Annotated in this window: 34 protein-coding genes (1 of these 34 running past the window's edge); 19 read left to right on the top strand and 15 right to left on the bottom strand. The window is 62.8% G+C overall.

The genetic code is table 11. From position 1 onward, the window contains the following. The 3 genes from ABD819_RS10855 to ABD819_RS10845 form a co-directional block, all read right to left on the bottom strand. Positions 1–408: the beginning of a heavy metal translocating P-type ATPase gene (locus tag ABD819_RS10855; RefSeq protein ID WP_345124073.1), read on the bottom strand. It extends 2,190 nt beyond the left edge of the window; only the first 408 of its 2,598 coding nucleotides appear in the window; it begins with the start codon at positions 406–408; its stop codon lies off the left edge, out of view. 117 nt (positions 409–525) lie between these two features. Next, positions 526–843 carry a cupin domain-containing protein gene (locus ABD819_RS10850; protein WP_345124068.1) on the bottom strand — a complete coding sequence of 106 codons (318 nt, stop codon included), beginning with the start codon at positions 841–843 and terminating at the stop codon, positions 526–528. A gap of 42 nt (positions 844–885) precedes the next feature. Continuing rightward, positions 886–1,197, bottom strand: coding sequence for a hypothetical protein (locus ABD819_RS10845; RefSeq protein WP_345124066.1), 312 nt, complete (start codon positions 1,195–1,197; stop codon positions 886–888). 382 nt (positions 1,198–1,579) lie between these two features. Here ABD819_RS10845 and ABD819_RS10840 point away from each other — a divergent pair, with 382 nt between their 5' ends. Next, on the top strand, positions 1,580–1,885 hold the full coding sequence (locus ABD819_RS10840; protein WP_345124064.1) for a hypothetical protein: 306 nt from the start codon (positions 1,580–1,582) through the stop codon (positions 1,883–1,885). A gap of 83 nt (positions 1,886–1,968) precedes the next feature. Here ABD819_RS10840 and ABD819_RS10835 read toward each other — a convergent pair whose 3' ends face one another. The 3 genes from ABD819_RS10835 to ABD819_RS10825 form a co-directional block, all read right to left on the bottom strand. After that, positions 1,969–2,469, bottom strand: coding sequence for an SMI1/KNR4 family protein (locus tag ABD819_RS10835; protein WP_345124062.1), 501 nt, complete (start codon positions 2,467–2,469; stop codon positions 1,969–1,971). A gap of 243 nt (positions 2,470–2,712) precedes the next feature. Then, positions 2,713–3,765, bottom strand: coding sequence for a response regulator (locus tag ABD819_RS10830; protein WP_345124060.1), 1,053 nt, complete (start codon positions 3,763–3,765; stop codon positions 2,713–2,715). After that, positions 3,743–5,344, bottom strand: a complete 1,602-nt coding sequence (locus ABD819_RS10825; protein WP_345124057.1) for a sensor histidine kinase — start codon at positions 5,342–5,344, stop codon at positions 3,743–3,745. Before ABD819_RS10825 ends, ABD819_RS10830 begins: the two co-directional genes overlap by 23 nt. A gap of 193 nt (positions 5,345–5,537) precedes the next feature. Between ABD819_RS10825 and ABD819_RS10820 the strand changes: the two genes are divergently transcribed. From ABD819_RS10820 to ABD819_RS10785, 8 genes are all read left to right on the top strand, one after another. Beyond that, positions 5,538–5,873 carry a thioredoxin gene (locus ABD819_RS10820; RefSeq protein WP_345124055.1) on the top strand — a complete coding sequence of 112 codons (336 nt, stop codon included), beginning with the start codon at positions 5,538–5,540 and terminating at the stop codon, positions 5,871–5,873. 264 nt (positions 5,874–6,137) lie between these two features. Next, positions 6,138–7,517, top strand: a complete 1,380-nt coding sequence (locus ABD819_RS10815; protein WP_345124053.1) for an Nramp family divalent metal transporter — start codon at positions 6,138–6,140, stop codon at positions 7,515–7,517. Positions 7,518–7,647: 130 nt separating this feature from the next. Further along, positions 7,648–10,104, top strand: a complete 2,457-nt coding sequence (locus ABD819_RS10810) for a TonB-dependent receptor (protein WP_345124051.1) — start codon at positions 7,648–7,650, stop codon at positions 10,102–10,104. A 111-nt stretch (positions 10,105–10,215) separates the two neighbouring features. After that, the gene (locus ABD819_RS10805) at positions 10,216–10,608 is read left to right on the top strand and encodes a hypothetical protein (protein WP_345124049.1); all 393 of its coding nucleotides are present in this window, start codon (positions 10,216–10,218) and stop codon (positions 10,606–10,608) included. A gap of 146 nt (positions 10,609–10,754) precedes the next feature. Further along, entirely contained in the window at positions 10,755–15,239 is a 4,485-nt protein-coding gene (locus tag ABD819_RS10800; protein WP_345124047.1) for a CusA/CzcA family heavy metal efflux RND transporter, read from the top strand. Between the two features lie 43 nt (positions 15,240–15,282). After that, positions 15,283–16,464, top strand: a complete 1,182-nt coding sequence (locus ABD819_RS10795) for an efflux RND transporter periplasmic adaptor subunit (RefSeq protein ID WP_345124045.1) — start codon at positions 15,283–15,285, stop codon at positions 16,462–16,464. A 246-nt stretch (positions 16,465–16,710) separates the two neighbouring features. Continuing rightward, positions 16,711–18,777: a heavy metal translocating P-type ATPase gene (locus tag ABD819_RS10790; protein WP_345124043.1), complete on the top strand. Its 2,067-nt coding sequence runs from the start codon at positions 16,711–16,713 to the stop codon at positions 18,775–18,777. Between the two features lie 515 nt (positions 18,778–19,292). Next, positions 19,293–19,574 (top strand): hypothetical protein, encoded by a 282-nt coding sequence (locus ABD819_RS10785; protein ID WP_345124041.1) that lies wholly within the window; start codon positions 19,293–19,295, stop codon positions 19,572–19,574. 28 nt (positions 19,575–19,602) lie between these two features. Here ABD819_RS10785 and ABD819_RS10780 read toward each other — a convergent pair whose 3' ends face one another. Further along, complete coding sequence (locus ABD819_RS10780; RefSeq protein WP_345124039.1) at positions 19,603–21,606, bottom strand: ATP-binding protein; 2,004 nt, start codon at positions 21,604–21,606, stop codon at positions 19,603–19,605. 760 nt (positions 21,607–22,366) lie between these two features. Between ABD819_RS10780 and ABD819_RS10775 the strand changes: the two genes are divergently transcribed. Further along, entirely contained in the window at positions 22,367–23,995 is a 1,629-nt protein-coding gene (locus ABD819_RS10775) for a hypothetical protein (protein ID WP_345124034.1), read from the top strand. Between the two features lie 85 nt (positions 23,996–24,080). Next, on the top strand, positions 24,081–25,250 hold the full coding sequence (locus ABD819_RS10770) for a hypothetical protein (RefSeq protein ID WP_345124032.1): 1,170 nt from the start codon (positions 24,081–24,083) through the stop codon (positions 25,248–25,250). 158 nt (positions 25,251–25,408) lie between these two features. Here the strand turns inward: ABD819_RS10770 and tamL are convergent, their stop codons facing one another. Beyond that, positions 25,409–27,904 (bottom strand): translocation and assembly module lipoprotein TamL, encoded by a 2,496-nt coding sequence (gene tamL, locus ABD819_RS10765; protein ID WP_345124030.1) that lies wholly within the window; start codon positions 27,902–27,904, stop codon positions 25,409–25,411. Next, positions 27,901–33,159, bottom strand: coding sequence for a translocation/assembly module TamB domain-containing protein (locus ABD819_RS10760; RefSeq protein ID WP_345124028.1), 5,259 nt, complete (start codon positions 33,157–33,159; stop codon positions 27,901–27,903). The genes tamL and ABD819_RS10760 overlap by 4 nt, the downstream gene beginning before the upstream one ends. A gap of 163 nt (positions 33,160–33,322) precedes the next feature. On the opposite strand from ABD819_RS10760, the gene ABD819_RS10755 reads away from it, so the two are divergent. The 3 genes from ABD819_RS10755 to ABD819_RS10745 all read left to right on the top strand — a co-directional run bounded on the left by ABD819_RS10755 (position 33,323) and on the right by ABD819_RS10745 (position 41,535). Beyond that, positions 33,323–36,118: a 4-alpha-glucanotransferase gene (locus ABD819_RS10755; RefSeq protein ID WP_345124026.1), complete on the top strand. Its 2,796-nt coding sequence runs from the start codon at positions 33,323–33,325 to the stop codon at positions 36,116–36,118. Positions 36,119–37,092: 974 nt separating this feature from the next. After that, complete coding sequence (locus ABD819_RS10750; RefSeq protein ID WP_345124024.1) at positions 37,093–40,464, top strand: T9SS type A sorting domain-containing protein; 3,372 nt, start codon at positions 37,093–37,095, stop codon at positions 40,462–40,464. A 144-nt stretch (positions 40,465–40,608) separates the two neighbouring features. Further along, positions 40,609–41,535: an NAD(P)/FAD-dependent oxidoreductase gene (locus ABD819_RS10745; protein ID WP_345124022.1), complete on the top strand. Its 927-nt coding sequence runs from the start codon at positions 40,609–40,611 to the stop codon at positions 41,533–41,535. Between the two features lie 249 nt (positions 41,536–41,784). Here the strand turns inward: ABD819_RS10745 and ABD819_RS10740 are convergent, their stop codons facing one another. Beyond that, complete coding sequence (locus ABD819_RS10740) at positions 41,785–42,360, bottom strand: RNA polymerase sigma factor (RefSeq protein WP_345124019.1); 576 nt, start codon at positions 42,358–42,360, stop codon at positions 41,785–41,787. A 355-nt stretch (positions 42,361–42,715) separates the two neighbouring features. Here ABD819_RS10740 and ABD819_RS10735 point away from each other — a divergent pair, with 355 nt between their 5' ends. Beyond that, complete coding sequence (locus ABD819_RS10735; protein ID WP_345124017.1) at positions 42,716–43,423, top strand: alpha/beta fold hydrolase; 708 nt, start codon at positions 42,716–42,718, stop codon at positions 43,421–43,423. Positions 43,424–43,720: 297 nt separating this feature from the next. On the opposite strand, the gene ABD819_RS10730 is transcribed toward ABD819_RS10735, so the two are convergent. Together ABD819_RS10730 and ABD819_RS10725 are read right to left on the bottom strand one after the other, a co-directional pair. Continuing rightward, the gene (locus ABD819_RS10730) at positions 43,721–46,030 is read right to left on the bottom strand and encodes a patatin-like phospholipase family protein (protein WP_345124015.1); all 2,310 of its coding nucleotides are present in this window, start codon (positions 46,028–46,030) and stop codon (positions 43,721–43,723) included. A gap of 123 nt (positions 46,031–46,153) precedes the next feature. Then, on the bottom strand, positions 46,154–46,528 hold the full coding sequence (locus ABD819_RS10725) for a DMT family protein (RefSeq protein ID WP_345124013.1): 375 nt from the start codon (positions 46,526–46,528) through the stop codon (positions 46,154–46,156). 100 nt (positions 46,529–46,628) lie between these two features. Here ABD819_RS10725 and ABD819_RS10720 point away from each other — a divergent pair, with 100 nt between their 5' ends. Further along, entirely contained in the window at positions 46,629–47,540 is a 912-nt protein-coding gene (locus ABD819_RS10720; protein WP_345124011.1) for an ion channel, read from the top strand. A gap of 200 nt (positions 47,541–47,740) precedes the next feature. Here ABD819_RS10720 and ABD819_RS10715 read toward each other — a convergent pair whose 3' ends face one another. The 3 genes from ABD819_RS10715 to ruvX all read right to left on the bottom strand — a co-directional run bounded on the left by ABD819_RS10715 (position 47,741) and on the right by ruvX (position 50,166). After that, positions 47,741–48,718 (bottom strand): zinc dependent phospholipase C family protein, encoded by a 978-nt coding sequence (locus ABD819_RS10715; protein WP_345124009.1) that lies wholly within the window; start codon positions 48,716–48,718, stop codon positions 47,741–47,743. Positions 48,719–49,039: 321 nt separating this feature from the next. Next, on the bottom strand, positions 49,040–49,648 hold the full coding sequence (gene def, locus ABD819_RS10710) for a peptide deformylase (protein ID WP_345124004.1): 609 nt from the start codon (positions 49,646–49,648) through the stop codon (positions 49,040–49,042). 92 nt (positions 49,649–49,740) lie between these two features. Next, positions 49,741–50,166 carry a Holliday junction resolvase RuvX gene (gene ruvX / locus ABD819_RS10705; protein WP_345124002.1) on the bottom strand — a complete coding sequence of 142 codons (426 nt, stop codon included), beginning with the start codon at positions 50,164–50,166 and terminating at the stop codon, positions 49,741–49,743. Between the two features lie 392 nt (positions 50,167–50,558). On the opposite strand from ruvX, the gene ABD819_RS10700 reads away from it, so the two are divergent. From ABD819_RS10700 to mprA, 3 genes are read left to right on the top strand one after another with little or no spacing between them, the layout of a single operon-like run. Then, the gene (locus ABD819_RS10700; RefSeq protein ID WP_345124000.1) at positions 50,559–51,611 is read left to right on the top strand and encodes a right-handed parallel beta-helix repeat-containing protein; all 1,053 of its coding nucleotides are present in this window, start codon (positions 50,559–50,561) and stop codon (positions 51,609–51,611) included. Positions 51,612–51,666: 55 nt separating this feature from the next. Beyond that, complete coding sequence (locus tag ABD819_RS10695; protein WP_345123998.1) at positions 51,667–57,273, top strand: T9SS type A sorting domain-containing protein; 5,607 nt, start codon at positions 51,667–51,669, stop codon at positions 57,271–57,273. 14 nt (positions 57,274–57,287) lie between these two features. After that, entirely contained in the window at positions 57,288–57,548 is a 261-nt protein-coding gene (mprA, locus tag ABD819_RS10690) for an MprA protease, GlyGly-CTERM protein-sorting domain-containing form (RefSeq protein WP_345123996.1), read from the top strand. Positions 57,549–57,671: the final 123 nt, after the last annotated feature.

Raw genomic sequence — 57,671 nt, 5'->3', positions numbered from 1 at the left:
CTTGCGCAGGAAATTGACCCGTGACTCCCGGATGCCCGCGTTCAGCTTGAATAGGTTTTCGAGCAGCCAGATGCAGGAGGCGCAGTGCATCTGCGGGATGGTGAGCGTGAGCCGGGCCAGCGTGGGCGAGCGAAACGCCAGCAGCTGGCTCTGCACCGACTCCAGGTCGAGGTAGTCGAAGCGGCCGGGTAATTCCACGGTTTTCACGCGCTGGCCGGGCTGCTCGTCGAGGCGGTAGTAGCCGCACAGGTTGCTGGCGGCCAGCAGCTCGTATACGGCTTTGCAGCCCGGGCAGCAAAAATGCAGCTCCGGCTGCCCGGTCAGCTCAATGGGCTCGGCGGGGCAGTCGTCGCCGCAGTGGGTGCAGGCAACGCAGTTCATGGTTTCGGGGGCGGCGGTAAGGGGCACGGGCGGGCAGGCTGATGGCAGCCGCAAAGCTCCGGTTGGCCTGGGCGGGGGAAGCTGATGAATGTCACCTTCAAGGCTGATTCATTTCAGTCGAAACCGATGCTGGCCGAATACGGGCTACCGGTAAATCAGAATGCGGGCGGCTTCCAGGCAGTGCAGCGCATGCGGCGCGCCGCTTGGGATGATGACGTAGTCGCCGGCCGTTACCTCGGTGGGTACGTCTTCCTGGGTGATGATGAGCCGGCCGGCCAGCACCGTCACCAACACGTCGACGGAGGCGTGGTGGGTGGGCATGATTTCGCCCGCGGCGAAGGTTTTGTAGATAACTTTCTGGCCGTTCTTTTCCAGCAGCACCAGCGCTTTCTGCTCACCGGCGGGGGCGTGGGCACCAGCCAGCAGGCTGCCGCTTTTCAGGGGAGGATAAGTCAATGTCATGAAGCAGGGGAGTAGAAGTGTTTCAACGGATAGCCGGAGCCACTAGAACTTGCGGGCGTGGCAGGCCGTGCAGTCCGAGAGCGTGGGCAGGGCGTAGGCCTGCTTCTGAATGGCCTCGTCCATGGCTTGCTGGAAGGCATCCAGGAGCTGACTGCGGGCCGCATCCGGCAGGCTAGGCAGCACTTCTTCCATGGCCGTGCGGTATACGTGGGCCATGAAATTGGGGCCGTAGCGCGCAAAAAACCGGTCGTGAATGTTGCCGAACGACACCCGCTCTGCCGAGGAGATGGCCAGCGACAGCGCCAGCCATTCCTGCGCGTTATTCTCCAGGTCGAATTGTAATTCCTGCGTCATGGGTCAGTGAGAAGCGGCAGTCGGCAAAGCGGCTTTTCGGATTGTTCGGAAAGCCGCTTTGCCTGGCACTATTAAGATAGCCCAAAACTACCGGCCTCTTTTCGGCCCCCACATGACAAACCTCACCCACCGGCCTGAGCTTCATCAGCCCCGGCCGTGGCCCTTGGCGACTGGCGAAACGCGCCGCCGCGTCTGCCGTGGTGCTTTGGTGGGGACAAGGCTTCAGGTTTGCGCGTTTACGAAACTCATCTCTGCGGAGCATTTCGTGAACGATGAATCGTAGACGGGTTTCTTAAATTCGCCCCGCGCTATAGGAGCAAGCTGGCTACCAAGTGTAGGCTGATTCCTGCCGTTTGCCGAAAGGAGCGTTTCTTTACAAACTATGCTGCTTCCCCTCTTTGGCTTTGTCTTCGGCGTGGTGGCCAGCACGCTCCTCGGAGCCACTGTTATTGCGCTACACCCCCGCTGGAAGCTGACCTTTACGAATATCGCCTGGTTTGTCGGCGGCGCCTTTGCGGGGGCCGTCGGTTCGTCGCTACTCTACACACGGGTGTTTGCCGATGACAACCAGCTCTTGCAGTCAACCGCGGCGGTTATTGGGTTTCTGGCAACGCTCGGCGCAGCGACCTTGCTAGGAGGCACTTTGGCTGTTCATATGGGTCAGCGCTTCGGCAGCCGGGCAGCCTAACCCCTGGCTGGAAGCAAACCAGCTGGTTCAGCGAAATGGTAGCAAGGTAAACGCGTTCTGTGTGGAGAAAGCAGCTAACAGAACTACTCGGCCACTTCCTCCTCGCCCATATATAGCTCGGCCGCATCCCTTTTGTAAAGGGCTAAGAATTCGGTGAAACTAGCGGCTACCTGCTGATACTTGTCACCACAGAGCACGAACACAGGATTGGCCGAAGAGGCCTGCGCGTCCAGCCGAATGGCATAGGCAAAGAGGTGAATCATGTAATCGGCAACTACATAGAACTGCTCGTGCTCGGGCCACGTGCGAAGCAAGTCGCTGTACTTAGGCACCCCGTGGTAGTCGTGAAACCGCTCGGCCACCGACTGAACTTCGGCCAGCGAGTAAAAGCAAAAGAAGCGCTCATCGTACGCGTCTGCGGTGCCGTTGACCAAGGCGAAGTAGCGGACCAACTCCGCGGGCAGCTGGACGTGGTACCTCTGGGCAAAACGAGCCAATTTGGCTTCGGAAGCCGTTTGCAAGGCAATGGTGCCGCCTTGTTGCAATTGCTGCTGCGCCCACAACAACTCATCTGACTGGTCCATCGGGGAAGCGTTAAAGAGTACGCTGGCAAAGCTATTCGTTTCTGCCTGGGCCCGATTCACAACCGTGCGGCATGCCCCGCTTAGGACGATGTGGTCCAAGAAAACGGTGATTTAAACATGCCGCCAAGCTATTTCACATCCTGCCAAACGGTCATCAGCAACACGTTAATCCTGAACCTTGAACTTCGCTTCTCACGCCTCAGCGTGCTATAGTTCCCGTTTTCCAAGAGCACCCCAACCTCCCTACCACCGGGCGTGGCGCAGCTTCTCGGGCTCCAGCACCCGGATATTTCCGGGCGTGAGCTCAACCAGCCCGTCGGCTTTGAACTCGCTCAGGGTGCGAATCAGCGACTCCGGGGCGGTGCCCACCATGGCGGCCATGTCCTCGCGCGAGAGCTGGATGGTGGCCGCCGGGCCGTCGCCGGCCTGCGCGTGCAGGTGCAGCAGGGTGTCGGCCACGCGCCGCCGGATGGAGCTGTAGGCCATGGCCAGCAGCTGTTGCTCCCGCTCGCCTACGCGGTTGGCCAGCAGGTGAATAAACCGCTGGCCGACCTCGGGATTGCGCAGCAGCAATTGCGAGAAGTCATCCCGGGGAATGTAGACCAGCTCCACCTCGTCCACGGTCACGGCCGAGTCGTGGTGTGCGGTGTGCTGCAGGAGCGGCAGGTAGCCGAAAAACTCGCCGGGCCCGTAGAAACCGGTAATCAGCTCCTTGCCGCTTTCGGTGGTTTTGAGCGTTTTCACCCGGCCGGATTTCACGAAGTACAGCCGCGTGGGCTCGTCGCCTTCCAGGTAAATATCCTGCTTTTTGCGCAGCACGTGCACTTTGCGGTCGGCCGAAAGGCTATCCAGGTTGCCCACGGCGCGGGCATCGTCCAGAAACTCGCTCAGGCCTTCGCGGTGCAGGTCATACTCGGGCCGGAGGTGGTGGAAGCGGTTGAGGCGGCCGGTGATGGCGCTGAGCAGCTCCGCTTTGTCGAAGGGCTTGGTCAGGTAGTCATCGGCCCCCAGCTCCATGCCGCGGCGCAGGTCGAGGCGCTCGGTTTTGGCGGTGAGGAAGATGAAGGGTACGCCGGCCAGCTGCGCGTGCTGATTAAAAATCTGGAGCACGCCGTAGCCGTCGAGCACGGGCATCATGATGTCGCAGACCACCAAATCGGGCTTGGTGGCCAGGGCCTGGGCCACGCCGAGCTGGCCGTTTTCGGCCGTGTGCACCGCGTAGCCGGCCAGCTCCAGCAGCTCGGCGGTGTTTTCCCGGATTACGGCGTCGTCTTCAATCAGCAGAATGGTTTTCATAGGGAACGGTGATGGTGACGGTGGTGCCTTCGTTGAGCACGCTATCGAGGTGAATGGTGCCGCGCATGAGCTCCAGGTACTTGGCGATGATGTAGAGCCCCAGCCCCGTGCCGGGCACGGTGGCCACGTTGCGGGCCCGAAAAAACCGTTCGAACAGGTGCGCCTGGTCTTCCCTGGAAATGCCCACGCCCCGGTCCTGCACGCGCAGCGTGAGCAGGCGGTTGTGGCAGGTGGCGCGCACGCTGATGACCGAGTTTTCGCCCGAATACTTGATGGCGTTGGAGAGCAGATTGACCAGAATTTTGCGCAGCAGCGAGGCATCCAGCCGGATGAGGCCGGCGCATTCTCCCTGGCAATCAATGCGCTGGCCCGTTTTGAGCAGCCCCTGCACATCGGCAACCGTCTCGGCCAGCAGCGTCTCCGTGTCCAGGGAGGCCGGCGTGGCTTCCACGCGGCCCTCCTCGATGCGGCCCACCGAGAGGAATTCCTCCAGAATGTCATTCAGATGCTTGACCGAGGAGCGGATGCGGGCCACGTGCCGGAGCTGCTTTTCCTTATGTGGGCCCTGGGCGTATTCGGCAATGAGCTCGGCCGAGGTGAGGACCCCGGTCAGGGGCGTGCGAAACTCGTGCGAGGCCATGGATACGAAGCGCGACTTCATTTCGCCCAGCTCCTGCTCGGCGGCCAGCGCCTGCGTGAGCTCGGCGCCGCGCTTTTCCAGCTGCTCCAGCGTGAGCAGCAGGGCGTGGGTGCGGTCGGCTACCTTCTGCTCCAGGTCGGCATTGAGGTGCTCCACGCGCTGACGCTCAGCTTGTAACGCGCGTTCGGTTTCCTGTTTGAAGGTAATGTCGAGCACGTACGCCACCACGTACAGCTCCGCGTCGAGGTGGAAATAGCTCAGGCTCACTTCCACCGGAAAGTCGGTGCCGTCCTGGCGCAGGCCCCGCAGCACGCGGTTGTGGCCCATGCCGCGCACCTGCGGGTGGGCGTTGAAGGACTCGCGCAGCTGCTGATGGTGCCGGCCGGCCGCGTTGGGCACCAGCACTTCGACGCGCTGGCCCAGCAGCTCGGCGGTGACGTACCCAAACTGCTTGCCGGCTAACTCATTGGCCGAAACAATGTCGCCCGCCTGATTGCAGACAATGATGCCGATGGTGGCGTTGGTAAACACCGCCTCAAAGCGCCGCACGCTGTGCGCCAGCTCGCGCTCAGCCTGTTGCAGGCGGCTTTGCTCGCTGATATGAATCAGGAAAAACGGCTGCCCCGCTTTCTGAAAGTAGGTCAGCTCCAGGTAGGCGCTGAGGGGCGGGCCGGCGTGCCGCCGGATTTCGGCCTCCAAGGCCTGGTGGCCTTCGCGCCGGGCCTGCTCGCAAAGGGCCGCCCACTGGGCACCAGTCCAGGGCGGGGAGTGTAGCGAGTGGTCGGGGTCGGCGAGGAACACCTCTTCGGAGGGGTAGCCCAGCAGGCGCACCCCCGCCGGGTTCACCTGGGTGAACCAGCCCTGGGCCGGGTCATAAATCCCAAAGAATTCCTTGGCCTGGGTATAGAGGAGCTGGGTGAGCGCACCGGAGGAAAACATTGAAGGAATGGGAAAGGAGTGGCCCGACGCGGTGGGATTACCGGACCGGCATCGGCCGGGGGCGCGGCAAGGTCGGCACAAATGCCCGTGAACCGAATGAACCTGACAATTATCAGGCGGCCACCCGATGGGCATCATACGGGCCGCTGTCCCCGTTCGGTAGTTTTGCGGCTCCTTGTTTCGCCCGGGTCCGATGATAGCTACTCTACTTCCGTCTCCACTGCCCGTCGATGCCGCGATGCTGCTGGTGCTGCTGCCCCCGGTGGGCCCCGCCCCGCAGGTGCGCGTGGCCGTGCTGGCGGCGCTGGCGGCCCTGCAACGGGAGTTGGGAGCGGCCATTCGGGTGCTGCCGGTTGATGGGGGCACGCACCCCAGCGTGGTGCATAGCTTCCACGCCCCCAATCTGCCCTGCTTCGTGCTCATGCGCCAGGGCGTCGAGCTGATGCGCCAGTGCGGCCTGCCCGAAGGCGAGGCCATTGCCCTGCTTCTGCTCAGCAAGTTGGGGCCAGTCGAGGAGGCCGGTGAATAGGAGTGCATTGGTTTTCAGGTTGATGTATGGGGACTGAATGGTGTTGATACGCAATACTTTGCGTCTTGGCGTTCGCGCCATCCAATCATCGTTCAACGCCGAGACGCGAAGTGTCGCACCGTGCTCGCATACCATTTCGCGACGATTATAAGTAGCTGTGGGCGCAACTTTTTAGGGGTGAAGTCTGTAATTAGGGCGGCTTAAAATAATTTTTAGGTAAGCCTAAATTCAACTACCTTGCAGTCTAATTCATTACCCCCCGCGATGCCTGCCCCGATTGTTGCTCCCGCACCGCTCCCCGAAGCGGCCGGGCTTCCCGTTGCCGAACCCGGCTGGCGCAAGCCGCGCACGGCCCCGTCGCTGCGGGAGGTGTTTGGCACCATCAAGGTGCCGCCGGCCAGTGCCTCGTTCTGGCGCAAGCTGTTTGCCTTCTGGGGGCCAGGCCTGATGGTAGCCGTGGGCTACATGGACCCCGGCAACTGGGCCACCGACCTGGCCGGCGGCTCGCGCTACGGCTACACGCTGCTCTCGGTCATCCTGATTTCCAACCTGTTCGCCATGCTGCTCCAGCATCTGGCGGCCAAGCTGGGCATCGTATCGGGGCGCGACCTGGCCCAGGCCTGCCGCGACCATTACTCCAAACCGGTGGCCATGGTGCTGTGGTTTTTGTGCGAGGTGGCCATCGCCGCCTGCGACCTGGCCGAAGTCATCGGCTCGGCCATTGCCCTCAATCTGCTCTTTGGCCTGCCGCTCAGCTGGGGCGTGGTGCTCACCGTGCTGGACGTGCTGGTGGTGCTTTACTTCCAAAATAAGGGTTTTCGCATCATCGAAAGCATTGTGGCGGGGCTGATTGTCATCATCTTCGGCTGCTTCGTGTACGAAATCATCGTGTCGCACCCCGACTACTTTGCCCTGCTGGCCGGCCTGGTGCCGCGGAAGGAAATCGTGACCAATCCGCAGATGCTCTACATCGCCATCGGCATCCTGGGCGCGACGGTGATGCCGCACAACCTGTATCTACACTCCAGCATCGTGCAGACCCGCCAGATTGAGCAGACCGAGCCCGGCAAGCGCATGGCCATCAAGTTCGCTACCATCGACTCGACGGTGGCGCTGTTTCTGGCGTTTTTCGTGAACGCGGCCATTCTGGTTATGGCTGCCGCTACTTTTTACAAGAGCGGCATGTATGAGGTGGCCGACATCAACGACGCCCACAAGCTGCTCACGCCCGTGCTCGGGGCCGGGGCCGCCAGCACGCTTTTTGCCGTGGCCCTGCTGGCTTCCGGCCAGAATTCCACGCTGACGGGCACCCTGGCCGGCCAGATTGTGATGGAGGGCTTCCTCAACATCCGCCTCCGGCCCTGGCTACGCCGCCTGCTCACCCGCAGCATTGCCGTGGTGCCGGCTTTGGTGGTCATCCTGCTCTACGGCGATAAAGGGGCCGGCCAGCTGCTGGTGCTGAGCCAGGTGATTCTGTCCTTTCAGCTCAGTTTCGCGGTGGTGCCGCTGGTGCTGTTCACCAGCAGCCGGGCCAAAATGGGCGTTTTCGCCAATGGTTTGGTCGTTAAAATTATTGCCTGGCTGGTGTCGGGCATCATCATCGCCCTGAACGTCTACCTGCTGTTCCAGACCTTTTTCGGATAACCAAAACAACGGATGTTCGGAGGTGTAGCGCGGACTTTGTAGTCCGCGAGTTCAACGGTGCCACTCGCGGACTACAAAGTCCGCGCTACATCCCGCTGCTTTTCTGTCATTGATTTTTGAAGTCCTTGCTATGAAACTTATCCTACTATTACTAGTACTGCCGCAGCTACTCCTGGCCCAAACCGGCACCATCACGGGGACCGTGCGCGACGCCCGGCAGCGGCCCGTACCGTTCGCCAGCATCGTTCTGCCCGCCGCCGGGCTGGGGGCCACGGCCGATGCTCAGGGCGCTTTCCGGGTGGCCGATGTGCCGGCCGGGACCGTGCGGGCGGTGGCCAGCGCCGTGGGCTACGCCAGCGTTGCCCGCGACGAAATGCTGGCCGCCGGCCAAACATTGGACCTGTCGTTTGGGCTGGCTGCCGCGCCCGCCGCGCTCCACGAAGTGGTGGTAACGGGCGTGAGCCGGGCCACCGAAATCCGGCGCAGCCCCGTGCCCATTGCTACGCTGAACCGCCGTGAAATCAGCCTGAATGCCAACACCAACGTCATCGATGCGGCCGTGCGCGGCATTCCGGGCCTGAGCGCCGTGACCACCGGCCCGAACGTGTCGAAGCCCTTCATCCGCGGGCTGGGCTACAACCGCGTGCTGACCATGTACAACGGCTTGCGCCAGGAAGGCCAGCAGTGGGGCGACGAGCACGGCGTGGAAGTGGACGGCTACGACATCGAGCGGGTGGAAGTGGTGAAGGGCCCCGCCAGCCTGCTCTACGGCTCCGACGCCGTGGCCGGCGTCGTCAATCTGCTGCCCGCCCTGCCCAGCGGCCCCGAGGGCCGGCTGCGCGGCGAGGCCCTGGCCGAATATCAGTCCAACAACGGCCTCCTGGGCAATTCGCTGGGCCTGAACTACCAGAAAAACGGGTTCCAGACCAGCTTCCGGGCCAGCCACCGCCTGGCCCGCGACTACCGCAACAGCGTGGATGGCCCGGTGTACAACACCGGTTTCCGGGAGCTGACGCTGACCGGCATGGCCGGCGTGAATAAGGCCTGGGGCAGCTCGCACTGGCACCTCACGCTCTACGATAACCAGCAGGAAATCCCGGACGGCAGCCGCGACTCGCTCAGCCGGCGCTTCACCCGCCAGGTGCTCGAAAACAGCCAGGAAGACATCAAAAACCGACCGCTGGTGAGTAACCAGGAGCTGCGCGATTACGCCATCGGGCCGCTGCATCAGCGCATCCGGCACTACCGGGTGTTTACCAAAACCCAGGTCCACCTGGGCGGAGGCGAATTGCACCTGCTGTTGGGTGCGCAGCAGAACAGCCGCCAGGAGTTCAACCACCCCACCGCGCCCGCCCAGCCCGGCCTGGCCCTGAACCTGACCACCTACACTTACGACGTGCGCTACCACCTGCCCGACTGGAAAGGCCTGCAAACGAGCGTGGGTAGCAACGGCATGGGCCAGCTCAACCGCCACCAAAACGCGACCGACTTTCCCATTCCCAACTACGACCTGCTGGATGCTGGCGGCTTCCTGCTGCTCAAAAAGCCCCTGGGCAAGCTGGAGGTGAGCGGTGGCCTGCGCTACGACACGCGCTTGGTCAGCTGGAATAACTTTTACGTGGCCCCCAACCCCGCCACGGGCTTTGATAGCCGGGCGGCGGCCGACGCGGCGGGCGGGGCGCTCCAGTTTCCGGCGTTTCGGCGGCAGTACCGGGGCGTGTCGGCCAGCCTGGGCGCGAGCTACGTGGCTACTGAGCGCCTGACGCTGCGCGCCAACCTGGCCCGCGGCTACCGGGCCCCCAACATCCCCGAAATCGGCTCCAACGGCCTCGACCCCGGTGCCCACATCGTGTACCTCGGCAACCGCGGCTTCGAGCCGGAGTTCAGCTGGCAGCAGGACGTGGGCGTGCTCTGGCACCAGCCCACCCTCGATGTCAGCGTGGAGGTTTTTCACAACTACGTGCAGAACTTCATCTATCAGGGCCGGCTGCTGGACGACGCGGGCCAGCCGGTGGTCATCGTGCCGGGCAACACCACCTACCAGTTTCAGCAGGCCGCCGCCCGCCTCTACGGCCTCGAAGCCAGCCTGAACCTGCGCCCCGCCGCCCTATCCTGGCTGGCCTGGAACAGCAGCGTGGCCCTGGTGAACGGCGAAAATGCTGACGCCACGCTGCGCGAAAACCAAGGCGCGGCCGGCCGCTATCTGCCCCTGATTCCGCCGTTGCGGGCGCGCAGCGAGCTGCGCGCCACCCTGCCCGCCGGCAAGGGCCGCCTCACGGATACCTATTTCCGCGCCACCGTGGACGGCAGCGCCCGCCAAAACCGATTCTACGCCCTCGACAACACCGAAACCGCCACGGCCGGCTACGCCCTGCTGGGCCTGGGGGCCGGCACCACCTTCAGCAGCCGCGCCGGTCGCCCGGTGGCCCAGCTGTTTGTGCAGGTCGATAACGTGTTCGACACCGCCTACCAGGCCCACCTCAACCGCCTGAAATACTTCGAGTACTACGCCGCGTCCGCCAACGGCCGCTCGGGTATTTATAACCCCGGCCGCAACGTGGGCGTGAAGGTGGTGGTGCCGTTTTAACGCGGCAGTAGCGCGACGTAGCGCGAAGCGGTGCTTCGCGTCCCCGCGCCGTTGGAGCCGCGTGAACGCGAAGCACCGCTTCGCGCTACTGCCGCGTACTTTTGCCCCGTCATGCGCTTGCTCTATCTCCTGTTCTCCGTGTATTTCGGCTTGCTCTCGTGCTTGCCGCCAAACGCGGACGCGCATGAGCTAACCGAGTCGCTGGCCCTGCGCAACCACCACGAGCAGGCCCACCACGACAGCACCCTGCTGGATTTTCTGCTCGACCACTACGCCGGCCAGAGCCACAGCCACGACGACCACGGGAATGACCAGAAACACCAGTCGCTGCCGTTCCATCACGCTCACGACTGCTCGAACGTACTCGTGGCCTGGACTACGCCCGCCGTCGTGTTCCTGACGCCGCCGCCCGCATTGGCGCTGGCCGATGTGCAGCTAACGGACTACGCGGCGGGTGCCCCCACGGGCGTTGCGACCACCTGCTGGCAGCCGCCCAGGGCCTAAACCCTTTCCTCACTTTTTCCGGCTTCGCCGACGGGCTCCGCTGCGTGTGGAGCACGGGCATTGGCATTTACGTACGAATTTTGTTTCGGGCGTATTTGCCGCCGGCATGCTTTTTTTTGGTCAGGGTTCTCACTTAAAGCGGCTTCATGTTCGACCGGCTGATTCATTTTTCTATCCACAACAAGCTCATTATCGGGTTGCTGACGCTGGCCCTGGTGGCCTGGGGCGGCTACTCGCTCAGTCGGCTGCCGATTGACGCCCTGCCCGATATCACCAGCAACCAGGTCATCGTGTACACGGTGGCGCCGTCGCTGGCCGCGCAGGAGATTGAGCGGCTCGTGTCCTTTCCCGTCGAGCAGAGCATGGCCACCATTCCCGGCCAGGTCGAAGTGCGCTCGTTTTCGCGCTTCGGCCTCTCGGTGGTCACCATCGTCTTCGAAGACAACATTGACATTTACTGGGCCCGCCAGCAGGTGGGCGAGCGGCTGAAGGAAGCCGAAAGCCGGATTCCGGCCGGCGCGGGCCGCCCCGAGCTGGCCCCGGTCACCACCGGCCTGGGCGAAATTTACCAGTACCTGGTGCGGGCCAGGCCCGGCTATGAGAAGCAGTACAACGCCACCGAGCTGCGCACTATTCAGGACTGGATTGTGCGCCGCCAGCTGCTGGGCACGCCCGGCGTAGCCGATGTCAGCTCCTTCGGCGGCTTCCTGAAGCAGTACGAAGTGGCCCTGGACCCGGAGCGGCTGCGCTCGCTGGGCGTGACGATAAACGAGGTGTACCAGGCCGTGGCCGCCAACAACCAGAACGCCGGCGGGGCCTACCTCGACCAGAATCCCACGGCGGCCTTTATCCGCACCGAAGGCCTGGCTACCTCGCCGGCCGATATCGGCAACATCGTCATTCGCAGCACCTCCACGGGCCTGCCGATACTGGTACGCGATGTGGCCGAAGTGCGCCTGGGGGCCGCCGTGCGCTACGGGGCCATGACCCTGAATAACCAGGGCGAAGTCACGGGCGGGCTGGTGCTCATGCTCAAGGGGGCCAATGCCTCGGAGGTCATTGAGGACGTGAAAAAGCGCATGGCTACCATCCGCAAAACCCTGCCGGAGGGCGTGACGGTAGAGCCTTTTCTGGACCGTTCCGCCCTTGTGGGCCGGGCCATCAGTACCGTCACCAAAAACCTGCTGGAAGGCGCGCTGATTGTGATTTTCGTGCTGGTGCTGTTTCTGGGCAACTGGCGGGCCGGGCTGGTGGTGGCTTCGGTCATTCCGTTGGCTATGCTGTTTGCCGTGAGCATGATGCGCCTGTTCGGCGTGTCGGGCAACCTCATGAGTTTGGGGGCTATCGACTTCGGGCTGATTGTGGACGGGGCCGTTATCATCGTCGAAGCCATTGTGCACCGGCTGCACGGCGGGCGCGCGCCGGGCCACGCGGCCGGCGGGCAGCTCACGCCGCAGGAAATGAACGACGAAACGTACCAGGCCGCTTCCAAAATCCGCTCCTCGGCGGCGTTCGGCGAAATCATCATCCTGATTGTGTACCTGCCGCTGCTGGCCCTGGCCGGCATCGAGGGTAAGATGTTCCGGCCCATGGCCGAAACCGTGGCCTTTGCCATTCTGGGGGCTTTTATACTCTCCCTGACTTACGTGCCCATGATGTCGGCGCTGGCCCTAAGCCGCTCCACGGAAGTAAAAAAGAACTTTTCTGACCGGATGATGGCCTTCTACACCCGGCTGTATCACCCCCTGCTGGCGGGGGCGCTCCGGCACCAGGCGGTGGTGCTGACGGCGGCCGGGGGCTTGCTGGTGGGGGCGTTTTTCCTGTTCCGCACGCTGGGCGGCGAGTTTATTCCCCAGCTCACCGAGGGCGACTTTGCCGTGGAGATGCGCACGCTCACAGGCTCGTCGTTGAGCTACACCATTGAGAAAAGCCAGCAGGCCGCCGGCATCCTCAAAAAGCAGTTTCCGGAGGTGAAAAAAGTGGTGGGGAAAATCGGGTCCAGTGAAATTCCGACCGACCCCATGCCCGTGGAAGCGGGCGACCTGATAATCATCCTCAAAGACCAGAAAGACTGGACCTCCGCCCACTCCCGCGAGGAGCTGGCCGATAAGATGGCGGCCGCCGTGAGCGTGATTCCGGGCGTGTCGTTCAGCTTCCAGCAGCCCATTCAGATGCGGTTCAACGAGCTGATTTCGGGTGCCAAGCAGGACGTGGTGCTCAAAATTTACGGCGAGGACCTGCGGCAGCTGGGCGACTACGCCCAGCAAGCCGGCCGGCTGGCCCGCCAGGTGCAGGGGGCCGAAGATGTGTACATCGAACAGGTGACCGGCCTGCCGCAGATTGTGGTGACGCTTGACCGCAACCGCCTCGCGCAGTTTGGCCTGAACGTGGCCGACGTGAACCGCACCGTGCAAACAGCCTTCGCGGGCGAAACCGCCGGCCAGATATTCGAGCAGGAGCGCCGCTTCGACCTGGTGCTGCGCCTGCGCTCCGACCTGCGCAAGGACATCAACAGCGTGCGCCGCATTTTCGTGGCCGCGCCCAACGGCCGGCAGGTGCCCCTGGAGCAGGTGGCCACTGTGGAGCTGCGCGAAGGCCCCAACCAGATTCAGCGCGACGACGCTAAGCGCCGCATCACGGTGGCCTTCAACGTGCGGGGCCGCGACGTAGAAACCGTGGTGAAGGAGCTGCAAAGCAAGCTGGACCGCCAGCTGAAGCTGGCCCCCGGCTACTACACCACCTACGGCGGCCAGTTCGAAAACCTGCGCCAGGCCACCGAGCGGCTGAGTATCGCCGTGCCGGTGGCACTGCTGCTCATCTTCGTGCTGCTGTTTTTCACCTTCCGCTCGCTGAAGCAGTCGGTGCTGATTTTTACGGCCATTCCGCTCTCGGCCATTGGTGGGGTGGCGGCGCTGTGGCTGCGGGGGATGCCGTTCAGCATCTCGGCCGGGGTGGGCTTCATCGCGCTGTTTGGGGTGGCCGTGCTCAACGGCATTGTGCTCATCGGCTACTTCAATCAGCTCAAGGCCGAAGGCGTCACAGACCTCACCGAGCGCATCATGCGCGGCACCGAGGTGCGCCTGCGCCCGGTGCTGATGACGGCCACCGTGGCCTCGCTCGGCTTCCTGCCCATGGCGCTGGCCACCTCGGCCGGGGCCGAAGTGCAGCGGCCCCTGGCCACGGTGGTCATTGGCGGGCTGGTGTCGGCCACGCTGCTTACGCTGCTGGTGCTGCCCGTGCTGTATACCCTGAGCGAGCGGGGCACCTCACCCCCCGGCCCCCTCTCCAAAAAAGAGGGGGAGCCCGACGCAAACACCGTTGAACTCTCCCCCTCTTTTTTGGAGAGGGGGCCGGGGGGTGAGGTTACGTTGGCCGGCCTGCTCCTACTGCTCTTACTCCCATTCCTAACCCAGGCCCAGGCACCCCTCACCGCGCCGCAGGCCGTAATCCAGGCCCTGCAAACCAATGGCACCGTAATCGCCGGTACCCGCGCCCTCGAAGCCCAGCAGGCCGTGCGCCGGGCTGCCTACGACTTTGGCCGCACCACCGTCACGGGCAGCTACGGCCAATACAATTCTCAGAACCGCGACACACAGTTCAGTGTCACGCAGGCGCTGGCCCTGCCCGGCGTGTACCGCAGCGCGGCCGGCCTGGCCGATGCCCGCATTGCCGGCCAGCAGGCGCAGCTGCAGCAGGTGCAGGCCGAGCTGCGCCGCCAGGTGCGCCTGAGCTACGAGCAGGCCGTGCACGCCCGCCACCGCCTGCGCGTGCTGCGCGGCCAGGACAGCGTGTACTCCGAGTTTCTGCGCGCCGCCAACCTGCGCTTCAAAACCGGGGAGGCGGCCCGCCTCGAACCGGCTACGGCCCTGGTGCAGCAGGGCGAGATTCGGACTCAGCTGCTGGCCGCCCGCACCGATTTCCGGGTGGCCCAGCGGCAGCTGCAGGCGCTGCTGCAGGTACCCACCGCCGTGGCCGTGGCCGACAGCCTGCTCCGCCCCCTGGCGCTGCTGGGCGCGGCGTCGCAGGCTGATTCGACCGCGCCAGCCCTGGCCGATACGCTGCTTGAGCGCGCCAACCCGCAGGCGCGGGTGCTGGCCCGGCAGGTGGCCGAGCGCCGCGCCGAAACCCGCGTGGCCCAGGCGGCGGGCCTGCCGGAGTTCACGGTGGGCTACTTCAACCAAAGCATTATCGGCTACCAGCGGCTCGACGGCGTGGGCACTGAGCGCTACTTTGGCAGCGGCTCGCGCTTCCAGGGGGTGCAGGCCGGCGTGGCCGTGCCGCTGTGGCGGCAGCCGCAAAAAGCCCGGGTGCAGGCCGCCCGCCTGCAGGAGCAGGTGGCTCAGGCGGGCTACGACCGGTACCGCGCCCAGCTAGCGAGCCGGCTTGATGAGCTGCTGGCCCGCCGCACCGAGCAGCAGCAGCGCCTGGCCTACTTCCAGGCCACGGCCCTGCCGCAGGCGGTAATCATTACGCGCCTGTCTACTATTGCCTACAAGGCTGGTGAAACCGGCTATTCCGAATACCTGCTCAACCTGGAGCGCGCCCGCCGCCTGCGCCTCGACTACCTCGACGCGCTGCTCCAACACAACCAGACCGTCATCGAGCTGGAATACCTCTTGGGCAGCCAGTAGTATTACTGCTGCCAGATAGCTTCCCGCTCTTAGAAAATTGATTATGCGACATTTAACAACCGCCTTTTTGCTATTTGGCCTGCTGGCGGGCTGCGGCAAAAAGGAAGATGCTGCCGACACAGCAGCGACTCCCGAAGCTTCCACTGCCGGAGCGGTGGCCGAAAACGGCGCAGCCGACCGCGTTACGCTCACGGCGGATGAGCAGCAGCTGGGCGGCATTCGGCTCGGCGGCTTCACGCGGCGGCCCATGAGCGGCGGCCTCAAAGTGAATGGCGTACTCGATGTGCCCCCGGAAAACCTCGTGTCCGTGAGTGCGCCGCTGGGCGGTTTTGTCGACCGTACCTACCTGCTGCAGGGCTCGCGGGTGCGCAAGGGGCAGGTGCTGGCCACCATCCGCAACCCCGATTTTGTGCAGCTGCAACAGGATTACCAGGAAACCCGCAGCCGGCTCAAATTCGCCAAAGCCGAGTACGAGCGGCAGGGCGAGCTGTACCGCCAGGAAGTAGCGCCCCAGAAAAACTTCCAGCGGGCCCAGGCCGAATACGAAGCGCTGCAAGTGAAAACCAACGCCCAGGCCGCCCGCCTGCGTTTGGCGGGCCTGCCCATCGGGGGCGCTATGGTGAGCACGGCCACGTTGCGCGCCCCCAAAAGCGGCTTCGTGAAGGCGGTGAACGTGAGCCTCGGGCAGAGCGTGACACCCACCGATGTGCTGTTTGAAATTGTGAACCCCGAGCACCTGCACGTCGAGCTGACGGTGTTTGAGCGGGACATTCCGCAGGTTAAAGAAAATCAGCTCATCCGCTTTTCCCTCGGCAACGACTCGGTGAGCCGGGAGCGCACCGCCCACGTCTACCTCATTAGCAAAACCATCAGCGACGAGCGCACCGTGCGCGTGCACGCCCACCTCGACCGCGAAGACGAGCTGCTGCTGCCCGGCACCTTCGTGCGGGCCGTCATCGAAACCAACCGCGTGACCGTGCCCACGCTGCCCGAAAAGGCGGTGGTGCAGTTCGGCGCGCAGGCCTACATTTTCGTGGCTACCGACTCGGCTGCGAAAGCCGGCCCCGCCACTTACCGCATGGTGCCCGTGACGCGGGGCGTGAGCGAAGACGGCTACACCGAAGTGCGCCTGCCCGCCGCCGAGCAGGGCCGGCCGTTGCGCGTGGTGACGGAGGGCGCGTATTCCTTGCTGGGCAAACTCAAAAATGCGGAAGAGGAAGAGTAACCGTTCCTTTCCTGTCCTGAAAGCTGTTTAGAAAGTCGTCGGAATCAAAAAAGAACGTCATGCTTGCTGAGCGAAATCGAAGCATATCTACCTCTTCGTTGAATCGTCCAGAAGAAGCGGTAGCGATGCTTCGACTTCGCTCAGCATGACGTTCCGGAGGGTTTTTAGACTTTTTAAACAGCTTCCTGGCTTCGGACTTGAGTAGTCTGCGCTCTTGTTCTTGTTTATGCCTCGCCTCTCGTAGCCATGCCGAACCCTTCATCCGACAACCTCAGCGAGGAGTTGAACACCGCCAAGCAGGTGCAGCCCGAAAACGTGGGAGCCCTCACTCGCGCCCAGCTCACGCCCGAGGCTGCCGCCGCGCCCCAGGGCCACGACGTGCCCGGCCACGACCACGCTGGCCACTCGCACGATGATGGCCATGGCCACGACCACGGCCCGGCCGGCGACAACCCCTACCTGGTTCCGGGCATCAGCTTCGCGCTACTCATGGCCGGCCTTGCTCTCGATTATTATAAAGCGGACTTTTTCACCGGCTACGTGCGGCTGGCCTGGTACGGGCTGGCGTTTGTACTGGTAGGCTGGAAGGTTATTAAAGCCGCCGTGCTGAGCATTCCCAGCGGAAATATCTTCAACGAGTTTCTCCTGATGAGCATTGCCACGATTGGGGCTTTTGCCATTGGCGAGTACCCGGAGGGCGTGGCCGTGATGCTGTTCTACACCGTGGGTGAGCTGTTTCAGGACGCGGCCGTGAACCGGGCCAAGCGCAGCATCAGGGCCCTGCTCGAAATCCAGGCCACCGAAGTCACGGTGCTGCGGGGCGGCCAGAGCCTGGTGCTCGACCCCAAAGTGGTGCAGGTGGGCGACGTGCTTGAAATCCGGCCCGGCGAAAAAGTGGCCCTCGACGGCACCCTGAACAACGCCCCGGCCAGCTTCAACACGGCCGCGCTCACCGGCGAGTCGGCCCCCCAAACCAAGCAGCCCGGCGAGATGGTGCTGGCCGGCATGATTAACCAGGCAAGCCTCGTGCAGGTCACCGTCACGGCGGCTTTTCAGGACACCAGGTTATCGAAAATCCTGGCCATGGTGCAGGATGCCGTGGGCCGCAAAGCCAAAACCCAGCAGTTCATCACCCGGTTTGCCCGGGTGTACACGCCCATCGTGGTGGCGCTGGCGGTGCTGCTCGTGCTGGTGCCCTACTTCGTGGTGGACGACTACGTGTTTCGCACCTGGCTCTACCGGGCGCTGGTATTTCTGGTGATTTCCTGCCCGTGTGCGCTGGTTATCAGCATTCCGCTGGGCTACTTTGGGGGCATCGGGGCCGCTTCCAAGGCCGGTATCCTGTTCAAGGGCTCCAACTTTCTCGACGTGCTGCGCGAGATTGATACTGTGGTGCTGGACAAAACCGGCACGCTCACCCAGGGCGTGTTTGCCGTGCGGCAGGTGCAGCCCGCGCCCGGCACCGAGGCCGCGCAGCTGCTGCGCCTGGTCGGGGCGCTCGAAACCAAATCCACGCACCCCATTGCCAAAGCCGTGGTGGCCCACGTGGGCGCGGCCACGGCGGGCGTGCCCGTCGAAAGCGTGGAGGAAATAGCCGGCCATGGCCTGCGCGGCAAAGTAGACGGCCGCGACGTGCTGGCCGGCAACACCCGGCTGCTCGCCAGGTTCAAGGTGGCCTACCCGCCCGAAGTCGACCAGGTCGTGGATAGCATCGTGGTCGTCGCCATCGACGGCCAGTACGCCGGCTACCTCACCGTGGCCGATGCGCTCAAGGAAGACGCGGCCCGCGCCATTCAGGAGCTCAGGGCCGATGGCATTACCCGGCTGGTTATGCTTTCCGGCGACAAGGACAGCATCACCCAGCGCGTAGCTAAAGAGCTGGGCCTGACCGAAGCCCACGGCGGCCTGCTGCCCGAAGACAAGGCCCGCTACGTGCAGCAATACCTGGACGAAGGCCGTAAGCTGGCCTTCGTCGGCGATGGCGTGAACGATGCCCCGGTGGTGGCCCTGGCCGATGTGGGCATTGCCATGGGCGGCCTCGGCTCCGACGCTACCATCGAAACGGCCGATGTGGTCATTCAAACTGACCATCCCAGCAAAATTGCCACCGCCCGCCGCATTGCCCGCGCCACCCATAATGTGGTCTGGCAAAATATCTGGCTGGCTTTCCTGGTGAAGGCCGTGGTGCTGGGCCTCGGGGCCGGCGGCCTGGCCACCATGTGGGAGGCGGTTTTTGCCGATGTGGGCGTGGCCCTGCTGGCCATTCTCAACGCCGTGCGCATTCAGCGCATGGATTTCACCAGCAAGCCCTGAGGCCGGGGTGGGGCCGGGCCCACATCTGGGGTCGTTGCTCCGGTCTGACCGCTCCAAGCGGTCTGACTGGTTGTCGGGAGGGCGAAACCGGTGGTTCTTCAACCGGTCAGACCGCCTCGGGCGGTCAGCCCAGACCGTTCAACCTGCCTCCGGCGGCAGCCGGATAAATCTGGGTAAGGACAAGATGGCTGGGTGATGCCTCGTCTCGTGGCCGGGCGGCTATCCTGATAACTGCTGTTACGCACTCTCATTGTTAAAGCGCCTCGGGGGGTGTAGCGCGGACTTTGTAGTCCGCGAGTCTGCGCCGCTACAACCACTAAACGGCGCAGACTCGCGGACTAAAAGTTTGCGCTACTGTCGTCTATCCGTACAATAACCTGGCAACTGCTTTAGCGGGATAATTCCAATCTGAAGAGGCAAATCAACTGGGTACAAAACGGTTTATTAAAATTTATTACTGGGAATAATTAAAATTAATATTTTATTATTACATTTATGGAATTGTTAACTATGCCATGACTGCTTCCTTCCCTTTCCATTCAGACCTGCCTGATACGGCCGAGGCCGGCGTTTATCACACGCATCCACGGTGCCGGATTGGGCAGGGGATTGCCAGTGCCAGCCGGGTGGCGGGTACGGGGGTGGGCCGGCGCGAATGCCCGTTTTGCTTCATGCTGGGGCAGTTTCAGGCCAACCGCGCCCTGCGCGGGTATAGCTACCTGAGCGCCCTGGCCGGCGCGGTGCCGGGCCAGGGGGCCAACATGGCGGGCAAAGGGCAGGAACAGCCCTGTCCGTGAGCGGCCGCGGCCGGCTCCCGTGGCAACTTCAGCCGGGCAGGCAAATCGTGAATTCCGTGAATTCGCCCTCCCGCGAATCGACCGTGAGCGTGCCGCCGTGGGCCTTGGTCACGATATCGTGCGAGAGCGAGAGGCCCAGGCCGGTGCCTTCGTTGGTGGGCTTGGTGGTGAAGAAGGGCTTGAAAATGTTGTGCCGCACGGCTTCGGGAATGCCGGTGCCGTTGTCGTAGATTTTTATTTCGACGGAGCCTGCGGCCAGCCGCTGCGTCGATACCCGTACTTCGGAGATATAGTCGGTGCCGGCCATCTTGCCGCGCTGCTGCACGGCATAGAACGCATTGGTAAACAGGTTGAGCAATACCCGCCCCAAATCGGGTGCCACGGCGGGCACCAGCCCCAGCGTCGGGGCCAGCCAGGCGGTGCGAATGGTATGAAAAGCAGGGTCTTTGGCCCGCAGGCCCTGGTAGGCCAGCCGGAAGTATTCCTCCACCAGGGCATTGAGGTCGATGGGCGTGCGGGGGCCGCTGCCGTTGCGGGAGTGGGCCAGCATGCCGGCAATAATGGCGGTGGCCCGCTGGCCGTGCTGGCTGATTTCCTGCAGGTTTTGCTTGAGGCCCGCTAAAAGGAACTCCTGGTCGGCATCGCGGGCCGGGCGTGGCGCATCGCCGGTCATGTCATCGACCAGCAGCGTGCTCACCTCGGCAAAGTTTTTCATGAACGCCAGGGGATTTTGCAGCTCGTGGGCAATACCGGCCGTGAGCTCGCCCAGAAAAACCATTTTTTCGCTCTGCACCAGCTGGGCCTGCGTATCCTTGAGCTGCGTGAGGGTGCTGCTCAAATCATCGCGCTGCCGGGCAATCTGGGCATTCTGGGCGTTGAGCTGCTGATTGGCCCGCTGCTTGTGGCGGTTGGTGCGCCAGAGCATCACCAGGGCGGGCACGGCACTGGCCAGGGCCGCCAGCAGCCAGAGCTGGCGGCGCTCCTGGGTGGCTTCGGCCTGCTGGTCGGCCAGTTCGCGCTGGCGCAGGCGCTCGTTCACATCCAGGGCCTGCAGCTGGGCCATCCTGGTTTGGCTGAACAGAGTGTCGCGGGTGGCGCTGGCCAGCGCGAGGTAGCGGAACGCCGTGGCGCTATCGCGCCGGGCGGCAAAGGCCGCGGCCAGAAACCGGCTGGCATCGAGCACGCCTTTGGGGTAGTTGCTTTGCTGCCCGGCCAGCAGCGCCTGCCGGCCGAAGTACACGGCCGAGTCGGGGCCGGGGCCGGGCTGCCGCTGCCAGAGGCGGGCCTGGCCCAGGTAGGCGCGGCACAGCGCGAAGGTGATGTGCTGGCCCTGCGCCCGCCGAATGCTGCTGCGGTAAAACTGCCGGGCCAGCGCGGGGCGGCCCATGTCGGAGTAGATGTTGCCCAGCATGGCCGCATCGCCCACTTCGCTCACCAAATCATGGTTGGCCAGGTCGAGGGCGTAGCCCCGCCGCGAGAACAGCGCCGCCGAATCGGGGCGGTGCAGCTGCTGGTAGACATTGCCGATGTTGCCCATTATCCGGGTCAGGAGCTTGATATTCTTGCTTTTTTCGGCCACGGCCTTGGCCCGGAAGAAGTAGGCCAGCGCGGGGCGGCTGTTGCCCTGCTCCCAGTTGAGGTAGCCCAGCGCGTTCAGCCCGCGTCCGATTAGCTCCGGCTCGCGCAGCTCTTCGGCCAGGCGCAGGCCCTGGAGGCCTACTTGCAGGGCCGCCGGGTAGTTGCCCGCCTCCCGAAACCCCGACCCCAGCCGGATAAGGGCCAGGCTTTCGCCCCGCCGGTAGTGCAGCCGTTGTGCCAGCTGCAGCGCCTGCTTGCCATAGGCAATAGTGGCAAGCGGGTCGGTTTGGGTGTGCTCGTAGGCCAGCTGGACCAGCAGCAGTACGCGGGCTGTATCGGGGGCAGCCGTGGCCAGCTCGCGCCGCAGGCTATCAATTCGGGCAGTAGACTGAGAGGGCCACGTTACGGGGGGCAAGCCCAACCACCACGTCAGCAATACACAAAGCATTTTCATAAACGGAACTGGAAAGCGCTGTTTGTACGAGGTAGCTAGTGGATGAGCGAGTGGCGGGCGGGGCCTGAAGGCCGGCTAAGCGGCCGGTTCGGCTCCGGAAACGGGTAGCGGGCGAGCTGGTAGTTTGGCAGTGGCAGCTGGGGTAGAAGAGAATGAATGACTGGCTTACAGCGGTTTCCAAGTCCAGGTACAGAGTTAAAAGTTGAGAGTTAAAAGTTAAAAATCAGACGTAGTGGGTTTTAACTTTTAACTCTCAACTTTTAACTGTTTTCAAAAATGTACACTGACTCGGAAACTGCTCTAGTTGACTAAGTAGTTTTACCAAAGTAATAAGATTATCTAATATTACAGAGCTGACGTTACGCAGTCTGTTCCTCGTTTCTCGTGGCTGGTTTCTGGTTTGAGGTGTTTGGGCCGGTTTTCAGGTTAAAATTCAACAAGAAACGGTTGTCTGACAATCTTAATGGAGCCGCCGAAGCCGCGGATTAAAAAACGTTGAGCGAACCCCGTTGGGGTTTGCCCAGCGGATGGCCGAAACGGCGATACGCCCTCAAAACAGGTACGGCGGAGGCGGCTCCATTAAAATTGTCAGATAACCCAAGAAACAAGAAACCAGCCACGAGAAACAACCTGAAACACAAGCACCCAAAGTAGCCCGCGTAACATCAGTCACAGAGCTCTTTGGCGAAGCAACCGGAAATTTGCCGCCGGCGCGGAGCATCTTTGCGGCGCTGCGCTGCTGCGGCCCTTGGTTCTGCCCGTGCGTTTCCCGTCTTTGTTGCTTCGTTCGCGCCGGTGGGCGGTAGGGCTCTTTCTCGGGCTGCTGACCGTGCTGGGTATGGCGCTGGTGCGCGACTATGGCATGGGCTGGGACGAGCCCGCCGAGCGCCTCAATGCGTTCGTGAGTGCCAGATACGTAGCCCTGCGCCTGGCCCCGGAGCTGGCCCGGCGGCAGCCCCGCCTGGCCGATATCCCGGCCCTGCGCCGGCACCGCGATGCCGACCACGGCGTGCTCTTTATGCTGCCGCTGGTGGCCGCCGAGGCTCTGTGGCCCGCCGACCCGGCCACCTGGGCCTACCGGCGGCACCTGGCCGGGTTCCTGCTGTTCGTGGCGGGCGCGTGGGCCGTGTACCGGCTGGGCACCATGCTACTGGGCAGCTGGCGCTGGGGGCTGGTGGGGGCGGGGCTGCTGGTGCTGTCGCCGCGCATTTTCGCCGAGGCCTTCTACAACTATAAAGACGTCGTGTTCCTGAGCCTGTTTGCGCTGGCCATGCTCACGCTGCTGCGGCTGCTGCGGCGGCCCACGGCGGGCCGGGCGCTGCTGCACGCGCTGGCCACCGCCGCCGCCATCGACGTGCGGGCCATGGGCGTGCTGCTGCCGGCGCTCACGCTGGGCTTCGCGGCGCTGGAGCTGGTGTACCGGCCGGTGCGGCGGCGGGCCTTCGTAGGGGCCTTGGGGCTGTATGTGCCGGTGCTGGCCGCGCTGGTGGTGCTGGGCTGGCCCTACTTGTGGGACAACCCGGTCCACTACCTGGGAGCCGCGCTGGGCAGCTTCGGGCACTATGCCAAGGCCATGGAGGTATTCTACCTGGGCCGGTTCGTGGCGGTGCGGGCGCTGCCGTGGCACTACGCGCCGGTGTGGCTGCTCATCACCACGCCGGTGCCGTACGTGGTGCTGTTTGGGATAGGGCTGTGGGGGCTGGCGCGGGCCGCCTGGATTGCCGGGCCGGGCCGCTGGCTGCGGCGTACTAATTCCCGGCGCTACCTGCTGGTGCTGGCCTGGTTTGCTGGGCCGCTGGTGGGCGTTATCGGTCTGCGTTCGGTGCTGTATGATGGGTGGCGGCACCTTTATTTCATCTATCCGGCTGTGGTGCTGGTGGCGGGATTGGGGCTGCGCCTGCTGTGGCACGCCTGGCAGCGGCGGCAAACCGCGGCGGCCCCGCCGCGTGCGCTGGCGGCCGGGGCCCTGCTGGTGGCGCTGGCGCTGGGCATGGCGCGGGTGGCCTGGCGCATGGTGGCCGAGCATCCGTTTCAATACGCCTACTTCAGCTTTTTGCCCGGCCGGGTGGTCGAGCAGCAGTTCGAGCGCGACTACTGGGGGCTGTCGGTGAAGCAGGGCCTGGAGTGGGTGCTGGCCCACGATGCCCGCCCGGCGGTGCCCGTGAGCATGGACGAGCGCACGGAAATGACGCTCCGCATCAACGCCAAAATGCTGCCGCCCGCCGCCCGCGCCCGCCTGCGGCTGGTGGCCGCCGACTCGGCGGGCGGCGGGTATTTCCTCAGTATTTACCGCTGGCATCCGGGGGCGTACCCGGCCAGCGTGGGGCGGCCGGTGCACACCATTCGGGTGGGCGGGGCGGCCATTCTGGGGGTGTGGCGGCGGCCCTGAGCGGCGGCCGGGGTTTTCTTTGTGGTCCCGCCGGGCCTTTTTATCGTCAGGCCGGTTTACGAAGTCTTATTGTTGCCCCTTGCCCATGCCTCTGCTTGAAGTAACCGATGCCCGCCTGGCCCGCCAGTTTATTGAGTTGCCGGCCCGCCTGCACCGGGCAGAGCCCAACTACATTGGCCCGCTTGATAACGAGGTGGAAGCCGTGTTTGACCCCGCCAAAAACCCCCTGCTTGCCACTGGCGAAATCATGCGCTGGGTGCTCACCGACGCGGCGGGCGTGGTTATTGGCCGGGTGGCGGCGTTTCTCGACCGCGACGCGGTGGACGTGCGCAACCCCGACCTGCCCACCGGCGGCCTGGGCTTTTTTGAGTGCGTTGATGACCAGTCGGCGGCCAATCAGCTATTCGATGCGGGGCGGCAGTGGCTGGCCCTGCGCGGCATGCAGGCCATGGATGGGCCCATCAACTTTGGCGGGCGCGAGAAATTCTGGGGCCTGCTCATCGACGGGTTCGACCGCCCGCCCAACTACGGCATGTTCTGGCACCCGCCTCACTACCAGCGGCTGTTCGAGCAGTACGGCTTTCAGCTCTACTTCAAGCAATACACCTGCTACCGCACCACCACCGCGCCGCTGCACGCCAGCTTCGCCAAGCGTACCGAGGAGCACGCGGGGGAATTCCGTTTTGCCCACGCCCGCAAGCAGGATGCCGAGAAGCTGGCCGCCGACTTTCACCACGTCTACAACCTGGCCTGGGCCCGGCACCCCGGCGTGAAACCTATGACGATGGACCAGGCCCGCAATATGGCGCGCGAGATGAAGCCCGTAGTGGACGACCGCCTGCTCTGGTTTGCCTACCACGGCGATGAGCCGGTGGCCTTCTTCATGAGCCTGCCCGAGCTGAACCAGATTTTCCGCCACATTGGCCGGCGACTCGACCTGGCCGGCAAAATCCGGTTCCTGTGGGAGCGGTGGCGCTACATGCGCCGGCGCGACAAGCGCATGTTCGGCATCATCTACGGCGTGGTGCCCGAGTACCAGGGCAAGGGCGTGGACGCGGCCATGCTGGTCTACGCCCGCCGCACGTTCCTCGACGCCGGCTACGCCGACATCGAGATGAACTGGATTGGCGATTTTAACCCGCGCATGCTGGTTACCACGCGCTCCATCGGAGCCAGCATCGTGAAAACCCACGCCACGTACCGGTATCAGTTCGACCGGGAGCGGCCGTTCGAGCGCATGCCGATAATTCGGTGAGCTGTGAAAAAGTGAGGCAAAAAGGCACGTCATGCTGAGCTTGCCGAAGCATCTCTACCGCTTCGGTGCAGCGATTGGATTACTACTGCGGTAGAGATACTTCGACTGCGCTCAGCATGACGTGCCTTTTTAACCTTCCCTCTTCACGCAATCACGCCTTAGAATGGATACCCAATGGCTAGATTCAGTCGACCGGTTTTATCGGGGCTCCTCGTGCCATCATCATTAAGCCTGGTGGGCGTGCCGTAGGGCGCCCGCACGGGCACGGCGTAGTCGAAGCGGATAACGAAGAACTGCACGTCGATGCGAATACCAGCGCCGGCACCCACGGCCAGCTGGTTGAGAAACGCGTTGGCTTTGAACTCGCTGCCGGGGCGGCCGGGGTCAGGGTTGACCAGCCAGATGTTGCCGGCATCCACAAACAGGGCACCTTTCACGTAGGGAAACAGGTCCTGGCGGTATTCCACGTTGCCTTCCAGGCGAATGTCGCCCACCTGGTCGTAGAACTGGTTGGCGGTCTGGTTGGGCGTATCGGGGAAGTAAATGCCGGGGCCGATGCCGCGGGGGGCGAAGGCCCGCACGCTGTTGGGCCCGCCAATGCCGTACTGCTTGGGGTAGGGCAGCACCCGCGAGTTGCCGTAGGGATTGCCGATGCCGGCCAGCAGGCGCGCCACAATGCGGTTGCCGGAGGCGGGGTCGGCGCTGATGCGGTAGTATTCGCGCAGCTCCAAATCGAGCTTGAGATACTGGCTGTATTCCTGGCCCAGCAGGGTTTTGCCGCCCGACGGGCCTTCGGGCGTTTTGATGGACGTGGCCAGGGCCTGGGCCACGTTGCCGCTGCCTTCAATCTGGCCGCTGAAATAAATCTGCTGGCGGCGCTGCTCCAGCGACTGCTGGTTATAGGTGTAGCGGTAGGAGCTGGCCAGAATAAATTGCTGCTGGAAAGCGCTTTTCAGAAAGCTTCGCGCGGGTGTGTTCAGAATATCGGTAAACGTCTGGGTGGGGGTGAACTGGACGTAGGTGATGTCGATGGGCCGGATTTCCTGCTCGTTGGTCACCTTGGTTTTCCAGGTGTAGCCGTAGTTCACGTTGAAGAAATTCTGCGAAAAGTAGTTGGCGCGCGTCACGGCCCGCACGCCCACCTCAATCTTGGTGCGGGGCTGGAAGTCGGAGTTGGGCAGCTTCACGTCGAGCAGCGGCAGGTCGGGCGTTATCAGGCGCGGAATGAGGAGCTGGGCGTTGATGCCGTACTCGAAGCTGGTGAGGCCCAAGGCGCCGTTGCCGCCGCCGGTCTGGGTTTCGGTGGAGGCAATGCCATTGATGAGCAGTTGCTCGGCGCCGCGCAGGGCCGAGCGGTTGCGGAACGTCACCTTGAGGGCGGGGCCGGTGAAGCCGTTGGTTTTGGTGGTGAGCTGTACCTCGGCGCGCAGGCTTTTCTTCTTGAGCTGGGTCATGAGCACCTCGGCGTCGAGGCGGTGGCGCAGGCCCACCGAGCGGTTGCTGCCGGGCGCGGCATCGGCCGGCACGGCCACGGCGGTGTCGCCGGCCGCGGCGGGCTTGAAGCGAATTTCTACGAAGCGGAACGTGCCCAGGCTCATGAGGCGGCTCAGGGTCTGGTCGCGGCGGTGGCGGCGGTACACGCTGTCCGGGTACAGAAACGTGGCGCGGGTAATGGCCCTGGCCTTAAACATTTCCTCATCCGGAAAATACTGGTAGCCCCGGAAGCGCATGGGGTTGCGCATGGTGGTATCGGTCAGCACATAGCTGGTGTTCAGCTTCACCTGGTCGAGCCAGTAGGGGCGCAGGGCCTTGGGCGGCGCACTGTTTTTGAGGCGCACATCCACGGTGGCTTTGTGGTCGAGGGTGCTGTCGACCTTGAAAACGAGGTAGTCGGGCGCGAAGTAGTAGTAGCCGTGCTCCTTCAGGTCGGCATCGATGCGCACCCGCTCGGCGGTGAGGGTGGCCAGGTTGTAAGCATCACCCACTTTCACCAGGCTTTCGCCCTGCGTGTTGCGGATGGCCGCCCGCACCAGCGAGTCGCCCTGCGGGAAGTTGACCTGGGTGTAGCGGTACACCAGGCCGGGCAGCGCGGTGTAGTCGATTTCGGCTGTTTTCTCCTGCTTCTTCACTTCGTAGGAAGCCTGGCCGTTGAAAAAGCCGTTGTTGTGCAGGCGGTTCACCATCAGGTCGCGCACGGCAGCGGGCTTGGCCTGCGACAGGTACACGGGCGGCTCCCCAAACTTATCGGCGAAGAATTTGCCCAACCCTTTTTTCTTGTTCACGCCCAAGTGCCAGAAGTACAGCTTGGGCCGCAGCCCCAGAAGGGAGCTATTGGGCTTGGGGCCCACCACCGACTCCAGCTCGGTTTGCAGAGCACTCTGGTTATTCACCGTTTTCTCACCGGCCGGGGGCTTGATGCTCACCTTGCTGCCGGTGTAGAGGCGTTCGCCCTCGGGCACGAATTTCAGGCCCGAGCAGGACGCCAGCAGCAGCAGCACCGGGGCCAGCAGCAGGGCGCGGCGGGTGGGCGCGGCGGTAAGTAAACGCTTCGTTAAATAGCTGGCTGAAATCAAAACGGCAGAATTAAGCTGTTGGCCAGCCAGGGTTTGGCGGCGCTGGAACGGGGGGGTATTGGCGGGCAGCAGCTTTCTCATTTCGTTTTGCTGCTGGTGGTTTTGCTGCTGGTTTTGCTGCTGTCGACGCGGGCGGCGGGCGGGGTTTGCAGGGAATCCTGCAAGGCTTTTTTATCCGCCTTCTCCTCCTTGCGCTGCTCTTTACGCTGCTCTTTCACTTCGGGCGGCAGTTTGGCAAACAGCTCCTTGAGGTTGTCGTACTCGCGCTGGAACACCAGGGCCGCGCCGGTTTTAATAAGCTGGCCGTCGATGTCCTCGTAGGCATTCTGGCGGAAGGCGCGCAGGCGCAGGCGGCCGTCGCGCAAAATGCTGTACTCGATGCTGATGTCGCCGGCAAAGTTGCTGGCCGAACTGCCGCCCTGCGTGGCCTGCGTGCCCGCGCCGCCCAGCGGAATGTCGGTGCCGAGACGAACCGAGAGGCGGTTGTTCAGGAACTGGCGCTTCACGGCCACGTTCAGGTCGGTGCGGCTCCTGGCTGAGCCGCTGCTGTAGTCGGCCTGGTTGGTCACGCCCAGGTCGAGGCCCAGGCCGGCGAGGTACTTGCCGGTCAGGTTGTTGAGTTGGTCGGTGAGCACGGCGCTGGCCGAGCCGCGCAGCTGCGTGGCCACGAAGCCCTCGCTGGCGCTGCTCTCAAACGGATTCTGCTGAAGAAAGCGGCCCAGTATCAGCAGCGAAAACACCTGCTTGCTCTGTTCGGAGGTCTGGTTGGGCTGGCGCAGCTGGGCCAGCTTGGCCTCTACCTGGCCACTGAGGGCTCCGCGCTCGCTTTCGGGCAGCGTAATGTCGAAGTTGATAAGCGGCTGGCTGAGCTTATCGGTCACGTTCAGCAGTACGTTGAAGGGCAGCCGGTTGCGGGCCGTGGTATTGGCCACGGCATTGTCGAGGCCCTGGCCGGCCAGTAGGTCGGCGGGCGCGGCGTCCACCTTATACACGGCCGTCACGTCGAGGTCGGCGTTGTAGGGGTCGCCGCTCCACGTCAGGCTGGAACCGGGCCGGATGGCAAAATCGCGCGAGGCCAAATCATAGAGCGACAGGTGGTAAGAGCCGCTGGCCACCTCCAGCCGGCCGCTGAGCGTGATGGTGCCCGTGGGGTCGATGTTGGTGTTGAGCGTGCCGTTGGCGCGCACCTTCAGGTTGTCGCCGCTTATCGGGTCGATGACCACGGTGAAGGGCGTTTTGTCGGTCACCGTCACCACGGCCGTAACGTCGTAGCCGGTGGCCGTTTTCGCGGTGTCCAGCGCCAGCTGCCGCTGCAGCATGGTATCCACGGGCGCGCTTTTATCAATCCACTCCACGATGCCTTCGGAATCGACCTTGTTGGCCTCCGTGCCCGGCGACTCGATGGTGAGGTTGGAGCCCTCGACCACCGTCACGTTGGTGTCGATTTTCAGCAGCTCCAGCGGGCCGGTCAGGCGGGTTCGGGAGTCCACCACCAGCTTGCCGTAGAAGAGCGGGTTGTTTTTGCGGGTGCTGTTCACGGCCATGAAGTTGTCGGTGGTGGCCGTGAGGTCGAAGGCGTAGTTAATGAAGTCCCGGGTCAGCAGGTGGCCGTTGGCCACGGCGGTATTGTCGGCCGAGTCGCGCACCGTGAAATTGTCGAACCGAATGCCCCGGTCGTCAAACGTCAGCTCCTGGCCGGGCATACGGTAGAGGGCGCCCAGCTGCGTGACGGCAAACGCCGCTTCGGGCGAGGTAGTGAGGGTGCCGCGTACCACCGGCGCCGCGGGCGCACCCGTCACGCTTAGCTGGCCTCGCACGTAGCCCGCCGCCTGTTCGAGCTGCCCGGCCGAGAAAGCCTGGGCCAGCCGCAGCAGCAGGCGCTGGGCATCCACGGTCAGGTGCAGGGGCGCGGCTTCATTGGCCAGGTAGTAGCCACTCACGCGGACGTCGTTGCCAGCCCCGCCCACGCTGCCGGGCTCGCCCCCGGTCAGGCGGGCGTCGAGGTTGTAGCGGCTGGGCGAAGGGTTGGTCGCATTCACGGCAATGTCGCCGATGACCGCCTTCTGGAACACCAGGTTTTTGATGGTGGCATCGGCCGTGAAGGCCTGGTTGGGCTTGCCCAGGTTGTCGATGCGGGCCGTACCGTTCAGCTGGCCCGCCACCAGCGAATCCTGCTGCTGCACGATGCGGGCCAGCTCGGCCAGCTCAAAATTGGTGAAGGTGACGCCCAGCGGCGAGGTCCGCACCTTGGGGTTCTGGCTTTGCAGGGCCAGGGTGCTGCGGCCGTTGGTCAGGTTCAGGCCGTCGGCCACTACCTCGCCGGTGGGGTAGTAGCGCACGAAGTTGTTGGCCCCCGCCGTCCAGTTTTCGTAGTTGATAACCTGCTCCGGCGCGGCTTGGAACTCATACACCACACTGCTATTGCGCCCGCCCGCCTGCGCCAGCGCCTGCAAGGTGCCAGCCACCGCCAGCCGCTCGCGGTTGGCCGAATCACCGAGGATGGCCACGCGGGTAAAAAGCTTGTTGTTGGCCACGTTACCGATGATGCTGGGGCGGCGCAGCTTCAGCGTGGAGTCCTGCGCGGCCTGGGCCAGGCGCAGGGCGTAATCCAGCTTGCTGGCATCGGAACCCACGTCCAGCTTCAGCGAGTCAATCCGATAATTAGCGTAGCGAATGACGGGAATGCTGGTGTTGGCCGTGAGGCGGGCCGCCCGCCGCGAGTAGTCGCCGGCCAGCGTGAAAGGCGAAATCTGCTTCAGGTCCTTCACCAGCTTAGTGGCCAGCTTGGGGTCTTTTAGCTGCAGCGAGTAGGTAAAGTGCCGGTCGGCCGAGCTGGGCACGTACCTCACGCCCGGCACGTCGAAGTAGCGGTCGAGGTGCTGCTGTAGCTCAGTGGCCAGGTTGCCCAGGCGCACGTTGCCATCGAGGCGCACATTGGCAATGTCGGAGGTGATGACCGCCAGGGTGCGGTTGGCATTCTGCACGATGCGGCCGTTGAGCGAGTCGAGCGGAAACCGCTGGTTGTCCCGTACAATCACAATCTTGGTCCCGCTGAACGTGCCGTTGAGCGAGTTCAGGTCCGACCCGCGCAGGTTGGCCGTCAGGTTGCCCTGCACGCGCAGGTCGCCGCCGGTATAGAAGCCCAGCGCCGTGAGGTTGGCCCCGCGCAGGTTCAGCCTGGTTACTTCGTAAGTGGGGTTGTTGGGGTCGCGCAGGTTCACCACGGCGCTCAGGTCGAGGTCGAGGTTGGGGTCGTTTTTGCTGCTGGCGTTGATGACGTAGCGGTTGCGGTCGAGGTCGACCGTAGCGGCTACGCCTTTGTAAGTGTAGCCGTTGTAGCGCGCGCTCTGCACGTTGGCTTTCACCTGGCCCACCAGCGTACCGGGGTCTTTCAGGTTGCCGGTGGCATTGATGCGGCCCGTAGCCGTGACGCGCCCGATGGTGGGGTCTTTCAGCAGCTTGCCGAAATCGAACGCCTTCACCGCGAAGGTGCCTACCACCGGCTGCCGGCCGTTGGCCTGCGCCTTGCCCAGGTTGCCGCTGAAGGCCAAGTCGCCGTAGCTGGTGCGGGCCCGCAGGTCGGTATTGAACTGCAGCGTGGTGGGGTAGCCTTTGAAGGTGCCGCTCACCGCGAACGTGGGCGGAATGCTGATGTTGTTCGGAATGCTGCCCTTCGGAGCCAGGCTGAGGATGTCGGCCCGAGAGGAGCTGAACTGCCGCAAATTCGCGTCCACATACAGTCGGCCATCCACTTCGGGCAGGCCGGTGATGCGGATGCGGGGCGCTTTCACCACGGTGTTGCGCAGGCCCACAAACTCGAAGTTGCGAATCGTCATGTCGCCCACGCGGCCCGCCACCAGCCCGTTCACCAGCACACTCTGGTTGGGGCCGGTGTTGAAGGGCGGCGTGCCCGCCAGCTGCGGGGCCAGGTACAGGATATCGCGGAAGCCCAGGCGCACGTCGCGCAAATCACCCTCAATCTTCAGATTAGGCAGCTTTTTCACGTCGCCCAGCGCCGTCAGGCTTTCGTAGCCAATGGCCAGCTTGCGCCGGATGCGGGTATGCGGGGTAATAAGGTCGAGGCTATCGAGCCGAATCTGCACCGAATCGTACACCACGTTGGCGCGCCACGACGTGATTTCGAAGCCGCTCTGCTCCTTGCCGGCCAGGTTATCAACCTTGGCGGTGGTGCGGTTTTCGGTGTAGCGCAGGTCGCGCGTGTTCAGCACGAGGTCCGTGAAAGCGAGGTGGTTGTAGTCGAGGGCCGGCAGGCGGGTTTTCTGCTCGGGCTCGTTGAAGTTGTCGAACTTCACATCGAGCCCGCTGATGTCGGACTCGTTCAGCGTCACCTTCCAGGCCAGGCGCTGGCCGGTAGCGGCTTTGTTCTGGTCGGCGGCTTCGTCGAGCTTGCGCACGATTTCGGCGGGATTTATTACCCGCTCTTCCACGGCAATATCCTTATTCTGGGCGTAGGCGAAGGTGGTGTTTTTGAGCGTGAGCTTATCCAGCGCCACCAGCTCTTTTTGCAGGTCGATGTTCTTCGCCGTGATGTCAGCCAGGCCAATATTGGTGCTGATGTACTGGCCCGACGGCGCGTTTTTATACACAAACCCCACGCTGTCCAGCGTGGCGTGGTTGATGCCGAACTGCACCGAAATCGGCTCGGTAGGAGCGGGGTTATCCACTTCCGGGGCCGTTTTGGTTTGCACGATGCTGATGGCCGAGCGACGCAGCGTGGCGTTATCCACCTTGTAGATGGAGTTATCCACATCCACCTCGTCCATGGTGGCTGTGAACTCGCCAATCCGGGCCCGGATGTCGGAACCGGTTATCTGGTCGTTCTGCGTGAAGTAGATGTTGGTGAGCCGGGCCTTGCCGATGTCGTATTTCAGACCCGAAGCCGTGGTGTCGACCGGGGCCGTGGGGTCGGTGAAGGCCGCAATGATGAAGTCGTAGTTGTTCACCGAATCGGGCTCGGTGCGCGTGAGGCGCACGCGGCCGTCGTTGAGCTCAATGTTCGAAATGTTGATTTGCTTGTTCAGCAAAGCCCACACATCGAGGTCGACGCCCAGGTGGCCCACTGATAACAGCGTGTCCCGCTTCTGGTCTTCCAGGTACACCCCGTCGAAGTTGATGGCGTGGCGGAAATCGGTCCGAAACTTCCCGATTCGCACTTCCGTGCCCAGCTTATCGCGCAGGTAGCTTTCGGCGCGGCGCGCCACAAAGTCCTGGCCTGAAGGGAATTGCAGGAACACTACTACTGCGATAACGAGTAGTAGAACCAGGGCTAACAGCCCCAGCAAACCGTAAAGGGCACGACGCAGAAAAATCGACAAAGCAGGGCAGAATGAACAGCAAACAAAAAGGGGCTAGCGACCAAACGCAAAACTACGGGTTGGGGTTGGCAGCCGCACTCTTTGCGCCGCGGCGAGGGTAGCCGCATACCGACACCCGCCTACCGGCCTTATCTTGCAGGCCCCAAACTCCAGTTGCGACCGCATGATTCTTCGTTTTTCTATCCCCTATCGTACCATTCCTGGCCAGCAGCTTGCCGTTTGCGGTTCGCATCCCGACCTGGGCAACTGGCAATTGGCGGCGGCGGCTCCCATGAGCTACGATAATGCCACCGGTTGCTGGAGCTACGAGCTGACCGTAGCCGATGCCTCGGCTGAGCTGGCGTATAAGTACGTGCTGCTGGATGCCAACGACGGGGCCGAGCACTGGGAATCCGGACCGAACCGCACGGTGAAGTACGTCGCCGCCCGCGCTCCGCGCCTGCATTTGGCCGACTACTGGCGTGCCCCCGCCCAGCCCGAGAATGAGCTGCTGACCGCCGCCTTCACCAAAGCGCTGTTCCAGCGGCCCGCAGCGGCCGCAGCGGCCGCGCCCAACGCGAAAGCTAAAAAAGGCAAAGCTGCTGCCGCTTCCCCGCCAGGCACTAAGCACCAGGCACCAGGCACCACTACCGCCCCCGCCGCCGGCGAAATCGTGTTTCGCCTCCTCGCCCCGCGCGTCGACCCGCAGCTCAGCCTGTGCGTGCTCGGCTCGGACCCCGCTTTGGGGGCCTGGGACAATACCAGGGCCCTCGTGCTGACTGATGCCGACTACCCCACCTGGGCGGCCACCGTCAAACTCCAGAATCCGACCAAGGACTGCCTCTATAAGTACGCCATGTGGGATGCCCGGGCCGGACAGGCCCTCGACATGGAAAGCGGCGAAGACCGGATAATTCCCGCCGCCACGGCTGGCCATACTGCCGCCCGCGTGTTCAACGACGAAGGCTACCGCTACGCCAGCTCCTGGCGCGGGGCGGGCGTGGCCCTGCCCGTGTTTGCCATGCGCAGCGAAAGCGGCTTCGGCGTGGGCGAGTTCTCCGACCTGAAGCTGCTCACCGACTGGGCCGTGCAAACCGGCCTCAAGCTGGTGCAGATTCTGCCCATCAACGACACCACCGCCACCCACACCTGGGTCGATTCCTATCCGTACGCCGCCATTTCGGTGTTTGCCCTGCACCCGCAGTTTATTCACCTCGAAGGCATCGCGGCGCTCAAGGATAAGAAAGCCGCCAGGGAGCTGGTGACGCTTAAAGCCGAGTTCAACGCCAAGGATTTCGTGGACTATGCGCCGGTGATGGCCGCGAAGTGGAAATTCCTGCGGCTGCTGTATCAGCAGGAGAAGCAGACTTTCCTCGCCGATGCCGACTACCAGAGCTTCCGGGCCAGCGAAGCCGGCTGGCTGGTGCCCTACGCCGCGTTCTCGGCCCTGCGCGACCGGTTCGGGACCGCCGATTTTCAGCAGTGGCCCGCCGGGTTCCGCACTCCGCAAAACCTGGAGGCCCTGACCGCCGAAACCGCGCCCGACTACGACGAGTTCGGCCTGTTCTTCTTCGTGCAGTACCACCTCGACAAGCAGCTGCTGGCCGCCGTGAACTACGCCCGCAGCCGCGGCGTGGTGCTGAAGGGCGACCTGCCCATCGGCATCTACCGCCACTCGGTGGATGCCTGGACCCAGCCCGAGCTCTACCACATGGATAGCCAGGCCGGGGCCCCGCCCGATGATTTCTCCACCACCGGCCAGAACTGGCGCTTCCCCACCTACAACTGGGAGCGCATGGCCGAGGACGGCTACACCTGGTGGAAGCAGCGCATGGGCCACCTCGCCCGCTACTTCGACGCCCTGCGCATCGACCACATCCTGGGCTTCTTCCGCATCTGGGAAATGCCCATTGAGTCGGTGGAGGGCCTGTTGGGGCACTTTGCGCCCGCGCTGCCGTTGCACCGCCACGAGATTGAGCGCCGCCTGGGTTGGTTTGATTACAGCCGCCTGTGCGAGCCCTACATCCGCTGGCACATGCTCCAGGATATCTTCCAGGGCGAGGCCGAAGCCGTGTTCGACGAGTACCTGGACGATGCCAGCTACGGCCGCATCCACCTCAAGGAAGCCGTAAGCGACCAGCGCAAAATTGAATCCTACATCGCCCAAAAAGTAGCCGACCACCCAGCGCATGCCGAGTATTTTGCCTGGCTGCAAAAGGGCCTGTTTGCCTTGGTGAACGAGGTGCTGTTCGTGCCCGCCGGCAACGACTGCTACCACCCCCGCATCACCCTGAACAAGAGCTACTCGTACCGCGAGCTGGACTCCGACGAAGACCGCCGCCGCCTCTACGACGACATCTACGTGGACTTCTTCTTCCGTCGTCACGAGGAGTTCTGGCGTGAGCAGGGCCTGGTGAAGCTGCCGGCCGTGCGCTACGCCACCGATATGCTCATCTGCGGCGAAGACCTGGGCATGGTGCCCGCCTCCGTACCCGGTGTGATGAAGGAGCTGGGCATTCTGGGCCTGCACATCCAGCGCATGCCCGCCAACCCCGAAACCGAATTCGGCCACCCCGACGCCGCGCCCTACCTGAGCGTGGTCACGACCAGCAGCCACGACATGAGCACGCTGCGCGGCTGGTGGGAAGAGGACCGGGTGCGCACCCAGCGCTTCTTCGAAACTATCCTGGGCCACTGGCGCGAGGTGGCCCCGTTCTACTGCGAGCCCTGGGTGGCGCGCGAGATGCTGGTGCAGCACCTGCACGCACCGGCCATGTGGGCCATCATGCCCCTGCAGGACCTGTTGGCCATGGACCGCAGCCTGCGCCGCGCCAACCCGCACGAGGAGCAAATCAACGTGCCCAGCAACCCCACCCACTTCTGGAAGTACCGCCTGCACCTGCCCCTGGAAGAGCTGGTCGAGGCCGTGGGCTTCAATGAGCCGCTGCATGGGCTGGTGGTGGCCAGCGGCCGCGGCTAGAGTCAGGCGACATAAAAGCAGTTTTTGCCCATCGGCGCAATTACAAAAAGGGTAGTGGCCACTCAGTTCTCACTGGGTGGCTACTACCCTTTTTGTATTGGGTCAGTAAAGGGCCTGCTGTGCAATAGGCGTTTGTTAAGTATTGACCGCAGCATCTGTTCATGCACCGGGTAGCCTCCAAAAATAACCAGTTTTGCCGACCTTGTTTGGTAAGCTGTCGAGGGTTGGCTGAGGCAATGTCGGCCGAGGCTTTGGCGACTATTCTTCCATCGAACTGTGGGCCAGAGCCGCTCGGTAAAGGCATTATGGGTAGCCGTCGCGGCAGCTGGTGCTGACAGGCCCGAGTTCATGGCGTTTTCCCGCAGAACGGCTAGTAGAAGCTACTGCGGTACGGGCCCTGGGCACCGTTAAAGCAGATAGGTTGAGCAGCGTATTACCATGAAGTTAGCGCCTGTTGTTTTTCCAGAAAGGAAGGGAGTTCAGTCGCCGCCTCACGTTAATTCCAAAAGAAAGTTCTACCCTTTATTAGGTAGTGAAAGCACTATTAAGCATGTTTAACAGGTTTTTCATTCTTTTTATATGATTTAATCGAGAATGTGTTGTTGGTAAGGGTATTAGTATAGTTAATTTGTACTGCGTTACGACAAGCTGTTAGGTATTAGTAGGCTACACCAAACCGTCCTCTATTCAATTTATTATTAAATTAAAACAAGATACTAAAAAATGATTTCCGCCCTTTCACCGGCTTTGCATATGTATTCACCGGGTGAAATTAATAGTTGGCATAAAATAATTTCAGTCCACAGTAAGCAAAAGTAGATTTACTTACTGTCTAGATAATTGCTGATTTACGCCAGGCCTAGCCTCATAATAAAGTCTGATACCAAGAACTGACTTAAAAGACTTGTGCTTTAGCAGTTTCTAATAAGTAAGTCATCAAGTCTTGCCTTTTTTCATTCATCCTAATTTTTCAAATGACCATATCCTTACATCTTAAAACATGCTTATTGGGTGCGCTGGCATTGCTGGGTTCGACATTAGGCGCAATAGCTGAAGGTTCCAAACAGCTTACCCCCAACACAAACCCAGGTGCTGCTCTGACTGACCCGGCCAACACCCGGGCCGGCTTTCTGACGCATGACGTTGTTACCGACAACGCGTCGCTAGGCTTTTTGAAACCAGCCACCTGGACGGGTACCGGGGGGATTCCTTTCTCAGAAGATTATCGCATGTATGTGCACATAGAGCCTAATGAAGTGCTCTACTACGGCGTACGCCGCAATTCCCGCCCGGAGTCCACGACCGCGCAAGCCGACCTTACCCTGACTCTGCGCTACGGCGTGGGTGCCGGTACCGTGGTGCAAACCACGACCCTGGCGCGCGACCAAGCTAGCACAAACCAATCGCTGCTGTTACCCGGGGCTGGAGTGATTACTACCGCGCAGCAAGCGCAAGCGGGACCACTACCCACTGCAGGCGGCTATGCGCCGCTGACTTATACCAATACTACTGGTAGTGCCCAGGAATTTTACATTGAGTTTACCCAAGTCGGCGAAAGCGGGTTGACGGACAATGCTAAGCGCTCCGAATATGACTTTTGGGACTTTACTGTGCGTACCAACGCCGGTGTGGAGAAACCAGGGCGCCTTTACAGCAAACACTGGGCATTTTCGGCGGGTACTTCCTCGGGACCTGCAGGTGCCATTCAAAACCGGCTTTCAGCTACGTTCAACCTGTACCCGTTGGTAGAAAGCAAGAAAACGCCGGGCCAGTATTTTGTGAAGCAAGTGGAACTGGCAGGGATGCGTCCATTGGTTTTCTATTTCGTGAGCAACGAATTTGGTTCGACATATGATGCTACCACGCGCACCACGGTGGCTGACCGGCAGAAAAGCCAGACCAGCCGCACCAGCTACCCGCAATACGCAAACTTTGTGAACGAGCCGGATGCTGCCATTTACCCAAGCGCTGCTACTCCAACCGTGAGTACCAGCGCAGCCGCGTTTTGCCAGGCTGGGGTAACCAAAGTGGCATTCACCACGCGCAGCGACGAAACCGGTTCGTTCGATATTCTTATCGACTTGAATGGTAATAACGTCAATGATGGAGTTGACCGGTTGTTGCAGCAGTTCGTAGCCGGAGGAAGCTTTAATACCATCGTGTGGGACGGCAAAGACAAAAACGGAGCTACCGTGACCCCAACCGGACAGGTTATAAAATACAACTTTGTGAGCCGGGGTGCCACAGTCAACTTTCCGGTGTATGATGCGGAGGGCAATCCCGACGGCTTTCGGATACGCAATACCCGCCCCAATACTGCGGCATACGACCTGTTGTATTGGGACGATTCGCGGTTAACCAATTTTACAACCAAGGGAGTGGAACTTACTGGCGTCGATTCGACCCCGGGCGTTCACCTATGGGGCGTAAGTACTGACCAAGGCAACACCTATACGGTGAACAGCTGGACCTACGGCTTTACCGTATTCCAGGGTGCCAAAACCTTTACATATGCCACCGCCTGCGACAACGACAAAGACGGAGTAGACGACCTCGTTGATATCGACGATGACAATGATGGTGTACTAGATGCCGTGGAAGGCTTTTCGCCCACGGGGGTAGCCGCAGGCAATGCCAATTATGTGGACCCTAGCGCATTTGCTGCGGGTGCGGCAGTACCTTATTATTTAGATGTAAACTACGTGCATCCCGTCCTTGGTGTATTCCTCGATACTAATGGCGACGGCGTAAATGACCTTTTTGACATCGACCGAGATGGTATTCCTAACCATAATGACCTTGATGCTGATGGTGATGGTTTGACGGATGCTTTTGAGGCAAATGGCAACACGGTTCCGAATCAAACATTCGGACCTGTAACGGTAACTGCTGGCGGCAACACCTACACGTACCAAAGTTTATTTGACGTTGCGCAAGGCCGGTTTGTGACCACTGCCGTAGCTAGGGCTACGGCTGCCGGGACTTCGGCCGGTGTGGGGCCCAATGGTTTGCCCGATGCCATCGAAACAAGCGTGAGTTACGCTAAAAGTGGCAATAATGTAGTCGCGACCGAAACCGATGTCAGCGGATACACTCTCACCGACAGCGACAGCGACCAGCGCACCAGTGGCACCGCGACCAGCAAAAATTACAATTTTCTGGACATTGATTCCGATAACGACGGCATTACTGATGACCGAGAAGCCCAGACTACTGCAGGTTATATTGCTCCAAGCGGGACGGATACGGATAAAGATGGCCTAGATAATAGCTATGACCCCACACCGGGCGGTACGGTAACAGCCGGCGCAGCTTTGACCACACTTACTAACTCGGACACCGATGCAACCGCTGATATCTTCGACACCGACTCCGACAACGATAACGCCAGCCGGGCGGCTTTGCCCATCTATCGGCAAACGGCTGACTGGACGGAAGGCTTTGACGTTAGCGGCAACGGGTTGGCAGGTGATGAGATTGTGGCCAAGGCCCGCGCCTTCGCCGCCGCCAACCCGGAAAAGTTTAAATATTATGAAATAGCAGGACCTTTTGGTAGTACGTCGGTCTCGGACTTTCTACTGGTGAGCAAGACGGTGAATGGCGACAAGATTCCAGCTTTCCTCGACCCAGCCTCTTTCTATTATCACGACGACAACTTTAACGGTTTGGTGGACTTGTACGACCCGGCTTACGGTGGGTCGCCGTCTATGGCTCCTAAGCGAGTAGCTACTCAGCCGGAAGCCGACTACCGCACGAGTTCTGTCCAGACCCCGCTGCCGGTAGAACTGACAGCCTTCACGGCCACTGCAGTGAAAAACGTGGATACGCAACTGGCTTGGAACACGGCCTCGGAGAAGAACAACGACTACTTCAACGTGGAGCGCAGCCTCAACGGCACCGACTTCGTGAAAATTGGCCAGGTGATAGGCCAGGGCAGTAAGTCGGCCCCGACGGACTACGCCCTGACCGACACTGGTATCGGCGCGAAAGTAAGCAGCACGGTGTACTACCGCCTTCAGCAGGTAGACACCGATGGCACGGCGACCTACTCGCCGGTTCGCACGGCGGCTTTCGTCAAAGCGCTGGCCTCAGCCCCAGCCATCACGCTCTTCCCGAATCCGGGCAAGATGACCAGCACGCTCGACCTGACGCAGCTGCCCACCGGCACCTACCAGGTAAGCCTGCTCGACGCCACGGGCCGCGTGGTGATGAACACGACGCTTAGCGCCGGCCTGACCCACGTTCTGACGCTGAATTCCCTCGCCAACGGCACCTACACGGTGCTGGTGCGTGGCCAGAACGGCAGCGAAATCGTTAACCTCACCAAGCGCCTCATTAAAGAATAAGGATGCTCCCGGCTCGCCGGTATACGAAAAAGAAGGTCCTCCCCACACCGGGGAGGACCTTCTTTTGCTTTGGGCCAATGCGTAGGCACAACCTCGCTGCCAAGCTTTGGGTTAATACCTCCGAACCTGATACTGTTTTTTCTGATGTCCTACGATTACGACGTTCTCGTCATTGGCGCGGGCAGTGCCGGGCTGTCGGCGGCGCTCACGCTAGGGCGCTGCCTGCGCCGGGTGCTGCTGGCCGATGGCGGACCCCCGCGCAACGAGTGCTCACCGGGCGTACACGGTTTTCTCACCCGTGACGGCATCCGGCCAGCCGAGCTGCTGCGCATCGGGCAGGAGCAGCTGCAGCCCTACGATACGGTGGAGGTTCAGGGTTTGAAAATCGAAACCCTTGCTCGACAGGGCAAAGGCTTTCGGGCTACCGGCCACGGCACCGCCGACGATGCCTTGGTTGAGGTGACGGCCCGGCGGGTGCTGCTGGCCACTGGCGTGTCCGATGTTCTGCCGGCCTTGCCGGGGTTTCGCGAGCTGTGGGGGCGGGGGGTGTTGCACTGCCCGTATTGCCACGGCTGGGAAGTGCGCGACCAGCCCCTGGCCGTGTACGGGCAGGGTAGTACCGTGACGGGGCTAGCGCTGCTGGTGAGCCGCTGGAGCCGCGATGTGATAGTAGTGACTGATGGCCCCGGCCACCTCACGCCCAATGCCCGCCGCCGCCTGCGCCGCGAAAAAATCAGCATTCGCGAAGAGGCCGTGGTGCGGCTCATCGGCTCGCCGGCCCGCGACCTGCGCTGCATCGAGTTTGCCAACGGCGACCTGCTGGAGCGGGCCGCCTTGTTTCTACACGCGCCCCAGCACCAGCGCAGCCCCCTGGCCGCCGACCTGGGGGCGCGCCTCACCAGCAAGGGAGCCGTCTGGGTCGATTCGGGACTGCGCACCTCCATTCCCGGCCTGTACGCGGCCGGCGATACCACGCCCGGTACCCAACAGGCCCTGCTGGCCGCCGCCGATGGTAACCGGGCCGCCATCATCATCAACGAAAACCTGACCCGCGAGGAGTGCCCGCGGTAGCGGCTTAAGTTGTTAGTCATTAACTCTACTTTGGCAAGTCATAACCGGCTGCTTGCAGCGGCTTCCAATACCGCTGTTTTCACCGCAGAAGACGCAGAAGGTTTCGCAGAAGAGTCGCAGAAGAACGGCCTCTGCGTTTCTTCTGCGACTCTTCTGCGTCTTCTGCGGTGAAAACACGCTAACCTGCCAAAGTAGAGTTAAGCAGTCGTTCAAAAGTAAATGAGTTGTCAGTTGCTTTTGAATGACTACTCAGTCGCCAGCTTTTGCTTGCTCTTTGGTCAACTGAGCCAGCATGTTCAGCGCCGCCCGCGCCCGGGTTTTCACCGTAGCCAGCGGAATGCCCAGCTCCTCGGCGGTTTCTACCTGGGTGCAGCCGCCGAAATACAGCAGGTCGATTACCTCGCGTTGGCGGGGCTTGAGCTTGAGCGTCAGCTCGCGCAGGCCGATGTGGTCGGGGTTGAAGGTGGCCGGGGCCATTGCCTGGCTGACGCCGCCGGTTTCCAACGGCTTGTTGCGACTGTGGAAGCGGTAGCGCGGACTCCGCAGAGCGTCAATGGCCTGGTTGCAGCACACGCGCACCATCCAGGTAAAGAGGCGGCCGCGTTCGGGCGCGTAGCTCTCAATGCTGAGCCACACCTTGAGCAGGCCCTCCTGCAATATATCCTGGGCCAGGGCTTCGTCGCGCACCAGCCGCATTAGTACCGCCAGGATATTTTTGGCGTAGCGGTCGTGCAACAGGCGTAGTGCTTGCTCGTCGCGGGCCAGCAGGCGCTGCACAAGCACTTCTTCGTCCGTCGCCGTGAGCAATGCCGGAGCTGAATTCATACATGGAAAGGATGTAGTAACAGGCTCCTGGCAATTCGGCAAAGGCCACTAGCGCGGTTAGCTGGATAAAGGATGGATGGAAAAAAATAGTAAAAAGTTATAATACGCAGGTTGGTAAATAAGGGACGTCGGATTGGTAATAGCTCGAAAATCTACGGAAGGGACTGGCGGGCGGTTTGTATCAGGAGCCGCCACGAAAGTGGAAGGAAAGAAAATCAAACCCGGAAGGGCCCCAAACCAGTTACTACGAGGCAGGGAAGGGCACCACGCCGCTTCCCATACCCACAGCCCCGGTGGGGCCGGCCGCTCATCGTGCCGGCCCGGCCCCGCGCAAACCCCAGCCCTCCAAAAATCTATGCCCCATACCATTCTCGCCCTGCACTACTGGGCCGGCGCTGGTCGCGAATTTGATGCCCTGCGGCCCTTGCTTTCCCCCGATACCGCCTTGCTGGCCCCCGACCTGCCCGGGTTTGGTGGGCAGCCCGCGCCGGCCGGGTTCGACTACTCGGTGCGGGCCTACGCCGATTGGGTGGCCGCCTACGTGGCTCGGCATGCGCTCACCGATTTTACGCTGCTGGGGCATAGCATGGGGGGCAAAATCGCGCTGGCGCTGGCCGCCCGGCAGCCGGCGGGCCTGCGGCGGCTGGTGCTGCTGTCGCCCTCGCCCCCGGCGGGCGAGCCCATGACGGACGACGACCGCGCGGCCGCGCTGGCAGCCTACGGCAAGGCGGCTGAGGCCGAAAAAACGTTTGAGAAAATCACCTGGCAGCCGCTGCCCGCTACCGTCCGGCAGGCCGTTGTGGCCGATAACCTGCGCTGCTCCCAGCCCGCCTGGAACGTGTGGCTCACGACCGGCAGCCGGGAGGATATTTCGGCTCAGCTACCCGGCGTGGCCGTGCCCTGCCACCTGCTGGTGGGCGCGCACGACCACGCCATTACGCCGGCCGCGCAACGCGCGCAGACCCTGCCGCGCCTGCCGGCCGGTACCGCCTGCCAGGTGGTAGCGGCCGGCCACTTGCTGCCGCTGGAGGTGCCCGAGCTCATCGCCGGGTTGGTGGGGTAAGCAGTCGTTCAAAAGTAAATGGGTTGTCAGTTGCTCGTTGCTTGTTGTTAGTCAGGTGATTGCCGGTCTGCTAACAACTGTCAACTACGTACTGGTGCCGAAGTAACCGTATTCGAGTCGGGCCTGCCGGTCTGACCGCCCTAGGCGGTCTGACCGGTTGAAGCACCAACGATTTCGGTCCAACGACAACCGGTCGGACCGCCTGGGGCGGTCGGACCGGGGCATACGCTTGCTTCTGCACGGGTGCTTAATAATCAACAACTTAAATAGCGGGTAAAGCCCGAGCTCGCGGCTGGCTTATTCCAGCGCGCGGCTCCGGAACAGCAGGTAGCCCAGGTGCCCGTAGATGCCGAACCGCTCGGAAGCGTCGTCGTAGAACCGGCCCTGGAGGGCTACGGGGCCCACCGGCGACTGAAAAATCAGGCCGGTGCTGGCCGTGAGGCGGGGCCGGTCGAAACCCGATTGGCGCACGGCCACCTGCAGGTCGCCCTGGCGCAGGGGCTGGGCATTGACGTGAACAAAGACTTCGGTGCGCCACTCCAGCTTGTTGAGGAAAGGCTGGGTGTAGCGCAGGCCCACCGCGGCGTAGCGGGAGGAGCGGTAAGCATCCATAAACAGGGTGCGCGAGTCGGGCAGGGGCGCAAATACGGGCGCGGTGGTTTGCGAAGAGCGGTAGTTCGAAAACGTGCCCTGCGAGCTCACCATCAGCTCGGCGAAATAGCCCCAGGCGTGGCGTTCTTTTTTGAAGCCAAAATAGCGCTCCACGGTGGCCCGAAACTGCAGCCACTCGTGCCGCCGCGAGCTGCCATCCTGCTGCGCCGTGGAGCCCGGCGTGTACGTCGACAAGCCCGTGACGCCGCGCAGGGTGTAAACAAAACGGTGGCCGCTGGTGGCGTACTGCTTGCGGTTGAGGGTGTTGCGGGCCAGGCGCAGGGCGGCCGTCGCGCCCCGGAAAACGGTGGCATCGAGCACGTCGGCCGAGTTTATCTCACTCGAATTGGTGTACTCGTCTTTGGTTACGAAGGTGGCCACATCGAGCAGCAGCCGGCTGCGGTAGTTGGGGCTGATGCCGAGCTGCGCCCCGAGCTTGGTGTCCTGCTGCCGCACCTGGGTGTTGAGTACGTTGCGGCCAAGTACGCCGCCCGTGTTCTGAAAATCCCACTGATTGTAGGTCACTTCCGGCTCGATGAAATAGGGCAGCCTGGCCGGCACGTTGATGCGGAACGAGCCGTGCGCCCCGTTGTAGAAGCGGCCCAGGCTCACATCGGCCGAAGCCGTGTAGAGCAGGCGGCGCAGGTAGCGGTATTCCAGGCCAAAATACAGGTTGTCGATGGGGCGGTTGCTGAGCACAAACCCGGCTTCGGTGCTCACGTTGTTGTTGCGCCGGGCATCCACGCTGAATATGTAGCCCTTGCGCTCGGCATCGTAGCGAATGCGCGGGTAGATGTTCTTAAAAAAGTCGTCGGAGGCCAGGCGGTAGTACCCTTCCTCAATGTCATCGAGCGAGTAGTCGCGGCCCGAGCGGCGGAAGAAGCGCGCCGCGTACTCGTTCTGGTCGGGTCGCAGGCCGTTCACTCTCACCTCAATAAAGCGCGGCTTGGGGGCCAGCGCCTGGAAGGCCAGCCGGCGCTTCTGCAAATCCGTCGAATCGACGCGGCGGCCGATGCGCTGCTTTATTTTATCCATGCTGCGCCGCGCCGCCGTGTCGCCTTCCGCGATAAAGTCCTTCACCCGGTCGAAGTCGCCCACGCCCATCCCTTCCAAATCGGGCTGAATGTAGATGCCGTCTTTGCCTACGCTCAGGGTGTCGGCCACGCTGGTGCCCAGAAAGGCCACGGTGCTGCCCAGCAGGGCATCGTCGTTTTTGGGGTACTTCTTCATGGCCACATCGCCCACATTCACCCCGATGATGATGTCCGGAGTGAAGGTTTTCTTCATCGTGCCGGTGGGGAAGTTGTCGTACACCGCGCCGTCGTAGTAGTACTTACCGTCGAGGTTGCGAATGGGCCGGAACGCCAGCGGAAACGACATGGAGTTGCGAATGGCGTCGGAAAGCGCGCCCTTTTTCTGCTCCACTACCTGGCGGGTAAATACCTCGGAGGCCATGCAGCGGAAGGGCACGAACAGCTTGTCGAAGTCGTACTGCGCGCTGGCCGAGGCCGGGGCCAGCAGTCGGGCCAGGGCCAGGTTCAGGTTCAGGTCGTTCACCAGGTTGGTACTGATGCGGGCCTGAAACGTGGAGTCGATGGCAATGCCCAGGCGCAGGGCCGAGGGCGAAGGCTCCGCCGTGAGAAAGTTGAACGTCTTGCTTTCCAGCGGCTCGCCCGAAGTCCAGTTCTGAAACTCGGGGCTGAGCACAATCTGCTCGATTTCCTGCGGCGAGTAGCCCGCCGCGTACATGCCGCCCACCACCGCGCCCATGCTCGTGCCCACGATGTAGTCGATGGGAATGTGGTTTTTCTCCAGCTGCTTCAGCACCCCGATGTGAGCCAGTCCTTTGGCCCCGCCACCGCTGAGCACCAGGCCCACTTTCTGGGCGTGGGCAGGCAAGAAAGCAGCGCCGGCCAGCAGCACCGCCAGCAGTATTCGAGAGCAGAATAGGGTCATATAGATGCAGGAAACAGGTTGGTCCAGGCGTGGCCTTATTGCGGCTGGTACGCCGCGCCGGGCTGTGGGGTTTTTTGGCGGTCGAAAGTAATAGTCCTCATGCCTGCCAGCCGCAGCGGGGGCTCACCATTTTTTGAAGATGACATACACGGCCGTCACCAGTAGCGCGAAGCCCGCTACGTGGTTCCAGCCCAGCTTATCGGTTTTAAACACGAACACCGCGCACAGCGTGAACACCGTGAGGGTGATGACTTCCTGGATAACCTTGAGCTGAAACAGGCTGAACGGACCACCATTCCCTTCAAACCCCAGCCGGTTGGCCGGCACCTGGAAGATGTACTCGAACAGCGCCAGCCCCCAACTCACCATGATGACGCCAAAAATGCCCAGTTCGGCAAACCAGGCCATTTTCTTGAACAGGTGCAGGTGCCCGTACCAGGCAAACGTCATGAACAGGTTGGAGATGGTGAGCAGGACCAGCGAATAAATGCCTTTCATCGAAACAGGAGGCGATGATTGACGCATGATAAGAACGGCACGCGGCGCTTGTCCGGGCGTGGCGTTATTTTGTTGTCCTTATTCTTCAGCTCGCTCTTGTATGGCTACTCTGGACCCCGGTATCGGCGAGAAATTCTCGCGCCGCACCAAGCGCGCTATCAATCACGACGGTACGTTCAATGTGCGGCGGCGGGGCGGCCCCCACCGGCACGACTCCTACCAGTGGCTTATTCAGATGCAGTGGTGGCCGTTTATCGGCGTGGTGGTGGCGTTTTTTACGGTGCTGAACGTGGCCTTCGCCGGGGCCTACCTGGTGCTCGGGCTCGACGACCTGCCCGGCGTGGCCGCCCCGCGCGGCTGGTGGCAGGATTTTCTGAGCGCGCTCTTCTTCTCGATTCAAACCTTCACGTCCGTCGGCTACGGGCACGTCTATCCGGGCAGCAACGGCAGCGGTTTCATCAGCAGCGTGGAGGCGCTGGTGGGCGTGCTCACGTTTGCGCTGGCCACGGGCCTGCTGTATGGGCGGTTTTCGCGGCCCACGGCCCGCATTCACTTCAGCCACACGGCCATCATCAGCCGGCGGCCCGATGGCACACCCTGCCTGCAGTTTCGCATCGCCAACCAGCGCAACAACACGCTTATCAACCTGCAAGCCCGCGTCCTGCTCAAAACCATCGACCCCGGCACCAATAACCAAACCTACGCTTTCCTGCCGCTCGAACGCAGCGAGGTCAGCTTCTTTCCGCTGAGCTGGACCATCGTGCACGACATCACCCCCGAAAGCCCGCTCCACGCGCGCACGGCCGAAGATTATGCCCGCCTCGACGTGGAAATCCTCATTCAGCTCAAAGGCTACGACGACACCTTTGCCCAGGAGGTGCACGCCCGCAACTCCTACACCCACGACGAGATAGAGTGGCACCGCCGCTTCATCCGCGCCTACGAAGTAGACGACGACGGCATCGCCGTGCTCGATTTAGACCAGCTGCACCTGACCGAGTCGCTGGGGTAATTGTCTGTCATGGCGAGGAGGTACGACGAAGCAATCCGTCCTGTAAAAGCGACCAACCCTGAGATGTGACCAGCCCCTGCTTTGCGTAGTGAAAAGCCTTGACACCGCCCCACAACAACGCTTGTCATGACTCAGGGCTGGTCGCTAAGAACAGGACGGATTGCCACGGCCTGTGGCCTCGCAATGACAAGTTTCACCCATCACTCATCGTGGCCCGGGGCGGCCACTACCGGGGCTACGGCCGTTTCTTTGGCTTCACGCGCCAGCCGCTGTTGCTCGCTTTCGGAAGGCGTATACTGAATCTGGCGCAAATCGGGCGAGCCGCCGTCTACCCAGCAGGTGAACCAGAAGTTGCCGATGAGGGCCGTCGCGTAGCGCATCTGGCGTTCCACCTGCCCATTGAGTTTGGCGTGGTAGGCCTTGCTGAACTCGCGCGAGTAGGCCCGCACCGTCTGGCTGCCGCGCTGCTCGTAGCCGAATTTCTGGTCCTCGGCAAACTCCTTCGTGACCTGCTTTTCGAATAGCAAAACCGAGTCCACGGCCGCGTGCGAGCGGATAACGGCCGCCCAGATGGCGTCCGTCGCGTTGGGCAGGTACTGCGCCTTGCCGCTGAACAGGTCGTAGTCGGCGCTGAGCAGCTCGGGCAGCCGCGATTCCCACAGCCCGTGGATGCCGCGCTGGCCGGTGAGCTGGCCGTTGTAGTTGCGGGTAGTGTGCAGCGGCACGCAGGCATCGGCGATGTAGTGGCCCATATCGGCCGAGAGGCGCAGAATGCGGTCGGTATCCTTGGCCTTGAAGGCGGCCGTGAGCTGGTTTTTCATCGTCACCACGTTCCAGGGCACAATGCCGTGGCGCAGCAGCGAGTCCTCACCGTAGCGGGCCACGGCATCGGCGTACTTGCGCGGCAGCTTGTATTCGGCGCTATCGCCGTAGCGGTCCACGTCGAGAAAGTGCTTGGGAGCTTCGCCGGGCACCACCGTGCGGCGCGAGTCGGGCCGGGTGGCGTTCACGGTCAGGTAGTCAATATTGGCCTTGTAAAAGCCGAACATGCCCGGCGGCAGCGTGTACACGGCCAGCCGGTTCAGCAGCCGGTGGCCAAAGAAGCCCCACGCGTGGGCCTGGCGGGCCACCAATAGCAGCGGCAAACAAATCAGGAGCAGGTAGCCGTATTTTTTCACGATGAAAAGGTACGCGGCTGGTGATAAATCCCACGCTTCCTCATCCCGTTTTCAGGCTAACATTTCTTGATAAGTAGGTCGGGTAAATTACTTTGCAATAAAAAAGAACGTCATGCTGAGCGCAGTCGAAGCATCTCTACCGCTTCAGTAGGGCCGTTCAGCGAAGCGGTAGAGATGCTTCGACGGGCTCAGCATGACGTGCTGATAAGTCAAACTAATTCCCACGACCTACTTATAGCAGCTAAAACGAAAAAAAACCGGCATACCACAGCGGGTATGCCAGTTTTTAGGTCCTATCAATTTCCTGTCGAATAGGCCGCCCTATCGCCGCCGGCCCTCGCCCGCGAACTTCATGCGGTAGTCGTGCTTCACGTCGCCCTTGCTGATGCGGGCCAGCTTGCCCTTCAGCAGCTGCTTTTTGAAGGCGGAAAGCTTGTCGGTAAACAGTACGCCTTCGAGGTGGTCGTACTCGTGCTGAATGACGCGGGCGGCCATGCCCGAAAAGGCCTCTTCGTGCACCTGGCGGTTTTCGTCCTCGTAGCGCAGCACGATGTCAGCGTGGCGGTTCACGAGCTCGCGCACGCCGGGAATGCTCAGGCAGCCTTCCTCGAAGCCCCACTGCTCGCCGGTTTCGCTCACCATCACCGGGTTGATGAAGGCGCGCTTGATACCGGCCTCGGGCGTTTCGCCTTCTGCCAGCTCGGCCAGGTCTTCTTCGTCCAATTCCACCATCGGCCCCGAATCCATCACGAACAGGCGCACGCCCTTGCCAATCTGGGGGGCGGCCAGGCCCACGCCGTGGGCGTAGTACATGGTTTCGAACATGTCGGCCACCAATTGCTGCAGGTCGGCGGCGGGCAGGTCGGCGGGTAGATTTTTGGCTTTGGTTTTCAGCACGGGGTCGCCGATGGCGACAATGGAGTAAATCATTTTTTTAACGGTTAATAATTAGTGGTTAGTGTTTAATGCGTAAATAAGTAGTCAATAATTTACCACTAATCATTAACCGCTAACCATTAATTTCAGACTTCCCGCATGAGCGGCGATTCGAGAAAAGATTGCAGAATAATAGTGGCGCTGATGCGGTCGACGGTGGCTTTGTCGCGGCGGGCTTTCTGGCCCAGGCCGCCGGCCAGCATGGTGGCGTGGGCCATGCGGGAGGTAAACCGCTCGTCGAGCTCATGAATGGGCAGCTCGGGCAGGGCCCGGCGCAGGGTGCGCAGCAGCCCCACCACGGCGCTGGTCACGTCGGTGGGCTCATTGAGTAGCGTGCGCGGCATGCCCACTACGATGGCCCGCAACGGCTCGCGCTGGTGGTAGGCCAGCACGTAGGCCACCAAATCCTTGCTGTGAATGGTTTCGAGCGGTGAGGCAATCATGCCCAGCGGGTCGGTCACGGCCAGGCCCACGCGTTTGTTTCCGTAGTCGATGGCGAGGATGCGGGGCATGGGTAGGGGCGGGGCAAGGGGCCGGGCACCTTGCCTGGCGGGGCACAAAGATACGGCCGGGCCCGCGCCGGCAGACACGGCCCCGAGGCCCCGGCCAGGGGCTTGCGGCCGCGTTTCGGCCGGCACGGTGCGGCGCTGTGCGGCTGGGTTATGGAAATAATAATTCTGTGGAAAAAATAAAAAATACCCGGAAGTAGGTGTTGCTTTTTAATTCATACCTGAATATTTGCGAGTTAAGATTTAAATAATAACAAGAATAAATTGACATCTGGCCAAAAAGGCGAGCCGGGATTCCTGTGTTCAGGCTGATTTGCCTGGCGCTGGACCAAAACTGCTTTCTAACTGCTCACGTGCCCTTTTTTTCATTTTTCAACCCACTTTTTTCCGCTTTCATGAAAAACATCTTCGCTTCCTTCTTCTTCGTGCTGGCCCTGGCCACCACCTTCGCCGCCCAGGCCCAGACCATCCGCCGCGTGAACAACTCCGGCCTCACCATCGCGGGGGTCAACATCTACACCACCCTGCAGGCTGCCCACGACGCGGCCAGCGCTAACGACATCATCTACCTGGAGCCCACCGATATCTCCTACGGCCCCCTGAACTGCGTCCGGCCGCTCACCATCATCGGCAACGGCTACTTCCTGGACCAGAACCCGGCCTTGCAGCTTGATAAGCGGGACTCTCGGACAGGCGCCGTGACGTTCGCCAACGGCAGCGCCGGCTCGCGCATCACCGGCTGCGTTATTGGCGGGGTTAACATTGCGGCCAACAACATTACGGTGGAGCGAAACCAAATTACTGGCGCTCTTTACGTGGGGTATAACCCCGCCATCGGCTCCGTGGGCGTAAGCAACATTTTCGTTCGCCAGAACTACCTTGCGGGTGGCAACTCAATCATATTTTATCCTGGCAGTACGGTGGCCACCGCCGTCAGCAACGTTATCGTCAATGGCAACATCATCACCGGCAGCGTGAGGACTGACACGGGGCAATACGCCGGCCTCGGTAATATCCTCATTTCCAATAACGTCATTGGTGATTTGGCGGGCGGTAGTGGCAATTCCCTCGAGGTGGATAACTCCGTTATCAAGAATAACGTCCTGACCTTCGCCGGCAGTGGCAGCAGATTCACTCCGCGCAACAACGCCTACACCAACAATATCAGCGGCAACACTGCTTTCGGCACGGCCAACGGCAACCAGCAGAACATTGCTCCTTCGTCCATCTTCGTGGGCGGCACGGCTTCGACCGACGGCGCGTTTCAGCTGCGCACGGGCAGCCCGGCCATCGGCACGGGCGAGAGCGGCACGGACGTGGGCGCCTTCGGTGGCACACTGCCTTATCGCATTGCCGGCATCCCGAACGTGCCCTCGATTTACCAGTTCAACCAATCGGTGTCAGGCAACAGCCTGAACGGCACCATCAGCACGCGGTCCAATAACTAAAGCGGGCGGTGCCTTCGCGGGCACTTTCTGCTGTCTGATAATGGACTTCCTGCGCATGACACGGCACCTCCGGCTAGGACTGGGGCTGCTGCTGGCGGCGGCCGGGGCGATACTCTCGCCCACGCTGCACGCCCAAACCGCGCCCGCTTTCGACCGGGTGGAATATTTCCTCGACTCCGACCCCGGCTTTGGCCTGGGCACGGCCGTGACGCTGCCGGCCACGCCGGGCACCAACCTGGCCGCGCTGCCCTTTTCGCTGAGCCTGGCTGCGGTTACCCCGGGCTTTCATTCCCTGGGCATCCGCTCGCGGGCGGGGGCCAACAACTGGAGCCAGACCCAACGCCAGATTCTGTACAAGGAGCCGGCCACGAGCACGGCCGCCGCGCCGGGCCTGGCGGGCGCCGAGTACTTCATTGACACCGACCCCGGCTACGGCGCGGGCACGGTCATCGCCATCACGGGCGGCGGCACCAACGCGGCGGGCGTGGCCTTCACGGCCAGCCTGGGCAGCGTGGCGCCGGGCTTCCACTCCTTGTCGGTCCGTTCGCGCGATGCCAACGGTGGCTGGAGCCAAACCTACCGCCAGATTTTCTACGTGGAGCCCGTGGCTACGAACGCGCCGCCCGCCAACCTGGCGGCCGTGGAATATTTCGTGGATATCGACCCCGGCTACGGCCTGGGCAGCAGCGCGGCCATCACGGGCGGCGGCACCAACGCCACGGGCGTTGCCTTTTCGGTGGGCCTGGGCTCGCTGGCGGTGGGCTTCCACACCTTGTATTACAGGGTGCGCGACGTGGCGGGCAAGTACAGCCAGACCCAGAACCGGGCGTTCTACGTGGACGACCCCACGGTGGCCGCCATCCCGAACCTGAACAAGGCCGAGTATTACTTTGATACCGACCCCGGCTATGGCCTCGGTGCCAACGTGCCTATTCCCACGCCGGCTACCAACCTCACCAACCTCAACCTGCTGGCCGATGCCAGCGCCCTGACCGACGGCCAGCACCGCCTGTTTGTGCGGGTGCGTGATGCCAGCGGCAGGTGGAGCCAGGTGCTGAGCCGGGCCTTCGCCAAAAGCGGCTGCAACAACTCGCCGAACTTCGCCGCCGGCCAGCCCGCGGCCAGCTACACCGGCAGCGGCATCACGGCTACGGCCGTGGAGCAGATGTACAACGGCTCGGCCGTGACGGGGGGTTCTTCCACCTTCTTCAATAACTTCCACGCCCAGGTAGACCTGGGGGCCACCACGCTGCGCACTATCTCGGAAGTGCAGTACGCCTTGCAGAATGTGAACGGCACGGCCGTGAACTACACGGTATTCGTGGAAACGTCGGCCAACCTGAGCACCTGGAGCGTGGTGGACACCTACGCCGCCACGTTGTCCGCCAACCAGACTGCGCCCATAAACGTGACGCGCACCCTGGCCACGGTGCAGAACAACGTGCGGGGTATCCGCCTGCGCATGACGCTGCCCACCGTGGCGCAGGGCATTCGACTGACGAATGCCGGGGTATTCTTCTTCCCCGTCACCTGCCCGGTGCCGGTTATCAGCGGCTTTACGCCCGCCAGCGGGCCGGCCGGCACGGTCGTGACCGTGACGGGGACCAACCTGGACGGGGCCACGGCCGTGACCTTCAACGGCACGGCGGCCGGGGCCATCACCAACAACACGGTGAATGGCTTCACGGTAGCGGCTCCGGCCGGTGGCACCGATGGCCAGATTTGCGTGACCACCCCCGGCGGCACCGCCTGCTCGGCGGCCAGCTACCTCTACCCGCAAGCTATTGCCACGGGCACGATTTCGCCCGGCACCTACTGCACGGGCAGCACCATCACGGTACCCTTCAGCACCAATACGTCGCTCTACGGGGCGGGCAACGCGTTCAACTTCCAGCTCTCGGATGCCAGCGGCGTATTCGCGGCTAACGCGCCGCTGCTGGGCACCCTGCAAAGCATCAGCGCCAACGGCGGCGTGCTCACGGGCATTCTGCCCCAGGCCACCCCGGCCGGCAGCGGCTACCGGGTGCGCGTGGTGGCCAGCAACCCCGCCACCACGGGCACCGACAACGGTGTGAACCTCACGATTAACACCACGCCGGTGAGCCAGGCCACCGGTCCGGCCTCGGTGGCCAACGGGGCAGCCATCGCCCTGGGCGTGACTCCCATCTACACCGGCGCGACCTACGCCTGGTCCGGGCCCGGCGGGTTTACCTCCACGCTGCAAAGCCCCACCACCAGCACCACCACGGCCGGCGTAGCCCGCTACAACCTGACCGTGACGCTGGGCACCTGCACTTCCAGCAGCTTCGTGGACGTGAACGTACTGACCTCGACGGACCCCATTCTGGCCCTGACCACGTTCAGCGGGTCGCTGTGCCTGGGAGCGGCGCGCAGCATCAGCTTCGCGGTGTCGGGCAACCCGTTCCCGGCCGGTAACACCATCACGGCGCAACTCTCGGATGCCAGCGGCTCGTTTGCCGCGCCGGTCGCTATTGGCTCCACCAGTTTTAGCGGGCAGGGCAATGGCTCGCTCACGGCCACTATTCCCGGCACCACGCCGCTGGGCAGCGGCTACCGCATCCGGCTGGTGGGCTCGAACCCGGGCACCATCGTGAGTAACGACAACGGCTCGAACATTATCCTGAACGCCGTGCCGACCGTGGCGGTCACCAGCAACTCGCCGGTGGCGCAGGGCGGCACCATCGTGCTGAACGGCGGCCCGGCCGTGGCTGGCAACGGCTACTCCTGGACGGCGCAGTACACCGCCGGCGGCAGCGCCACGGTGGGCAGCACCCAGAACCTGAGCCTGACCAACGCCACCCCGGCGCAGTCGGGCAACTACACGCTCACCATCACCAACGCCGCCGGCTGCACGGCCTCGGCCACGGTAGCGGTATCGGTGACGCCGACCGTGCCCGTGACCACGCTGGCCCTCACGGCCTTTGCCGGCCCGCTGTGCGCCGGCAGCAGCTTCACGGTGAGCTACACGGCCGGCGGCCCGAGCTTCGGGACTGGCAATACTATCTCGGCGGTGCTCTCGGATGCCGGCGGCTCGTTCGTGGCCAGCACGGTTATCGGGACGGTGAGCACCACGGCCGCCACGGCGGGCTCGTTCAGTGTGACGCTGCCGGCGGGCACGGTGGCCGGCAGCGGCTACCGCATCCGGCTGGAAAGCTCCAGCCCCGTTATTATCAGTAATGATAACGGCTCCAATCTCACTATTACCAACCTGAGCACGGCCTCGGCGGGCTCGAACTCGCCGGTGACGGCCGGCTCATCCATCTCGCTCACGGCTACCGGCATCAGCGGTGCGACCTACGCCTGGACCGGCCCGAACGGCTACACCGCCACCGGCCCGAACCAGAGCATCGGCAGCGCCACGGCGGCCAACGCGGGCCCGTATTCGGTGCTGATTTCGCTGAACGGCTGCTCGACCACGGTAAGCACGACGGTGGTGGTGAACGCGGCCCCCACGGTGGCCAGCATTCAGACCTCGGCCATCACGGGCAGCTACTGCGCGGGCACGCCCATCAGCGTGCCGTTCACGGCCAGCAACTTCACGGCGGGCAACGTGTTCACGGCCCAGCTCTCGAACGCCAGCGGCTCGTTTGGCAGCCCGGTGAGCATCGGTACGCTCACGGGTGTCAGCACGGGGAATATCGCGGGCCTGCTGCCGGCGGGCACGGCGGCCGGCACCGGCTACCGCATCCGGGTGGTGGGCAGCCAGCCCACCACCATCGGGGCCGACAACGGCAGCAACCTGACCATCACGGCGGCCGGGGTCTTCACCTGGCTCGGCACGGTGAGCACCAACTGGTACACCGCCGCCAACTGGAGCTGCAACCAGGTGCCCGACAGCACCAGCACGACCCTGATTCCGGCGGGCATGGGCAACTACCCGGCCCTGAGCACGGCTGCGGTCATTATTCGCAACCTCACGGTGACCAGTGGGGCCACCGTGAGCACCAGCGGCAACCTCCGGCTGAAGGGTAACCTGCTCAACAACGGTACCCTGAACACGGCCAGCGCCAGCCTGTTCTGCGCCGGCACCACCGCCCAGACCCTGGGCGGCAGCGGCCCCCTGCGCTTCCTCAACCTGACGGTGGCCAACCCCGCCGGCGTGACGCTGCAAGCCCCGCTGGGCCTGCGCCGCGTGCTCCGGCTGGCCATCGGCAACCTCGCCTCCAATGGCAACCTGACCCTGGAATCGGACGCCAGCGGCACGGCCATGGTGCTGAACCCGGCCGGGGGCGGCCTCGTGACGGGCGCGGCCACGGCCCAGCGCTACGTGAGCCCGGCCCTGAATGCCGGCCTGGGCTACCGCCACTTCGCCTCGCCGGTGGCGGGGGCTACCGTGGCCGACCTGCGCGGCCCCGGCTTCCCCGCCCCGGTGGTGAATCCGGCCTACAACACGGCTCCCGACCCGTTCGTGGTGACGCCATTCCCCACGGTGTTTACCTACGGAGAGCAGCGCCTGACCACCACCGGCAACAGCACCTTCGACTTCGGCTGGCAGTCGCCGGCTCTGGGCGACCCGCTGGCTGCCGGCCAGGGCTACACCGTGAATCTGGCCCCCGCCACCCTGAGCCTGACCGGCACCCTGCGCACCGGCAACCAGCCCGTGACCCTGACGCGCGGTGCCACCGCCAACTCGGGTTGGCAGCTACTCGGCAACCCCTACCCGGCCCCGCTGAACTGGGATAACCTGGCCCGGCCCACCGGCATGAACAACGCCCTCTACACCTTCCAGAGCAGCGGGCAGTACGCCGGCTCCTACGTGAGCTACGTGAATAACGTGGGCCCGGCCGGGGCCAACCTCGTAGCTTCGGGGCAGGCCTTCTTCGGTCGCGTTGGCCTGCCAGCCACGGTCACGCTCACCTTCACCGACGCGGCCCGCGAAACTGTCTACAGCAGCCCGGTGCAGAACCGGGGCACCGCCGAAACCCGCCCCCTGCTGGAGCTGGAGCTGAAAGCCCCCACGGCCGGCACCCTGCCCGATGTGCTCTACGTGTACCAGGAAGCCGGGGCCACCGCCGCCTTCGACAGCTACTACGATGCCCTCAAGGTCATCCTCAACGGCGGGCAGCAGCCCACGCTCTACCAGCAGGCCGGCCCCGAAAGCCTCAGCATCCAGGGCCTGCCGGTGGGTAATCAGTCGCAGGCGCTGCCCCTGGGCGTGAACGCGCCGACGGCCGGCACCTTCACCTTCACGCCGCAGCGCCTCGACAATTTCCCGCCCGCCACCACGCTCTTCCTCGAAGACCGGCAAACCGGCACCTGGCACAACCTGCGCACCGGGGCCTACACCGCCACCCTGGCCCAGGGCCTGAGTACGGCCCGCTTCGTGCTGCATCTCAACGCGCAGGGCCCCCTGGCTACCACCAACGCCCGGCTCTTTGCTGAAGTGCAGGTGTACCCCAACCCCGTGCCCAACGCGGCCGTGGCGCATGTGATAGTAGCCGGGCAGGCCCCCGCGCTGGCGCAGGCCCAGCTCACGCTGCTCAACAGCCTGGGCCAGCGGGTATACGCCGCCGCGCACCCCACGGCGCAGGCCGGTAGCGTGCGCTTCGACGTGCCCACCACCGGGCTGGCGGCCGGCGTCTACACCGTGCGCGTAACCACCGCCACGGGGACCATCACCCGCAAAATCATGCTCAACTAACCAACCCACTCCTTATGAAACCGAATTCATTTCTTCGTTTGCGTTTCTGGCTGCGGGCCGGGAGCCTGTGGTGGTTTGGCCCGATGCTGGCCGTGGTGCGCGTGCTGGTGCTGGTAGTGCTGGCCGTGGGCCCCGGCTGGGCGCAGCCCGGCAGTGGTGGCCCCGGCCCGGCCGTCGACCCCACGACCATACCACTGGATGGCGGCGTTTCGCTACTTCTGGCCGGGGGCGTGGGCTATGCCCTTAGGCGGCTCCGCCAGCGCCGGGCGGCCTAAGTAACCCAAGTTGCGGAGTAGTTGGAGAGCACAAAAAAAGTCTGCTCGGCAGAGCAGAAGTAGGTTTGAGGTCTCTAACCGCCTCATTCCTACTTTCCCCATGCGCGAACAGACCGTTGCAAT

The organism is Hymenobacter antarcticus (genome assembly GCF_039539545.1).
Classification (GTDB): Bacteria; Bacteroidota; Bacteroidia; order Cytophagales; family Hymenobacteraceae; genus Hymenobacter; species Hymenobacter antarcticus.
The sequence above is the reverse complement of the archived record's forward strand: the minus strand, read 5'-3'. Positions and strand labels throughout refer to the sequence as shown.

What these genes read in the sequence shown, in the direction of transcription:
- ABD819_RS10850 (WP_345124068.1), bottom strand. Translation starts at nt 843, where the DNA reads ATGACATTGACTTATCCTCCCCTGAAAAGCGGCAGCCTGCTGGCTGGT.
- ABD819_RS10845 (WP_345124066.1), bottom strand. Translation starts at nt 1,197, where the DNA reads ATGACGCAGGAATTACAATTCGACCTGGAGAATAACGCGCAGGAATGG.
- ABD819_RS10840 (WP_345124064.1), top strand. Translation starts at nt 1,580, where the DNA reads ATGCTGCTTCCCCTCTTTGGCTTTGTCTTCGGCGTGGTGGCCAGCACG.
- ABD819_RS10835 (WP_345124062.1), bottom strand. Translation starts at nt 2,469, where the DNA reads ATGGACCAGTCAGATGAGTTGTTGTGGGCGCAGCAGCAATTGCAACAA.
- ABD819_RS10830 (WP_345124060.1), bottom strand. Translation starts at nt 3,765, where the DNA reads ATGAAAACCATTCTGCTGATTGAAGACGACGCCGTAATCCGGGAAAAC.
- ABD819_RS10825 (WP_345124057.1), bottom strand. Translation starts at nt 5,344, where the DNA reads ATGTTTTCCTCCGGTGCGCTCACCCAGCTCCTCTATACCCAGGCCAAG.
- ABD819_RS10820 (WP_345124055.1), top strand. Translation starts at nt 5,538, where the DNA reads ATGATAGCTACTCTACTTCCGTCTCCACTGCCCGTCGATGCCGCGATG.
- ABD819_RS10815 (WP_345124053.1), top strand. Translation starts at nt 6,138, where the DNA reads ATGCCTGCCCCGATTGTTGCTCCCGCACCGCTCCCCGAAGCGGCCGGG.
- ABD819_RS10810 (WP_345124051.1), top strand. Translation starts at nt 7,648, where the DNA reads ATGAAACTTATCCTACTATTACTAGTACTGCCGCAGCTACTCCTGGCC.
- ABD819_RS10805 (WP_345124049.1), top strand. Translation starts at nt 10,216, where the DNA reads ATGCGCTTGCTCTATCTCCTGTTCTCCGTGTATTTCGGCTTGCTCTCG.
- ABD819_RS10800 (WP_345124047.1), top strand. Translation starts at nt 10,755, where the DNA reads ATGTTCGACCGGCTGATTCATTTTTCTATCCACAACAAGCTCATTATC.
- ABD819_RS10795 (WP_345124045.1), top strand. Translation starts at nt 15,283, where the DNA reads ATGCGACATTTAACAACCGCCTTTTTGCTATTTGGCCTGCTGGCGGGC.
- ABD819_RS10790 (WP_345124043.1), top strand. Translation starts at nt 16,711, where the DNA reads ATGCCGAACCCTTCATCCGACAACCTCAGCGAGGAGTTGAACACCGCC.
- ABD819_RS10785 (WP_345124041.1), top strand. Translation starts at nt 19,293, where the DNA reads ATGACTGCTTCCTTCCCTTTCCATTCAGACCTGCCTGATACGGCCGAG.
- ABD819_RS10780 (WP_345124039.1), bottom strand. Translation starts at nt 21,606, where the DNA reads ATGAAAATGCTTTGTGTATTGCTGACGTGGTGGTTGGGCTTGCCCCCC.
- ABD819_RS10770 (WP_345124032.1), top strand. Translation starts at nt 24,081, where the DNA reads ATGCCTCTGCTTGAAGTAACCGATGCCCGCCTGGCCCGCCAGTTTATT.
- tamL (WP_345124030.1), bottom strand. Translation starts at nt 27,904, where the DNA reads ATGAGAAAGCTGCTGCCCGCCAATACCCCCCCGTTCCAGCGCCGCCAA.
- ABD819_RS10755 (WP_345124026.1), top strand. Translation starts at nt 33,323, where the DNA reads ATGATTCTTCGTTTTTCTATCCCCTATCGTACCATTCCTGGCCAGCAG.
- ABD819_RS10750 (WP_345124024.1), top strand. Translation starts at nt 37,093, where the DNA reads ATGACCATATCCTTACATCTTAAAACATGCTTATTGGGTGCGCTGGCA.
- ABD819_RS10745 (WP_345124022.1), top strand. Translation starts at nt 40,609, where the DNA reads ATGTCCTACGATTACGACGTTCTCGTCATTGGCGCGGGCAGTGCCGGG.
- ABD819_RS10740 (WP_345124019.1), bottom strand. Translation starts at nt 42,360, where the DNA reads ATGAATTCAGCTCCGGCATTGCTCACGGCGACGGACGAAGAAGTGCTT.
- ABD819_RS10735 (WP_345124017.1), top strand. Translation starts at nt 42,716, where the DNA reads ATGCCCCATACCATTCTCGCCCTGCACTACTGGGCCGGCGCTGGTCGC.
- ABD819_RS10730 (WP_345124015.1), bottom strand. Translation starts at nt 46,030, where the DNA reads ATGACCCTATTCTGCTCTCGAATACTGCTGGCGGTGCTGCTGGCCGGC.
- ABD819_RS10725 (WP_345124013.1), bottom strand. Translation starts at nt 46,528, where the DNA reads ATGAAAGGCATTTATTCGCTGGTCCTGCTCACCATCTCCAACCTGTTC.
- ABD819_RS10720 (WP_345124011.1), top strand. Translation starts at nt 46,629, where the DNA reads ATGGCTACTCTGGACCCCGGTATCGGCGAGAAATTCTCGCGCCGCACC.
- def (WP_345124004.1), bottom strand. Translation starts at nt 49,648, where the DNA reads ATGATTTACTCCATTGTCGCCATCGGCGACCCCGTGCTGAAAACCAAA.
- ruvX (WP_345124002.1), bottom strand. Translation starts at nt 50,166, where the DNA reads ATGCCCCGCATCCTCGCCATCGACTACGGAAACAAACGCGTGGGCCTG.
- ABD819_RS10700 (WP_345124000.1), top strand. Translation starts at nt 50,559, where the DNA reads ATGAAAAACATCTTCGCTTCCTTCTTCTTCGTGCTGGCCCTGGCCACC.
- ABD819_RS10695 (WP_345123998.1), top strand. Translation starts at nt 51,667, where the DNA reads ATGACACGGCACCTCCGGCTAGGACTGGGGCTGCTGCTGGCGGCGGCC.
- mprA (WP_345123996.1), top strand. Translation starts at nt 57,288, where the DNA reads ATGAAACCGAATTCATTTCTTCGTTTGCGTTTCTGGCTGCGGGCCGGG.